We start from the raw sequence: 57671 nt of genomic DNA on the forward strand, positions 1-57671 counted from the left end.
GATCCCTCCTCTACGTTCCAGGTGGTGAATGCGCTGATTCATGCCGGGAAGGACTTTCAGCTGCTCGTTGTCCCCAACGGGGATCATGGGGCAGGCGGAGCTTACGGTGAGCGCCGCCTGGAAGACTTCTTTGTAGAAAACATGCTGCATGAGCAGCCACCTGATTGGAACAACAGCCAAGGGCAATAGGGCTGTTTTGTCCGTTTTCCATATCTTTCACAATCAACCGCGAGCCCCGCCGTCCGAGCGGGGCTCTTCTGCGTGATCACGCTCCTGGAATCTCCAATGGTGGTGTCAGAAGGCCCACTTGAACGTGATTTTGACCATCGATTTATCCACAGCTATCTATCTGTTGACAGAGGCAGAATTCGAGGTGTAACGTGGTCCGCCATTAGGAAACGTTTACCAGTTTCAGTGCTGTTACCACCTCTATCTGAACCATATCCCTCTGGAGGTAGCATGATACGTAGTCTCCGCAGAACCCTGTTGCTCTTGGTGATGGCGTCACTTGCTGTGGGCACCGCTTTCGCTCAGGAAAATGCCAGCATCACGGGTACCGTAACCGATCCAACCGGGGCCGTGATCCCAAACGCCACTGTCATCCTTACGAATACCGCTACAGAACACCAGCAGAAGTCGCAGGCGAATACCGATGGCATTTATATCTTTGGCAATCTTGGGGTGGGTAGTTACAGCCTGAGTATTTCCGCCAAAGGATTTACTCGCACGACGATTGGCGGTATCACTGTCAATGCAGGGCAGACTGTACAGGAAAACGTCTCCCTCAAAATCGGTAGCACTGCGCAGACTATTACGGTTCAAGCCGGCGCGCTGGAGTTGCAAACACAGACGAATGAGTTGAGCACGCTGATGACCGGCAAACAGGTTTCACAGCTGGCCACCAACGGACGAAATGTAACGGCCCTGGCGGCGCTCGGGCTTGGCGTCTCCAACAATCTGCCTGCCTTCAGCGGCGTGAATGCTCTCACCTCATCCAATGGCATCAGCTTCAATGGAACCCGCACTTCTCACAACATCTACCTGCTGGATGGCGGGGAATTGAATGATCGCGGCTGCGGAGGCTGCTTCAGCTCGCTGCCTTCGATTGATGCTCTCTCTGAGTTTCGCACTCTGGATAGCAATTATCCGCCCTATTACGGACTCGGCTCAGGCGGCGTGGTGATGATGGTCATCAAATCAGGCCAGCGCAGATATCATGGCGAGCTTTATGAGTTCAATCGCAACGAAGCCTATGATGCGAACAATTACTTCACCAATCTCGCCCATCAGAAGCGGCCTGAGTTTCGCCTGAATGAGCCGGGAGGCAATATTGGAGGCCCGCTTTTCATTCCGCACGTGTACAACACCAACAAGACACGAACGTTCTTCTTTGTGAATGAAGAGTGGAGACGCCTGATTCAAGGCAGCTCGCCTTCCATCGTGAATACGATTCCGAGCAATGACTTTCCCACACTGGGCCAGCCGCTGGCTTACAACATTCCGGCAGGAGGAGCGGTGCCAATCGTTCCAAATACGAGCGACCCCGCGAAGCTCGCTCTTTACGCCTCCGATGGGCTGACGCCCGGGCAGCCATTCCCGAACAATGTGATTCCGGCAAACCTGATTGATCAGAATGCGGTGCTTGAGTTGAACGCGGGAACCTTCCCTCATCCCAATTACGGCAACAGCCAATACATTTCTTCCATCCCTCTCACCGACAATGTGCGTGAGGATGTGGTGCGCATCGACCACACGATCAACTCCAAGCTGCAATTGATGGGGCACTTTCTGCATGACGCTGTCAGCGAGACGTTTTACCCGCCACTGTGGGGTGACAGCACGTATCCGACAGTCGGCACGCAGATGAAAAATCCTTCCTACAGTGCCGTCATCAGCCTGACGCAGACCATTTCTCCGAATCTTTTGAATGTGACCGCGTATGACTACAGCGGCAACAAAATTACGCTGGATCCGGTCGCGGGCAAAGGCGGCTCATTTACTCAACCGCAGGGTTGGAGCGCGCAGTCCTTCTTTCCAGTATCGGACAACTTTGGTGCACGCCTGCCCGAGATTGATCTGCAAGGATCTCCGTTGAATGCCAATTGGAGTTCCTCATATTTCCCCTGGAAAAATGGCTATGAGGGCTTTGAGTGGCGGGATGACCTGACCTGGAACCGCGGCCGGCATCAGTTACGATTTGGCTTCAGTTGGCTGCACGACTACAAAAATCAGCAATTGCAGGCCAATACGCAAGGCACGGCGGTCTTCAATTCAAGCAACTTCTCAAAAGACTCCTACATCAACTTTCTGCTCGGGGATGCAAGCAGCTTCACTCAATTGCAATACCTGTATGGCAAGCATTGGGTGAGCAACAACTACAGCTTTTATGCCAACGATGATTGGCATGTCACGCGCGATCTTACGTTGAACCTTGGCCTGCGGTACGACGCCATGCCGCACACCTTTGAGCGCTACAACCAGTTCGCCAACTTTGTTCCGGCGGATTATAACTACGCAGCAGGCTATCCTCTCGACCCGGCGACCGGCACATTGCTCTCCTCGTCTCTGACTCAGTACAACGGCGAGCCGTTCTACCTGAATGGCATAAGGGAGGCAGGGGTCAATGGATTTCCCCGCGGCGTTGTGAACAACGACTTCAAGACCGTAGAGCCAAGGGTCGGCTTTGCATACGACTTGCATGGCGATGGTCGAACAGTACTCCGTGGTGGATTTGGTCTGTTCTATGAGCGCGTGCAGGGCAACGACGTCTATAACGCAGCGTTGAATCCGCCCTTTGCGTATCAGCCATCGGCGACCAATGTCTATTTCTCAAACCCTAAGACAAGCGCCCTTACGGGGCAGACTACGACGCAGAGTTTCCCCTCGGTGCTCACCGGCATCAAGTATCACTATCCGCACCCCGGTACCGCGGAGTATAGCCTCGGGGTGCAGCACAGCATCACCAACTCGATGATTGCGGTGATTCAGTATGTCGGCACCGATGGATGGGACCAGAACGATGATCGCGGGATCAATACGCTTCCTTTGGTCGATGCCGCTAATACTGCCAGCCCGTATGATCAGCGCGAGGGAGTCGCGAACGGAAGCCTCAATGCGAACTTGTATCGCATATTCCCGGGCTACAGCAGCATCTCTCAGGAGGAAAACGAAACACACTTTAACTACAACGCGCTCCAAATGGGTTTACGCGCAGATAACTGGCATAATCTCACGGTAGTGCTGGCATACACCTATTCGCATGAGATCGATGAGGTAAGCGCAGATCTGAATTCTGTCTCCAATCCCTTCAACCTCAAGTATGACAAAGGCTCGGGTTCGTTGGATCGCCGTCATATCCTCAATCTCACTTACATCTATGCGTTTCCCTTCTTCCTGCATAGTTCCAATGTGGCTGAGCGGGAGGTTCTGGGCGGCTGGGAGTTTTCAGGCATCACCAGTGCGGAGACGGGAACGCCTCAGCCGATCACTTATACCGGCTCAGATACATTGGGGCTCGGTGGAGGAACGACGAACCGGCCTAACCTGGTCACCGGATACGTGCACTATATGAAGCACGGGTTGCAGTGGTTTGACCCGGCGTCATTCTCAAATCCGGTTGCACCGTGGAATGGAGGAACGAATCAGGGATTTGGCGACGCCGGCAAGGATGCTGTGGTGCTGCCGGGCTTGCTTAACTTCCAATGGTCGCTCTTCAAGACTTTCCACTTCACTCAAGGCGGGCTGCCCAATCTGGAACTGCGCTTTGAAGCCTTCAACGTGTTCAACCACACCAACTTCACGGGCATTGACGCGAACTCCGCCGACTCAAACTTCGGCCAGGTGACCTCAGCCTACGATGCACGTGAGCTGCAATTCGGCGCGAAGTTCCACTTCTAGCTTTTCTCCTGAATAGTCAAAGGCGTCTCCGCTCGGGGGCGCCTGCTTTTTTGCGCGATACGTTTATTCGTGACTCTGTTCAGGCATTTGAGGAGCGCATGGTGCGCCAGTCCCCAAACGAGTAAGCGCCAATCAGCAGGTAGGCGGCCAGAGGAACCAGATAAGCGAGCGCCTGGCTGCCGGAGGCATCGGCGATGTATCCCATGAGCAGGGGAATCAAGGCTCCGCCCACGATGGACATGACCAGGATGGAGCCGCCGATCTTTGCATTTTTCCCGAGTCCGCGAATGCCCTGTGCAAAGATAGTGGGATACATCAAGGACATAAAGAAGCTGCTGAGCAGCAGACTCCAGACACCGATCCAGCCAGGAAGAAAAGCTCCCATTGCGGCCAAAAGAGTATTGGCGATGCAGTAGATACCCATCAGTAGACTAGGCCGCACATAGCGCATCACCCAGGCTGAAAAGAAGCGCCCCACGCCGAAGCCCACCAGCGACATAGTAAGCAAATATCCTGCGGCCTTGTTGTGCTCAGGCGTATAAGAAACGACGTATGGAATAAAGTAGCTCCACGTGCCAACCTGTGCGCCCACGTAAGCGAATTGAGCCAGCACCGCCAGAACAAAGTGCGGCTTTTGCAACAGACTGGCAATGCTGCCATGCTCTTCCGGCTCGTCGTGAGTGGTTGTCAGATCGTGCGGAAAGCGTGTGATGGCAATCAGAATCAGCAACGCAAGCGTGAAAGCACTGAGTACCAGGTAAGGATCGGCGACGCGCAGCGTCTCGGAGTGCAGATAGGCCAGATAAGTATGCGCGGCCTTTTGCGCTGCAATTTGTGTGGCGCTGAGGTGAATGCCCGAAAAGATAAAGATCGTTCCAATCAATACACCGGTGATAGAACCGAGCGGATTGAAGGCCTGCGCCAGGTTGAGCCGCCGGGCCGCGCTGCGAGGGTCACCGAGTTGGACGATGAAGGGATTCGAAGCTGTTTCAAGAAACGAGCATCCGCTGGCAATGATGAACAGCGCAGCAAGGAAGAATGTATAGCTATTGGCGACCGCCGCCGGCCAGAAGAGAAAAGCCCCGAGTGTAAAAAACGAAAGGCCAATCAAGAAGCCGGATTTGTAACCGAACCTGCGCATAATAAAGCCGGCCGGCAACGCAAGGAAAAAGTAGCCCAAATAAAAGGCGAATTGCACCAGCCCGGCCTGCAGGCGAGTCATGGCAAATGACTTCATGAATTGACGGATCAGCACATCATTGAGATTGTTTGGGATTGCCCATAAGAAAAAGAGTGCCGTGATGAGCACAAATGGCAGCAGCGTCTTGCGGGTAATGATCGGAGCGTTGTGGGGTCCGCCGGAATGATGAGCCGAAGGCTCAGGAAGTGTGGGAGTGCTGGGCAGCATGGCGGATGTTTATCCTCTGGAATGTGTGTCGTCAAGATCGATCATGATCTTGGTGAACCCTGCGGGGTTGGCGCTCCACTCCGCCAGCACACGCGGAGCATCTTCGAGCGGAACCATGGTGCTGACTGCGGCATCCACAGGGAAGCTTCCGGCTTCGAGCATGCGGATGACATTGCGAAAATCCTCTGGTTGCGCATTGCGCGAGCCGCGAACATCCAGCTCCTTTTGAACGAAGAGCCGGGTCTCGTAGCTCACGGGTTCTTTTGCGTAGCCGATGTACACGACGCGTCCGGTGAAGGCGACCTCTTCGACAGCCGCGCGAAAGGTAGCAGGCGTGCCGATGGCTTCAATGATCACGTCCGGGCCCCGTCCACCGGTGAGCTCTTGCAGGGCTTCATGCAGGTTTTGCCGTTGCGAGTGAATCGTATGTTGCGCACCAGCCCGCTGCGCGATGGCCAGCTTGTCATCATCGACATCAATGGCGATGGTGGTTGCGCCTTCAAAAGCCGCAGCCGCGACCGCGCCGAGGCCTACGCCTCCGCAGCCAAGCACCGCTACTGTGTCGGATGCGGTCACGCCTCCTCTTGCCACCGAGTGAAAGCCCACGGTCAGCGGTTCCACGAGACACAGAGATTTCAAGTCGAGTCGCGCGGGATAGAGACGATCCACAGGCATGCTCACATACTCCGCCAGTGCGCCATCTCGCTGCACTCCGAGCGTCTGGTTAAACTGGCAGGCATTCTTGCGGCCACGCAGGCACGAGGCGCACTGATTGCAGCATGTGTAGGGAGATACCGTTACGTCCATGCCGACGGCAAGGGGCGCGTGGCCCGCATCAATCTCCACAATGGTGGCGGCGATTTCGTGGCCGAGAATCCGCGGATACGAAACCATGGGGTTCCGGCCGCGATAGGAGTTGAGATCGCTTCCACAAAGACCCACGCGCCGCACGCGCAGCAGAGCTTCTCCTGATTGACGTACCGGTTCGGGAACGTTCGTCACCGAAGCTCGTTCTGGCTCGTGGAGCAGGAGTGCTTTCATGCTGAATGGTCCTTCAGGCGATAGATTCGCGTGGCATTGCCGCCCAGAATACTCTCCTGCTCGGCGAGTGAGAGGGCCGAGGCCCAGGCGCGCAGCGTCTGCCACCAGCGGGAGTAGCTGGCAGCCACGGTACACACCGGCCAGTCTGAGCCGGCCAGCAATCTCTCCGGGCCAAAGCACTCCAGAGCAGTCTCCAGGTATGGAGAAAGATCTTCAGGCGTCCAATGCAGCCAGTCGGCTTCGGTGACCATCCCGCTGATTTTGCACATGACGTTGGGGCGCTCGGCCAATCTGCGCAGTTGCTTGCGCCAGGGTGATAGTTCGCGCGCGGCGATGCTTGGTTTGGCCAGATGGTCCAGCACAAATGTCTGGTTTGGGTGCAGGTCTGCCAGTTCGATGGCTGCCGGCAACTGATGCGCATAGATCAGAATGTCGTAAACCAATCCGGCCGGTGCCAGCAGGCTCAGCCCGCGCGTAAAGTCAGGCTGTAACGCATAGCGTTCATCCGGCTCCCCCTGCAGTACATGGCGTAACCCTTTCAGGCGGCTATTGGATTGCAGAGACTCCAGGATATGGGGGAAGTCAGGGCTTGCGATGGGAGCCCAGCCAACTACGCCGGCCAGGAATGAATGCTTTTCCGCAAGTTGCAGCAGCCAGTGTGTCTCTTCGAGCGTTTGCCTTGCCTGCACGGCCACTGTCTGCCTGACCTCTGCTCTGTGCATTTCGTGCTCAAGGTCGTGCGGCAAAAAATCCCGCCGCAGCATCTGCATGGAATCGTCAATCCAGCCATATTCCGCCTCAGAGTAACGCCAGAAATGATGGTGCGCGTCAACGGCGTACAAAGATCACAGCTCCTGGTTCCGCAGATTTGATTCACGGTACAGGAATCGTTTACTGGATGGCAAGACTTCGTCTCTGAATTTCTCTTAATGGAAGAAAAGACAGCATTTGCATCTTGGCTTCCGCCCTGTATATTGCGAGACATGGCCGTTCGCCTCAAAGACATTGCGCAAGATCTAGGCCTCTCAGTTGTCACGATCTCGAAAGCGCTGCGCAATCATCCTGATATTGCTGAAGAAACGCGCATGCGCATTCTGGCGCGCGTCAAGGAACTCGATTATCAGCCGAACCTGATGGCGCGCAGCCTGGTGACTGGCCGCAGCTATCTTGTCGGACTGGTGGTGCCGAGCCTTCTGCATCCGTTCTTCGCAGAGGTTGCCCGCTCTCTCTCTTCGGTGATTGGCCGGCAGGGATACTCACTGATTCTTGCCTCTTCAGAAGAAGATCCTGAACTGGAGGCTCGTGAGATACAGCAGATGACGGCACGGCGGCTCGACGCACTGGTCATTGCCACTTCAGGTGCCGATGCCGGCCCGCTCGAGCGTCTGCAGGCGAACGGTATGCCCTACGTGCTCATTGATCGCGAGATATCGGGCCTGGAAACAAATTTTGTGGGCGTCGATGACGTTGCGGTCGGCCGTATGGCGACCTCACATCTGGTGCAGCAGGGTTGCAAGCGCGTTGCACATATTCGCGGCCGTGACAACAGCACGGGTCTGCGGCGCTTTGAGGGCTACCGGCAGGCTCTGAAGAAGGCCGGCCACGAATTCTCTGAAGATCTGGTGGTGGCTCGCTCTAACGTTGACGTGGACAGCACGCGGATGGGGGCTGAGGCCATGCGTCTGCTGCTGCGGCGCAAGCCTCGTCCGGATGCTGTGTTCGCCTACAACGACCCTCTCGCCATCGGTGCGATGGAAGCCATTCTTGATGCCGGGTTGCGCATCCCGCAGGACATCGCGGTGATTGGTTGCGGGAATCTTCATTACAACGAGTCTCTCCGCGTTCCGCTTTCAAGCATTGATCAGCGCAGTTCGTTGATTGGCGAACGCACGGCTGCCATTCTCCTGCATGCGATTGCGTCCAAGACGCCGCCGCGTCCGGTCTCTGTGATCCTTGACCCATCGCTGGTCGTGCGCGGCTCAAGCCTCAGGAAGGCGTCCACTCAGCCTGCCACGCGCTCGAAGAGGGAACAGGCTTCGAAGAGAGCACATGCAAAGAAAAGCTAAATATTAATCGATAACTGTATCGTTTGACATTGATTTGCATGCACGGCTATCCTCGCAGGACGAGGAGTCGCGCAGTAAGATTTGCGCGCTCTGGCGTCGCTTATTGCAATCAGGATCGGAGGAGCATTGATGCAGCGGAGAGATTTCTGCAAATTGATGGCGGCCATGGCGGCTTCGTCAGCATTGCCTTTGAGGGGGCAAACAGCAGGGAATGCGTTGGCCAACGCACCGGCTGGCTTTGATGCGCTCACGATGGATTACGCGCAATTCTGCGCCACGCCGGCTGATGAGCGGGTGTTCTACGCACTCGTCAATGGTCAGATCGTCAAGCAGAGACTCGATAACGCCAATTGGACGCCCACTGCCTGGGGCAAGCCGCCCGCGTTGCCGGTTCCTGGTGGTTCCTGGGACGGCGTGCCGATGCGCTCGCCCATTCCGAACCTTGCGGGCACCGGCAAGTTCAAGCCCACATGGGATTCGCTGCTGCAGTACGAAGCTCCCGAGTGGTATCGCGATGCAAAGTTCGGTATCTGGGCGCACTGGAGCCCGCAATGCGTGCCCGAGGACGGCGACTGGTATGCCCGCAACATGTACATACAGGGCCAGCCCCAATACAAGTTCCAGCAGGAGCATTACGGGCCGCCTTCCACCTTCGGCTACAAAGATCTCTGCGCGCAATGGACGCTGCTCAACTGGGACCCGGATGCGCTGATCGAGCGCTATCAGCGCGCCGGTGCGCGATTCTTTATCACGCTGGCCAATCATCACGACAGCTTTGATACGTGGAACTCAAAGCACCAGCCATGGAACGCAACTGCCATTGGCCCCCACAGGGATGTGGTGGGTACCTGGGCCACGGCCGCGCGCAAGCGGGGCATGCGCCTGGGGGTCACAGTGCATCAGGCGCGTAACTGGTGGTGGTTCCAGCCCTCGCACGGCGCGGACAAAACCGGTCCGCTGGCCGGCGTGCCTTATGACGGCGATTTGACGATGGCTCAGGGCAAAGGCCAGTGGTGGGAGGGGCTTGATCCTCACCGTCTTTACAACGTGAAGCATCCTCACGATGCATTGCCCGATATCTCCTACGTCAAGAATTTCTATGACCGCACGCGCGACCTGATCGATCAGCACAACCCTGATCTGCTTTATTTTGACAATCCGCGTGTGCCGCTGGGCTGGGCCGGTATGAATCTGGCGGCTTACTTTTACAACCACAATATGGCGACCCATGGCGGCAAGCTTGAAGCAGTGCTGAACGGCAAGCTGATGCCGCCAAAGATTGCCGGCGCGCTGGTGGCCGATTATGAACGCGGCTTTTCGAGCGAGATTCTGCCCCATGCGTGGCAGTCAGAAACCTGCATTGGCGAATGGCACTATCAGCGCAAGCTGTATGAGCAGCCGGGCGAGTACGGCGGCTACATGCATCCGCGCGATGTGATTCACTGGCTCATCGATACCGTCAGCAAGAACGGCACCTTCATCCTGAATATTCCGGGCAAGCCCGACGGCACCATCGACAGCAAAGAGATCGCGGTGCTCGACAAGATCACCACCTGGATGCAAATCAATGGCGACGCCATTTATGCCACGCGCCCGTGGAAGATCTACGGCGAGGGGCCTGACTCGGTCAAGAGTGGCGCCTTCCAGGGCAACAGCATCCGCAAGCTGAATGCTCAGGATATTCGCTTCACGCGCAACAAGCAGAATACCGAAATCTACGCTCTGACCATGGGGTGGCCTGAGAACGCTATGCTCATCAAGTCCATGGGCACAGCCGCTTCCACCAACCCGGGCAGGATTGAGCACGTGCAATTGCTCGGCACCGGCGAACGCCTGAAGTGGAAGCAGCGCGCAGACGGGCTGCATATCGAGCTGCCCAAGAGCTATCATCCGCCGGTGGATTTTGCGGCCGCTCTCAAGGTGTCACTGGCATAGGCCGGTGGCACCGTTATCCTGTAGATCAAAATCAGAAGCAGGGAAGCTAAAGAAGCATGCGTCTTGTGAACTTTCGTGGTGGGGCTCAGGCCGGTTTCGGTGTGGAGCGCGATGGCTTTGTGTATCCTCTCAGCGCCGAAGGATGCGCCACAGAGGCGGAGTTTTTTACCGATGTTGACCGCGGACTGGCCGCAGCTCGCGCGGTGCTCTTGAACGACGGCGCGCAGAAGCTCGCGCTCGCAGATGTGGAATTGCTCGCGCCGGTGACCCGTCCGGGCAAGATTCTCTGCATCGGACTCAACTACCGTGACCATGCCATCGAGTCCGGCATGGAGATCCCCAAGGTTCCCACGGTATTTCTCAAGCTGCCGCACGCGGTCATTGGGCCAGGCGCTGAGGTGGTGTTGCCCGCGCTATCGCAGCAACCGGACTACGAGGCTGAACTTGCGGCGGTGATCGGCAAGCATGCTCGCAATGTGCGCGCGGAAGACTGGGAGCAGTACGTGCTTGGCTATACCGTCCTCAACGACGTGAGCGCGCGAGACGTGCAGTTAGCCACCTCGCAATGGGTGCTGGGCAAGAGCTTTGATACGTTTTGCCCTCTGGGGCCTGCCATTGTCACAACAGACGAACTGCGCGATCCGCATGCGCTTGATATTCAGCTCTCAATTGATGGAGAGACGCTGCAGCACTCCAATACGCGCGAGCTGATCTTCAAGCTGCCGGAGTTGATCGCTTATCTGTCGGCCATCATCCCGCTTGAGCCGGGCGACATCATCAGTACGGGCACGCCGGCCGGCGTAGGGTTGGGGCGCACGCCAAAGCGCTGGCTCAGGCCCGGCGAAGAGATGACCGTGACCATCGAAGGCATTGGCGCGTTGAAGAATCGCACGGTCGCGGCCCGCGTCTGAAAGGAAGTCGCAAAGACCTATGCCTCGAGTTCTGCAGATCGACTCACGAGACAACGTGCTGATTGCGCTGGAAGATCTGCATCAGGGCGAGACCGTCATGATCGGCGGCGAGCCTGTCGTGCTGCCCGCGCCGGTGCCGTGCAAGCACAAATTTGTAACTGAAAATCGCGCAAAAGGTGACCCGGTCGCGATGTATGGCGTTCTGGTGGGCCGAGCCCGCCAGAACATCGCGCGCGGTGAAGTCATCACAGTGCGCAATCTAAGTCATGACAGCGCGGCCTTTACCTCTACCCGTCAAACGCACCCCTGGACGCCGCCCGACATCAGCCGCTGGCAGCAGCGCACCTTTCTGGGCTTCCACCGCGATGACGGCCAGGTGGGTACGCGAAATTACTGGGTGGTAGTCCCGCTTGTCTTCTGCGAAAACCGCAACGTAGAAAGCCTGCAGCGTGCCTTTGAAGAGGAGCTGGGGTATAGCGCCCCGCCCAGATATCGCCGCCTCGTGGCCGAGATGGCGCGCGAGTATCGCGCAGGTAAGGCGGGTTCAGGAAGTATCGGTGTGGAGCCTCAGTCTGAAGCTGCCGACTTGCCCCGGCCGGTCTTTGAGCATGTGGACGGCATTCGCTTTCTCACACATCAGGGAGGGTGCGGCGGGACGCGTGAAGATTCTGATAACCTGTGCGCGCTGATTGCAGGCTATCTGCATCATCCCAACGTGGCTGGTGCAACGGTACTCAGCCTGGGTTGCCAGCATGCGCAGTCCGCCGTTCTTATGGAGCAATTGCGCAGGCGCAATACTTCGTTCTCTAAACCGCTTGTGATTGTGGATCAGCAGACCGCCGGAACAGAAGCCGCGCTGATGGAGCATGCTCTTCGAGAGACCTTTCACGGTCTGGTACAGGCAAATCAGCATCGCCGCCAACCTGCGCCGTTGAGCAAGCTCACCATTGGTCTCAAGTGCGGCGGCTCTGATGGATTTTCCGGCATCTCGGCAAATCCTGCTATTGGACATGTTGCCGATCTGATGGCCGCGCTCGGGGGCAAAGCGCTGCTCTCCGAATTTCCTGAATTGTGCGGTGTGGAGCAAAGCCTGGTGGATCGCTGTGCCACTCAAGAGGCGGCAGACAAATTTGTCAAACTCATGAACGACTACGCCGCTCGTGCCAGGGCCGTGCGTTCGGGCTTTGAGATGAATCCTTCTCCCGGCAATATTCAGGATGGCCTCATCACAGACGCGATGAAATCCGCTGGCGCAGCGCGCAAGAGCGGCACGTCGCCGGTGACCGATGTGCTCGATTATCCGGAGTACGCGGTGACGGCTGGGCTGAACCTGCTCTGCACGCCGGGCAATGACGTGGAGTGCGTCACCGCGCAGGTGGCAGCGGGCGCCAACCTTGTGCTATTCACCACTGGCCTTGGCACCCCTACGGGAAATCCCGTCGCGCCTGTGATCAAGCTGGCCACGAACTCCGCTCTGGCGGCGCGCATGCCAGACATTATCGACATCGACACGGGCAGCGTAGTCACCGGCGAGTCAAGCATTGAGAGCATGGGCGAATCTATTCTCGAACGCATGGTCGATATCGCCAGCGGCTCGCTGAAGACGAAAGCTGAACAGCTCGGCCAGAACGACTTTATCCCGTGGAAGAGAGGAGTTTCTCTATGACGCAACCCTTCCGTCTGGATGGAAAAACCGCAGTCGTGACCGGCGCGGGCAGCGGAATCGGCCGCGCGATAGCGCTCACCTTTGCCGCAAGCGGAGCCACTGTCTATCTGATCGATCTGCGCAAGGACGCTGTGGACGAAACCGCACGAAGCATCGCCGAGGCTGGCGGTTGCGAAGCTGTTTCTCTTCCGTGCGATGTTACCGACGCCTCCCAGACGCAGGAGTGCTTTGCCGGAATCGTAGATCGGACCCGTATCGACATTCTGGTCAATTGCGCGGGTGTGGCACACATCGGCCGTCTTGAAAATACGACCGAAGCCGACTTTGAACGGCTCTTTCGCGTGAATGTGAAGGGCACTTATCTGTGCATGCAAGCCGCAATTGGTCCGATGAAGCAAGCCGGTGGCGGAGTGATTCTCAATCTCGCATCGATTGCTGCGAGCGCGGGTATCAGCGACCGTTTTGCCTACTCCATGACCAAGGGCGCGGTGCTGGCCATGACGCTTTCAGTGGCGAAGGACTACATTGCGGACGGCATTCGCTGCAATGCGATTTCTCCGGCGCGCATTCACACTCCTTTTGTGGATGCTTTTCTTCGCGACAACTACGCCGGGCAGGAAGAGGCGATGTTTGCTCGTCTCTCCCAATCGCAGCCCATCGGCCGCATGGGGTCTCCTGAGGAAGTCGCCTCCCTGGCACTCTATCTCTGTTCTGATCAGGCTTCATTCATTACGGGCGCGGACATTCCGCTCGACGGCGGCTTCTTTAACCTGCGAGGGTAGCATTGTGGATCTTGGCCTGAAAGACAAAGTCATATTGATCACCGGAGGGGCCGAGGGGATCGGCGGCGCCATCACAGAAGCCTGCATTCGCGAGGGCGCGGTCCCGGTTATTGTGAATGCGGATGCTCCCGCTGTGCAGCAGTTTGCCGGTGATCTGAGGGCGCGCGGCGCTGTCTTTGAATTGCTGACAACCTATCTTGCCACTCCGGATGACTGCCGCGCTGCTGTGGAGGAGACGCTGCGCCGCCGCGGTCGCATTGACGCGCTGGTGAACAACGCTGGCGTCAATGACAAGGTGGGTCTTGAGTCGGGCAACCCGCACGATTTTCTACGCTCGATCGAAAAGAATCTTTGGCACTACTATGCGATGGCTCACTACGCATTGCCGGCACTGAAGCAGGCGAGAGGAAGCATTCTTAATATTGCATCGAAGACGGCATTGACCGGCCAGGGAGGCACCTCAGGTTACGCGGCTGCCAAGGGCGGCCAACTGGCACTGACCCGTGAGTGGGCCGTGGAGCTATTGCCCTGCGGCATTCGCGTCAACGCCATTGTGCCCTCAGAGGTAGCCACGCCGCAGTACCAGAGATGGATTGCGACCTTCCCCGATGCGGAGGCGAAGATGCAGGCCATTCTCTCCAAAATCCCCCTGGAGCAGCGCATGACGCAGCCGGAAGAAATTGCCGCAATGGCTGTTTTTCTGCTTTCTTCGCAATCAGGACATACGACGGGACAGCATATTTTTGTCGACGGCGGCTACGTGCATCTGGATCGCGCCATCTCCTGAATGCCGTCTTGTTTCAAGAGAATGCAGCAGCTTGAAAAGTTGGCCTGCGCATCGCATTTCGTCATTTCCTTATCTTTTCTTCATCTCCTCGCGTGACACAATAGCGGTTTGGAGTGCGTAGGTCATCGCCCCGAGTTGCGCGATGCAGTTCTTCCAGGCAACGAAGCCGCTGCTCGTCCCGGATACTCCGGCTGCGAGTAGTGTGTAAGGAGGGTGGCCCTTGGCCGAGGAGAAAAAGCGATCGTCCGCTTTGAATGAGATTGATCTGTTGCACGAGATTGGCAGCCGCATGGCGGCGGCCGATCCGTTTCACACCGTGCTCGAACGCATCATCGAACTGGTTACCGATGCCGTGCAGTGCGATTCCTGCTTTATCTATGTGCTTGACCGGGACCAGCTTGTTCTGCGCGCGTCCAAGAATCCGCATACCGACATCGTGGATCATGTCTCACTTTCAATGGGACAGGGCATTACGGGATGGGTGGCCACGCACAAACAGGTGGTGGCGATTCCCGCCAAGGCGTCGAGCGATCCCCGTTTTGCCCGGCTCAGCAACCTGCCAGAAGACCGCTTTGAAGCATTTCTTTCGGTGCCTGTGTTGTGCCGGGGCAAGCTCGTGGGCGTCATCAATGTGCAGCATCGCCAGCCGCACCCGCATTCCCAGCAGGAGATTCGCCTGATCACCATGCTCGGCTATCTTGTGGGCGCTGAGGTCGAGCTGGCGCGCATGGAGTTTGAGAAGGCGCAGCTTGCCGGGCAGTTGGAGACGCGCAAGATCATGGAGCGAGCCAAGGGAATCCTGCAGCGCGAACTGAACGTGGATGAAGAAGCGGCTTATCTCGCCCTGCAAAAGCAGAGCCGGCAGCGTCGCAAGCCGATTAAAGAGATTGCTGAGGCCATCATCCTCATGGACGATCTGCGTCGCGGAAAGAGCATCACCGCAAAGAAATAGCGCTCTACTGCTGCTGCTGCTGTTGTTGTTGCTCAATCTGTTGCAGTTGCAGAATGGGCGAGGCCTGCGGCAGCAGTTCCTGCGCACGCTCTACGTGAATCGACCAGTCTTCGGGAATTGGCCAGTCCTGGTCGAGTGCGGGCGCGGATTCATGTGCGGAAACCTGCACGGCAACATGTAATTCTTCAGCGCTGGTGCCGCGGTACACGCCACGCGTAGGGGGGACATCAGCATAGTCGCGGCCGAGCGCTGTGCGGATATGGGAGTCATGCGCAAGCAGGTTGTTGGTCGGGTCAAAGCTCACCCATCCCAGATGCGGCAGAAAAGCGTCTACCCAGGCGTGAGTGGCGAGAGGCAGCTGCCTCTCCTTCTCAACACGGGAGTGATGCTGATAGCCGCTGACGTAACGGCAAGGGACCCCCAGATGTCGCACCAGGGCGATCATCGTGTGGGCATAGTCCTGGCAGACGCCCTGGCGTTGCGCAATTGCTTCGTCAATGCTGGAGTCCACACGGGTACTCTGCGGCGCGTATTCAAAATATTCGTGCAGCCGTGCGTTCAACTCACGTAGCAGCGTCATCGGGTCATCGCGGCGTCGTACTTCCAGTTCCTGGGCCAGCGCCAACAAGCGCGGAGTGGGCAGAGCAAATCTGCTCGGCAGCAACATCTCCCAGTAGTCGCCCTGTGCCACCAGCTTGTCGAGCAGTTGCCAGTCGTCGGCTGCCAGTTTCTCGGGGACGGGAGCAAGCTGCTGCATCTCGATAAGTGATTCCGCAATGATCACCAGCGTGTCGTGCTCTGCTGGAATATCAAAATGATGCACGCTGTTGCCCAGATGGTCCCGGTAAGAAAAGACGCGGCAGCGTGGGCTCACTGACAACGCAAAGTGCAGGCAGCGCTGGTTCGTATCCGTTCGGGGATGCATCCGGGTCTCCATCAGCGTCTCGCAGATGGGGCTCGCATACTGAAATCGGGTGAGATGGCGAATCGAATAAAAATACATACGCGCTCCGGTTACATGGCCAACGCCGTGTCAATGGAATAGCTGATATAGAGCCGATAGATCAGCTCCTGAATCATTCGGCATTGATCGAGCACCTGGCGCAGATAGGCCGCGGCGTCCTGCTCGATGATTTCACCGATCTGCGCGAAGCTGAGAGAAGCCCGCAGACGACCCGCGCGGCGTGCCAGTTCATCGGCGCTGGCGCGATGGCTGTCCTGTTCAATGCCCGCCAGTGCTTCGACAATCGAATTTACCGAATACCACAGCGAATGCGGAAAGCGTCGATGAAGCAGCAGGAATTCCAGAATGCGCTCCGGGGTCAGGTCCGCGGTGTACACCGTACAGTAGGACTCGAAAGCGGCACAGCACCGCAGCAGGCCCACCCATTCGACATACTGGCCGGCATCGGCAAAGAGATCGCGATTTGAGAAGAACTCGCGGTAGTACAGTTCCAGCAGCGTAGCGGTCTGCATGGCCCGCTCCATATAGCGTCCGGCCCGAATGAACTGCCAGCCTTCTCCATGGGTCATGGTCGTGTCGGTGACGCCCTGAAAGAGATGAACGCCATCGAGGATGGTCTGCATGGCGTCAGAAACCATGGCCGGGCGTCCGGAGAGATGCATCTCGCAGAGATGGTGATATAGGCTGTTCAGCTTCTGCCATTGTTCGCTGCTGAGTTCGTCGCGCACCTGACGTGCGCTCTCTCGCGCCAGCGCCACACAGGCCGCTGCCGAGGCGCGATTACCCATGTCAAAAATCAGCGACTCAATGGTCGTGTCGCCGTCGGTTTCCTCCAGGCCAGCCGGGTTGCTGAAGGCCTGCAGCACGCGCCGCCAACGCGTCTCCCTGCGGGTGTGTGAACCTTCCAGCATCAGGTTCATGTTCACGTCCACAATCCGGAGGGTGTTTTCGGCGCGCTCCAGATAGCGGCCTATCCAGTACATGCTGTCTGCTACCCGGGAGAGCATGGCTATTCTTCCAGTACCCATGTGTCCTTGCTTCCTCCCCCCTGCGATGAGTTGACCACCAGTGAGCCCTTTTGCAGCGCAACGCGCGTCAGTCCGCCTGGTGCAATGTGAATCTGATCTCCGTAGAGAATGTAAGGTCTGAGGTCGACGTGCCGAGGCTCGATGCGATCGCCCATGAGACAGGGTGCGCGAGAAAACGTCAGAGTTGGTTGCGCGATAAAGTTGCGCGGGTTGGCATTGATGGCGTCCCGAAAGCGGGTGCGCTGCTCCGGGGTGCTGTGCGGCCCAATCAGCATGCCATAGCCGCCTGATTCGCCCACAGGTTTGACTACCATTGATGCCAGATTGGCGAGCACGTGCTCCCGCTGCACATCATCGGAAAGCAGAAAGGTCTCGACGTTGTTGAGCAGAGGTTCTTCGCCGAGATAATAGCGAATGATGCGTGGAACATAGGCATAGATCGCCTTGTCGTCGGCCACCCCAGTCCCGAATGCATTGGCAATCGTTACATTTCCTGAACGGTAAGCATTCAGCAGGCCGGCTACGCCAAGGATGGAATCAGGGCGGAAAGCGAGCGGATCGCTGAAGTCGTCATCGACGCGGCGATAGATCACATCCACCCGGCGCAGCCCCGCCGTGGTGCGCATGTAGACGAAGTTGTCATGCACCAGAAGGTCGCGTCCCTCCACCAGTTCTATGCCCATCTGACGCGCCAGATAGGTGTGCTCAAAGTAGGCGGAGTTATAGGAGCCGGGCGTCAGCAGCACAATCGTTGGCTCCGGGCGGCTTTCTGGTGCGAGCGAGCGCAGCGTACTCAGGAGCATCTGCGCATAGTGATCGATGGGGCGAACCCGATATTTGCGAAAGAGCTGCGGCAGCGTTCGCTTCATCGCCCGGCGGTTGGTCAGCATATAAGAGACCCCGCTTGGCACGCGCAGATTGTCCTCAAGAACCACGAATTCGCCCGTGCTCAGGCGTAGTAAGTCCGATCCGGTCACAGCGATATAGATATTTCGAGGCACCTGCAGGCCTCGCATCTCGCGGCGAAAATGACGGCAGGTATACACAATTTCCCGCGGCACCACGCCGTCGTTGAGAATCTTGCCTTCGTGATAGATGTCTCGCAGGAACAAGTTCAGCGCCATAATGCGCTGCTCCAGACCCTTGGAGATGATCTCCCACTCCTGGTGCGTAACAATGCGCGGCAGCAGATCGTAGGGGAAGATGCGCTCGGTACCCTCTTCGCGCCCGTAAACCGTGAAGGTAATGCCCTCCGTAAGAAAGGAGAGATCCGCCGAACGCTTGCGCGCCTCCAATTCCTCTGCGGGCATTGCTAGAAAGGCCTTCAGCAGTTCGCGATACTCCGGCCTGGGCTCGCCTGACCGGTTGAACATTTCATCGAAGGCATCGTCGAGCGGGTATTGCTCCAACGCGCGGCTGTTGGACGGCAATAAATCGGAGGGGGTCATACGGCCGCCCCCGCCAACTGTTGCAGGGCGCTGCAGCAGACCAGAAAGGGAAGAAGCTCGGCCGCTGGACCGCTTCTGAAAATGGAAATGAAATCGACGTGCCCATGAGCTCTTTGCATCGCGCTATCCTGTCTTTACCTTGGGGAAGACACACGGCGGTTTTGAGCTGAGGTGCGACGTGGAACGTCAGCGATTGCCTATTTAGTAGCAGCGTATGGCCCACAGTGCAAGCAGGAAATACAACGGAGACGGGTACAAGCATCGCCATGACCTATTGCGTAGGCATTAAAACTCATCAGGGACTCCTTCTTGCGTCGGATTCGCGCAGCAATGCAGGCTACGACCAGGTCAACACCTGCCGCAAGATGTTCACCTTCGTAACGCCCGGTGAAAGAGCCATTGCCGTGCTCACCAGCGGAAGCCTTTCGCTCACGCAGTCCGTGACCACGATGCTTCGCCGCAGCTATCGCGCGGGGGAAGGGTTGGCGGCGGCCGCAACGTTTTACGATGCCGTGCGTGTGATTGGAGAGTGCATGCGGCAAGTCGCCGACCTCGACCGCGCGGCGCTGGAGAAAGACGGCCTGAACTTCAACATTCACATGCTGGTGGCCGGTCAGATACGGGGAGAGGAACCGCAGCTCTACATGGTCTATCCACAGGGAAACCCCCTCGCCGCAACGGCGGAGATGCCGTTTCTGCAGATCGGCGAGTACAAATACGGGCGGCCCATTATTGAGAGAGGCGTGGTCTACTCCGCCACCACTTTGGAATCAGCAGCGAAGTATGCATTGCTGTCCTTCGATGCGACCATGCGTTCCAACGTTACCGTCGGGCCCCCCATCGAAATGCTGCTCTACCGTTCCAACTCACTGGAGTTCGACGAGTACCGCAGCTTTGGAGCGGACGATCCTCTGATGCTTTCTATTCATAGCCAGTGGGAGCATTCGCTGCGCCATGCGGTCGAGCAGTTGCCGGAGATTCCCTTCAAGGCATGCCTGCCCGGGACGCAGCCCGCGGAGTAGCGCGCTCAGGCTTCGTCGAGTGAAAACCGGCGCGACAGAAAACCAGCAGTCTTTTTAATAAGGCTGCTTGAAGGGGCTGGCATCCCAGGCCGCAAAGCTTGCCTGCGCCTCTTCACGCAGCAGTTCTTCGGCAGGCAGTGAGCGCTCGGCGGTCGGCAATGCCATCTCTCGATAGAGAAACGCATCATCAAAGCCGGCGCGTGCGGCGTCTTCTGCATTGGCTGCGAAGTAGATGCGGTCCAGGTGTGCCCAGTAGCAGGCGGCCAGGCACATGGGGCAGGGCTCTGAGCTGGTGTAGATCACGCATCCCCGCAGTTCAAATACCCCCAGGTTGCGGCAGGCTGCGCGAATGGCATTCACCTCGGCATGCGCGGTGGGATCGTTTGTGGTGAAGACGCTGTTCGCGGCTTCGGCTACTACCTTATCCTCGCGAACAATGACCGCTCCGAACGGGCCGCCTTTGCCTGCCTGAACATTCTCAAGCGCGAGTGCGATGGCTCGCCGCAGAAAGGTTGCATGTGTCTGGTTCTCATTCGATGCCATCGACTTTGCCCTCTTTGCCTCTACCGCTTGCCCAGCAATACCAGCGAGACGCCCAGCGCCACCAGAGCCACCCCAATCCAGCGTTGCCGCGTAACTTTCTCTTTCAGGAAGGTCACGCCGCCAAATACGCCGATCACGTAACTGAGCGCCGTCATGGGCACCACAAAGCTCACCGGCAAAGCCGCCAGCGCGCCGAGCAGCGCAAAGAAGCCCGAAGCCATCATGGCCACGCCCAGCCACATCCAGGGCTCCCGCAGCGCACGCAAAATCAGGCGCGCCAACTCGGCAGGATGAAAGCCCTTGGCTTCGCCCACTGACTTCATGGCTCGCGAAACGCACAACTCGCCTCCGGTGCCGGCCACGACAATCAGGGCAAACAGAATGAAGTCTTTCATCTCAGGCCTGCTCCACTATTTCGGTGGCTGCTGCCGGGGGCGCGGCGGTTTTAGGGTTGGTGCGTCCCACTACGAAAACGCCGAGGCAAATGATGGCGATGCCGGTCCACTCGATCGGGCTGACATACTCTCTCAAGATCAGCCAACTCAGCAGTGCGGTGACGCCGTAGCCGAGCGAGGTGGCAGGCTGCACAAAGCTATAGTCGGCCCAGGAAAGCACCAGCGCGTAAGAGATGAACCAGCCGATCAGCGAAGCAACGCCGATCCAGATCGCCGGAGTGCTAAAGATATGCAGAGCCGTCAACCACAGCATGTTCAGTGGCCAAATGGCGAGCGTGCCAGCGTGCTTCATGCCCATGCCCAGCATCACGTTGCCAAAGGGCATGGCCACAATGGTGACCAGCAGCATCAGGTAAGTCTTGAAAGGAAGAGCCGGGTGCGTCGTCTGCGCACTCCCGGGGTTGGGTACTCGTTCAGTGGCCACAGCTTCATCTTATAAGGAGGAGAAGATGCCGGCAGGAAAGAAGCAGGAGGGATGAGCGTGCTCTCGCCCATCCCCCATGTGATCTAGTGCCGGAAGTGCCGCATGCCGGTTACAACCATGGCGATGCCGAGCCGGTCCGCGGCGGCAATGACGTCTTCATCGCGCACCGACCCTCCGGGCTGAATCACCGCCGTCGCTCCTGAGGAGACGACAACTTCCAGGCCATCCGGGAAAGGAAAGAATGCGTCGGAAGCGGCCACGCAGCCCTGCAGCGGCAGCACGGCCTTCATGGCGCCAATCTTCGCGGCGTCCACGCGGCTCATCTGGCCAGCGCCTACGCCTATCGTCTGGCCGTCGCGCGCGTACACAATCGCATTCGACTTCACGTGCTTGCAGATCTTCCAGGCAAACAGCATCGAGGTCAGCTCGGCGTCCGTGGGCTGGCGCTGCGTGACCACCCGCAGCTCGCTCGCCGTGATGCGGCCCGTGTCAGCATCCTGCAGCAGCAGACCGCCGGAAACCTGCTTGATCACCTGCCCCGGCTGCGCGCTCTTCACTTCGATGAGGCGCAGATTCTTCTTCGCGGCAAAGCGCTCTTTGGCTTCGTCCGTGAAGCCCGGTGCCGCGATGGCCTCTACAAACAGTTTGGCAATCTCTTCGGCGGCTTCGCCATCTACCACGCGATTGATGCCAATCACGCTGCCAAAGGCGGATACCGGATCCGTCGCAAGCGCCTTGCGATAGGCCTCAACGACTGACGCTCCAGTGGCCGCGCCGCAGGGATTGGTGTGCTTGATAATCGCCACCATCGGCTCATCAAATTCCTGGGCCAGCTCCCAGCATGCGTCCAGATCCACCAGATTGTTGTAGCTCAGCTCCTTGCCCTGCAACTGCGTCGCCCCGGCAATGCCTGTTCCGCTGCCATCCGCATACAGCGCGGCGCGCTGGTGAGGATTCTCGCCATAACGCAACGGCATCGCCAATGGATAAGCAATGCGCAGCGCCGCAGGGAATTCTGCTGGCTTGTCATCCTTCGTGTGTACCGGAGCCTCAGCCTCGGGCGCGGCAATCTTTTCGAGCGTGTTGGCAATGGCTGTATCATAAGCTGCCGTCGTGGCAAAGGCCTGCTTGGCCAGCCGCCAGCGGGTTTCCAGGCTCAGTGCGCCCTGATGTGCCTTTAGCTCTTCGGCCAGCGCGGCATAGTCGCCGGCTGAGGTCACGATGGCCACATCCTCAAAGTTCTTTGCTGCCGACCGCACCATCGAAGGGCCGCCAATGTCGATGTTTTCAATCAGGTGGCCTACCGTTACGCCGGGCTTGGCGGCCGTCGCCTCAAAGGCGTACAGATTCACCACCACCATATCGATGGGCTCAATGCCGTGCGCCTCCACGGCGGCGCGATGCTCGGCATTGCCGCGAATGTGAAGAATACCGCCATGCACCTTCGGGTGCAGCGTTTTCACGCGCCCGTCGAGCATCTCAGGAAAGCCGGTCAGCTCTGAAATGTCGCGCACCGCAAGGCCTGCTTCCCGCAGGGTCCGCGCCGTTCCACCGGTTGAAACCAGCTCCACACCGTATGTGGTCAATGCTTGAGCAAATTCCACCAGCCCTGTCTTGTCGGTTACGCTCAACAGCGCCCGCTGTACCTTCTTCAAACCGGTCACGTCTCTCTCCTGATTATTTTGTCGGCAATCTTTGAAGCCAATACGACCGTCATCCTGCATTCAACATCCCATTTTACGAGACAGAACCAGGATGAATCGTTTGGACGCGCCGCTCCTCCGCGCTGGAGCCGGAGTTTGTCAGAGTAGTGCCCCTAACGATAGCCTGAAGAAAGAGATTTATGCGGCGAGAGACAGGGCAGACATACAGAAACGGCATGGACCAGTCGCCCGAGATTCTTCCGCCCGGTTCCTATCCGTCACAGGCGGAGCCGGACTACTACGCGGCATCCTCTGAGCCTACCTACACGCGTCCTCCGCAACGCAGCCACTGGGCCATGGCTCCCGCCACCTACACCTTGGTGGGCATCAACTGCCTCGTCTACTTGTGGATGTGCCTGCGCGGTTTCTCGCCCTGGGCGCCAACCACTCTGCAGCTCTATTACAGCGGAGCGAACATCGGCCCCCTTGTGCTGGCACACCATCAGTGGTGGCGGCTCATCACCGCCATGTTTGTGCATGGCGGCATCATTCACCTGGGCGTGAATATGTGGTGCCTCTGGAACCTCGGTCTGCTCGCCGAGCCGCTGATGGGGCCTGTCGGCGTCTTTGCTGCCTATCTGCTCACGGGGTATGCCGGCGATATCCTCAGCGTGGCCCGGCATCCTGGTGTGGGCGGTGGTCCACAGGGAGTGGTCTCGGTCGGTGCCTCTGGCGCCATCTTTGGTCTGGCTGGAGTGCTGATCATCCTGCTCAAGTCGCCGCTGTTGCCGATTCCCAAGGCTGATCTGAACAAGCTGCGCCGCAGCGTCATCTGGTTTGCAGTGCTGAACCTGGTGCTGGATGCCGGCATCGATTTCAGCCACTTCTTCATTCAGGTCGACAACATGGCCCACATCGGGGGATTCCTTTCGGGCATGGCTCTCGGTCTGCCGATGGTGCCACGTATCGGTTCGCGGCCAGAGATCTTTCGTACCCGGCGCAAGCTGGCGATCGTTGGTGTCACTTTCCTGCTGCTGCTGCTGACTTTCGGAGTCTATTCGTTCTGGATGGGGCACGGAAGCACGCCAAGGATGCGATAGCCATACACAGGTACAGGCCGGGCCGGGGAGATACTCACCCGGCCCGCCAGTTTATGAATCGGAAGCGTGGTTACTTGGCTGCTGTGGCTGCGAACTTCTTTACCATTGCCAGCAGCAGTTTGCGGTCACTGTCATTGAGGTTTGAGGAATAGCGTCGGATCTGGGTAAGAAAGCGCAATTCATCGTCCGTGAGTTTCTGCGTGTTCAACTCGCGCCCTAGCGAGTCTTCCGCAAAAAACTGGGCCAGCGGCAGGTCGAGTGCTCCGGCAATCTTGGCCAAGGTGTCCAGCGAAGGAACGGTGTGACCGTTCTCCACCCGGGAAAGATAACAGCGCAACAGTCCCGTTCTCTTTTCGATGTCCCCCTGCGATAAGCCCTTCTGCAGCCTGTATCCCCGGATTGTCATGCCAATTTTCATCATTTTTGCTCTTGCCTGTACTTTCCCCTCGCTTGTGTTGGCGACAGAGCCGTGCGAGGTGTTGGCTGCATAGTTAACACGCCACAGAGGCGCATGCAAGAAGTATTTTCATCCGATGCGTCTTTTTGCTAATTTCAAACGTCTAGCACCGGCCAATGCGTCTTCTGAGCGTCATTCCCCAGGGCGAGACGTCTCCTTCTTTGAGACTTTCAGCTCGCGGGCAAAGAAAGCCCGCATTCTTGCCTGCGCATCGGCCGCATCGACCGCGCGATACCCCATCCGGTTATTAGGGTTCTCAAAAGCGTGTCCAGCACCGGGGTAGGTCTTGATTTCGATCGGCTTGCCCAACGAGTGCATCGTCTGCTCAAACTGAGCGACTTCCTGCGGAGTCACAACCGGGTCGGCTCCGCCAAAGATACCCAGAACGGGAGCATGAATCTTTGCCAGTTCCGCGCGGTTCTGCGGCAGCTCGCCATAGTTGATGGCCACGGCCTTCAGTGCGGCGTCGTGAACCGCCAGCAGTGCCGCGTAGCCTCCTCCCATGCACCATCCCACCGCGCCGATGCGGCGCGCATCCACATTCTTCTGTGCCGCCAGGTAGTGCGCAGCTCCCACCACATTGGCGGTGGCCTCTTCCGGTTTGAGCGCCATGTCCAGTTGCCGTGCGACCCGAGGATTCGTCGTGACTTTACCACTATAGAGATCCACGGCCAGCGCAACGTAGCCCTCATGGGCAAGCTGCTGTGCCTGCTGTTCGATCCAGGGGTCCAGACCCCACCACTCATGAATCACCACAATGGCCGGATGCTTGCCATGGCCCGCAGGCTCGTAGATCAGTCCATGCACGGTTTGTCCGGTGCTGGTCACGTACGAAATTTTCTGCGGACCGGCGGCCATTAGCGAGGCTGGGAAGAGGATCAGAAAAGCAATCAGAGCAAAACGGCAGAAGCGCGAGCGCATCAGATGAGTCTCCCGGAGAGCGCAAATAAACGCCCAAAGCATGACACATTGCTGGTGCATTTGTATGCAGAGAAATGAAGAAAATGCATGGCGCGCAATCGTGGTGTAGTTCCCATGAACACAATGTCATCTATCTCGACGGCTTCGTCTTCGAGCTGCGCACCAAAGCAGATGCCGGGGCCAGAGGAATCTTCATGCCTTCGTCCGTTACATTGGTACGTCAATCCTTCGACAGAGATCTCACAACATTGAGGAGTAGTGGATGCAAAAGCAGCGGCGGCTTCCGCCGGTCTGGACGATGGGCCTCACCAATGCAACTTTTGGCATGATGGGCGGATTCGCCGTCGTTACTCTGCCGCAAATCCTGGCCGCCGAGGGCGTGCCCGGCGGACACATCGCAGCCATGACCGCTGCCGTTATCTCTCCCGGCTTCTGGGTCTTCCTGCTCTCGCCGATGCTTGATGTGCGCTTTCGCCGCCGTACCTACGCGCTTGTCTTCGGCGTGCTCACTGCATTGGGCGTGGGATATACCGTGCTGCATCACGGCAACGTCGCGGCGACTGAGGCCGTCATGATTGTGGCCTACACCGCGGCGGCGCTCTATCAGGGCACTGTCGGCGGATGGACGGGCAGCCTCATCACCCACGAGCAGGACAGCCAGCTTGGCATGTGGTTCAACGTAGCCAACGTCGGCGCGGGCGGGTTGATCGAGATCATCGGCGCGCCCCTCATCCTGCACTCGCCCCCTGTGCTGGCCGCCTCTGTGATGACCATCGTCATGCTGCTGCCCATGCTTTCCTTCATTGCCATTCCAGCACCCGAGCCGGACAAGATGCTGGCCAGCGAGAGCTTCGGGCGCTTTTGGCGGGAGGTGGCATCGTTGCTCAAACGGCGCGACGTTCTCGTGGCACTGGCGCTCTTTGCCATGCCTTCCGCCTCGTTTTCTCTTACGAACGTGCTCGGTGGCCTCGGCAAGGACTATCACGCCAGTCCCCACATCGTGAGCCTCTTCGCGGGTGTGGGTTCTGTCGTGGCGGGTATTGGCGGCAGCTACCTGGTGCCGCAGCTTGCCAAAAAGTTTCCGCTGCGCCCGCTCTATTTGGGCATTGGATTCATCGGCGCGCTCTTCACACTGGGCACGTTGCTCCTGCCCCGCGCGCCCTGGACCTTTGGTCTGGTCTTTACCGGCGAGATCATCTTTCAGTCACTTGCCTTCACGGCCATGAATGGCATCACCTTTGAGGTGATTGGCCCGGACAATCCCTTGGCGGCCACCCTCTTCACCGTGCTCATCGCGGCCTCCATGCTGCCCATCACCTACATGGGCTTTCTCGATGGATGGGGCTACGATCGCGGCCACCTGATGGGCAGCTTTCTGATGGATGCCGGCCTCAGCATGGCGGCCTGCCTTCTGCTGGCATGGCTACTCTTTGGCAGAGAGCGGCGCAGCCGGGCTTAGAACATCGCTTGGAGTGGGAGGGCGGCATGGGCCGGATGGCCCACGCCGCCGCCCATTACATGTACATGCCGCCGTTCACGTCGAGCACATGCCCGGTGATGTAACCGGCCTCGTCTGAAGCCAGAAAACGCACCGCGGCCGCGATGTCTTCGTCCGTGCCGGGGCGGCCCAGGGGAATCTGCCCCAGCATCGCGCCGCGCTGCTTCTCATCGAGCACCGCCGTCATGGCCGTTTCGATGTAGCCCGGTGCCACGGCATTGGCCGTGATGCCGCGAGAGGCCAGTTCCCGCGCCAGCGATTTGGTGAAGCCGATCATGCCGGCCTTGCTGGCTGCGTAGTTGGCCTGTCCTGCCTGTCCGGTTTCGCCCACCACGCTTGAGATGCTGATGATGCGGCCCCAGCGAGCCTTCATCATGGCGCTCACAAATGCCTGCGTCAGCAGAAACATGCCTGTCAGGTTCGTCTGTATGACTTCATCCCAGTCGCTGCGCTTCATGCGCAGCAGCAGCGTGTCGCGCGTGATGCCTGCGTTATTCACCAGAATATGCACGGGCCCCAGGCGTCCCAGCGCGTCCTTGGCCACCGTCTTGATCGACTCTTCGCTGCTCACGTCGAGTACGAAGATCTCGGCCGTGCCGCCGACCGCGGCAATCTCAGCCGCTACTTCCTGCAGTTTGGCTTCGTTCCGGGCAGCAAGGCCCACGCGGGCTCCGGCCTTGGCGAGCGCCAGCGCGCAGGCGCGTCCAATGCCCTGCGAGGCTCCAGTTACAAATGCGTTTTTTCCTTCGAGAGTTCCAGCCATCGGTGCAATTTTCCTCTGGCCGATTATAGAAGGCGCTCAGACCTTTTTGCTGCGCCCCGGCAGGCGCGGCGCCACCGCATAGTTGAGCTGCACCAGCAGAATGAAGCCGATGCTCCAGCGTGTGCCCAGCACGCACAGCAGCGCGCCCAGCGCATAGAGGCTTTGCGCCACGACCACTCTGCGCCGCACCGCGCGCCGAATCTCCAGCGGAATCTCTGCCTTCAACAGCCCGGCCCGCGTGGCATAGCGCCAGCTTGCGTAGAGCAGCAGCCCGGGCAGCAGAATGTTGAACCAATAAACCACGAGCGCCGTGCGGTAGGCCAGAAAGTGCGCCAGCAACTGCGTAGTGAAAGGCATGACGGTGATGGTGAAGAGAAAGCCCAGATGCAGCCATGACAAATCACGGTCGCTGCGCTCAAAAAAGTGGAACTGCGTCTGCTGCCCATTCCAGAAAATGCCGAGCGTCATGAAGCTCATCAGGTAGACGAGCACCTGCGGAGCCAGCGTCCACAGTGCGGCCTGCAAGCCGTGCTCGGAGTGAATGGCTTCGCTGGCCGGCAGATGCAGATCGAGCACCAGCAGCGTCATGGCCACGGCAAAAATGCCGTCACTCAGCGCGGCCAGCCGTTCCAGGCTTTGATTGGCAATCCGGTTGTAGAGCGTAGCCATCGAAGGTGAGTGTAACTCTGCTGGCGAACGGGAGCTACAGCGGCTTCGGCACAGGAACCGCTGCTCCCGCGCGTAGCTTGCTCAACGCGGGCACCGTCTCCAGGTTCCACACGTACACCACCAGTTCGCGGCTGTAGTGCAGCAATGGCTGGGTGCCGGGCAGGCGAAGGCCATGCGCCTCGGGCAGCTCATTCAACTCAATCTCCGCTTCGGCCTGCTCCAGCGGCCAGGGCATGTGGTGAATGTTACCCTGATAGAGTTCGCCCGAGTGCCCTGGAGTGAAAAGGGCATAGCGTTCGGTCAGAAAATGTTCGATCAGGCCCTTCTCCGCCGGCTTGCCCAGGCTGCGGTAGCGCGCCTTGAAGCGAACCGGCTGTGCGCTCATGCGCCGCTCGCTGGTGTAGTGAAACCATCCGGTGCCACGGCCGGAGATGTCCTCGCCGGACTTCTCTTCCTGAATACCCATCCTGGCCCAGAAGTAGGGCAACTGGAAGAAGAGGCGCGCCACGGCCACGGCCAGTGGACTGGCTGCATCCAGCGAGAAGAAATAGACGCCCGGCGTATTTTTGCTGCGGTCTCGCACATAGGTGCGCAGGTTGAGCTCAGGAAAGCGGTTCGCGCCGGGAACCGAGGGCAGTCCGCGCAGGCGCACCCGGTCCATCCAGAAGGGCACTACGCCGATCCATGCCGAGCCATCGAAGGTATCCACGGCCAGCGAAGAGGGAAGCAGCGCATTGATTTCCTCAGGCGGCACCGGCCAATGGGCAAACAGCAGGTCATTCCAGCGCTGCAGCATCGTCCAGGGCCGGTTGGGCAGAGGCCATGGGCGATGACTGGTCGCGGAAAGTATCTCGTTCATGCCATTCGATCCGCCACGCCTGACACGGGCGCGGGCAACTTCTTTATCGTATGCCAGATCGATGGCCATCAGGGGTGATTCTCAATTCCCCACAGAGAAGTGCACCCGGAATGCCGTATTCTGGACGCGACATGCCCGACCTTCAGGCCGAACTCCCCAGCACGCAGAACGTCCCCGAGCACTCGCAGAACCGCACCGAAGTCTTCGCCGTACATGGCGCCGATCCTGAGGTGCTGGCCTATGCCATGGCCAAGTACTCGCGCTCGGCGCTCTCCATGAAAGAGTCGCTCAAAGAGATCAGCAGCCAGCGCGCTGAGCAATTCCTGAACACGTTCTATTTTCAGTACGGCCACCGCTCCATTGCTGATCTCGCGCACATTGCTTTCGCCATTGAGCGCCTCTCGCTGCTGGCGGCAATCGAACTCGTCGACGAGCAGCGCTGGGACGGCCAGGAACGCTCCACGCGCTATCAGAACTTCCGCAAGTCCGGCTGGTATCTGCCGGAGTTTGGCGCGGAGGCCCCCGCCCGCGCGCGCTATATCGAGTCCATTGAGTCGAGCTTCGCCGCCTACCATCAGGTCGCCGACGGCATGCTGGCCATCTACAAACAGCAGGTGGCCTGCCCGCCTGAGATGAAGCCGGAAGCCTACGAGCGCACCCTGCGCGCCCGCGCCTTTGACGTGGCGCGCTATCTGCTGCCCCTGGCCACCAACACTTCGCTCGGCCAGATTGTGAATGCGCGCACGCTGGAAACACAAATCTCGCGACTGCTCTCGCACCCGGTGGCGGAGATTCGCCAACTGGGCGAGTCCCTGCGCGAGGCATCGTCCAACCCCGCATGGAATGTGCATTCCGGCGACCTGGCCGGTCTGCAGAAACGCATTGCGGAGTCTGATCCGGAGCTGGCCGAAGAAGCGCGCGCCATGCTGACGCGTGAAGTGCGCCCCGCGCCCACGTTGGTCAAATACGCATCGCCGAACTACTACCAGATGGAATCGCGCCGCGAGCTGGCGCAGGCCGCGAGTGAAATCATGGGCGGCGCGCCCATTGCCGAGGCTCCGCTGGTCGATCTGGTTGAAAAGACCGAATCGCTCGAAGCCGAGATTGCCGCCACGCTGCTCTATGCCCACTCGCATTACTCCTTCCGGCAGGTGCGCGACACCGTCGCCGCGCTGGGTGAGGCGCGCTGCGCTGAGATCGTGGAGATGGGGGTGCGTCATCGCGGCCGCCACGACGAGTTGCTGCGGGAGTTCTCCGCCGGACAGGCCCTGCGCTTTGACATCCTCATGGACATTGGCGGCTTCCGCGACATGCACCGCCATCGCCGCTGCACGCAGATCATTCAGCGCTTGACCGCGCTGCACGGCTTTGATGAGCCCGATGGCATCGCAGGCACAGAGCTGGCCCCGGTCTTTGCCCAGGCCTTGACCGCGGCCCATGCCGCTTATGCGGAGCTGGCCGCGAGTGCGACGCCTGAAACGGCCTCTTCGGCGGCCTATGTGCTGCCCCTGGCCACCCGCTGCCGGGCGCTCTTCAAAATGGACTTCGCCGAGTCGCTCTACATCTCCGAGCTGCGTTCCGCTCCGCAGGGGCACATGTCCTACCGGCGCGTCGCCTGGGAGATGTACCAGGCCGTCGAGCGGCAGCACCCGGCCCTGGCGCGTCATTTCCGGGCGACGGACGTGCATGAACCGGTCGATCTGCTCAAGCGGTGACCATTACCTCGGTTTGGGTGGCTTCAAAGCTCTCTGCAGCGACTCCCGCTCCGGTGGTACACTTCGCTTAACTTTCACCCCGCATTGAGTGGGAATCAGGAACCGGCGCTCACGAAGCGCCCGCAAATTCTGGAGTTTTTCACGTGGCTGACGATCGTTCTCGCGCCGTAGAACTGGCGCTCTCACAAATCGAAAAGCAGTTCGGCAAGGGATCCATCATGCGCCTCGGCAGCAAGGAAGCCGTGGTGCCTATCTCGACGATCTCGACCGGCTCCATCTCCTTTGACGCCGCGCTCGGCGTGGGCGGCGTGCCGCGTGGCCGCGTGGTGGAGATCTTCGGGCCGGAATCCTCGGGCAAAACCACCATCACGCTGCAGATCATCGCCGAGGCTCAAAAGGCCGGCGGCATGGCCGCGTTTGTGGACGCCGAGCATGCGCTCGACCCCATCTACGCGCAAAAGCTGGGCGTCGATGTGGACAATCTGCTCGTCTCGCAGCCCGACTACGGCGAGCAGGCGCTCGAAATCACCGAGGCGCTGGTGCGCTCCGGCGCCATTGACGTGCTCGTGGTGGACTCGGTCGCCGCGCTCGTGCCCAAGGCCGAACTCGACGGCGAAATGGGCGACTCCCACGTCGGCCTGCAGGCGCGCCTCATGTCGCAGGCGCTGCGCAAGCTCACCGGAACAGTCTCCAAGTCGCGCACCTGCCTGATCTTCATTAACCAGATTCGCGAAAAGATCGGCGTCATGTTCGGCAATCCGGAAACCACCACCGGCGGCCGAGCGCTCAAGTTCTACTCGTCGGTCCGCGTGGATATCCGCCGCATTGCCGCCGTCAAAGAAGGCGACACCGTGGTGGGCTCCCGCACCCGCGTCAAGATCGTCAAGAACAAGGTCGCAGCGCCCTTCCGCGAGGCCGAGTTCGACATTCTCTATGGCGAGGGCATCTCGCGTGAGGGCGACGTGCTTGACCTCGCCGTGGCTCACAATATCGTGGAGAAGTCCGGCGCGTGGTACAGCTACTCCGGCGAACGCATCGGCCAGGGTCGCGAAAACGTTCGCAGCTTCCTCAAGGAAAATCGCGATACCTTCCAGCGCATCGATACGCAGTTGCGCCAGAAGCTCGGCATCACTCTGGCCAATGTGCCGCAGGCCGAGGTCCCCGCGGTTCCGGCCAACGGTGCTGCCGCCGCGCAGGACGCCGTCAAACCCTCCCGTCGCGGATAGGCTTCACTTTCGCGGATAAGCTTCACTTTCATCATGCATAAAAGAGGCCGCTTTGGCGGCCTCTTTTCGTTGTGTGGTCAACGAAGCCGCGCGGCCATGGTGTAAGCCTCTGTTCTCAGTCAGCTACAATCAGCTTGCCGTGCATACCGTAAAAGCCATCTACCCCGGCAGTTTTGACCCTGTCACCAACGGTCACCTCGATCTCATCGCGCGGGGCGCCAAGATGTTTGACCATCTCGTCGTCGCCATCCTTCGCAACTCCACCAAAGCGCCGCTCTTCACCGAGGCCGAGCGTGTGGAGATGCTCACCGAGGGCGTGCGCGGCTTCGGCAACGTCAGCGTGGCCACCTTTCATGGCCTGCTGGTGGACTTTGCCCGCGAGCAGAAAGCCAACGCCGTGCTGCGCGGCATCCGCGCCATCAGCGACTACGAGTACGAGTTTCAGATGGCCCTCATGAACCGCCGCCTCGCGCCCGAGGTGGAGACCATCTTCCTCATGCCCGACGCAAAATACTCCTTTGTCAGCTCGCGCCTCATCAAGCAGGTCTTTGAGCTGGGCGGCTCGGTGGATGGCCTGGTGCCGGATTTTGTTGTCGAACGCCTCAAACAGCGCGTGCCGCACCTCTAGCCGCCGCCTGCCGCGCGGATTCTTCCCCCGCCGCGCATGAAAATCTGAAAAAATGGTGGCATGGCTACCACCGCTACCCGTGTCTTTGCCGAACGTATCGGCCGCATTGAGGTCTCCGCAACCATGGCTGTGACCGCCGAAGCCGCGAAGCTTCGCGCTCAGGGCCACAAACTCGTCGACTTTGGCGCCGGCGAACCCCACTTTGCCACGCCGCAGCATATCAAAGACGCCGCCATCCAGGCGATTCATGACAACTTCACGCGTTACACGGTGGTCTCCGGTATTCCCGAGGTGCGCAAGGCCATTGTGGAGCGCCACGCCGCCGACTTCGGCACCGACTACGCGCCCGAGGAATGCGTCTTCACCACGGGCGGCAAGCTGGCCCTCTTCAACGCCATTCAGGTGCTCATCGATCACGGCGACGAAGTGATTCTGCCCGTGCCCTACTGGGTCTCCTACAAGGACATCATTCAGTACGCCGGCGGCAAAGTCGTGTATCTCGAAACCGACGAAGCCGAGAATTTCCGTATCACCGCCGATGCCATTGAGGCGGCCATCACGCCGCGCACCAAGGCCATCATTCTCAACTCGCCTTCCAACCCGGCGGGCTCGGTCGTTTCCACTGCCGATCTTGAGCGCATCGTCCGCCTCGCCCACGCGCGCGGCATCTTCCTGATGCTTGATGAGTGCTACAGCTACCTGCAGTTCAACGGCGAGATGATCAGCGGCGCTTCCTTCAAAGAAGCCAAGGAGCACGTGATCGTGCTCGGCTCGCTCTCGAAGACCTATGCCATGACCGGCTGGCGCGCCGGCTACGCGCTGGGCCCCAAGGCCATCATCGCGGCCATGAGCAAGCTGCAGAGCCAGTCCACCTCCTCTACGGCATCGATGGTGCAAAAGGCCTCTCTGGCGGCCGTCGCCGGCCCGCAGGAGTGCGTCGCCGAGATGCGCGCCGACTACATCAAGCTGCGCGACCGCATTCTGGCCCGCCTTGCGGAGATTCCCGGCATCACCTGCACCAAGCCTGAGGGCGCGTTCTATGTTTACCCGAACGTGAGCGCTTATCTCGGCCGCCCCGGCGCGCAGACGGCCATGGAGCTGGCCTCGCGCCTGCTGCAGGAAGCGCATGTCGTCTCCGTTCCGGGCGAGGCTTTCGGAACGCAATCACACATCCGCCTCTCCTATGCGGTGTCGCATGACAACGTGGAAGAGGGCCTTGCACGCATGAAGCAGTTCTTCGCAAAGCTGTAAGCAGTCATCTATTCGGCTCTGATCCGAGCGTCTGGCCCTCCGCGGCTGGACGCTCGATCCGCCGGTCGCCCGCCCCAAAACTGCTACCCTGAAAAAGTGAAGATACAGACTCGCGGCATTTTGTTTGACATGGATGGCGTGCTGGTCAGCTCGCTTGGCTCCGTCGAGCGCAGTTGGCAGCGCTGGGCAGAGGAGCACGGCGTTGACCCCGCGCTCGCGATTCGCACCGCGCATGGCTGCCGGGCCATCGATACCGTTCGTTTCCTGCGCCCTGACATTGATGCTCAGGCCGGGCTGCGCCGCATTGAAGACCTCGAAGTCGAAGACAACGAAGGCCTCGAAATTCTTCCCGGCGTGCGCGCTCTGCTTTCCCAGCTTCCGCCCCACGCGTGGACGGTCGTGACCTCGGCCACCGAGCGGCTGGCGCGTGTGCGCCTCGCGCAGGGCGGCCTCACCGTGCCGGAGCACTTCATCACCGCCGATCTGGTCGAGAATGGCAAGCCGCATCCTGAGCCGTACCAGAAAGGTGCAAAGCTGCTCGGCCTGCGCCCGGAGGACTGCCTTGTCATTGAGGATGCCGCTTCCGGCGCCAAGGCCGGTCACGCGGCCGGGTGCAAGGTGCTGGCGACGCTCTTCTCGCACTCACTCGAAAGCCTCGCCGCCGCCGACTGGATTGTGCAGTCGCTCGAAGACGTGAAGCTCACCGTTCTTGAAGATGCGCAGGGCGTCTTGCTGGAACTCGATTTCACTCCGGTGGACCGCATGGTTCTGGCCCACTGAAAAGCTGCCCCGCGCAGAAGCTCTTCATCGTAGCTTCGTATCAGGGCATGGCTTCAGCCATGCCGCAAAAGCGCCGGAAATAACAGGGCCTTCGCCCCTGCACAAAGCTCATCGCCCTTGTCCTTCGCGCTTTTAATAACAAAGGCCGCTCCCATCGGAGCGGCCTTCGCTTTTCAGTCGTGATTTGAGACTGGTGCTTACAGATTGCCGCGCAGCTCCTGCTCGCGCTCAATGGCCTCAAACAGTGCCTTGAAGTTGCCCTTGCCAAAGCTGCGGCTGCCCTTGCGCTGAATGATCTCGTAGAAGAGCGTGGGCCGATCCTCGACCGGCTTGGTGAAGATCTGCAGCATGTAGCCCTCGTCGTCGCGATCCACCAGGATGCCGAGCTTCTCCAGCTCTTCAATCGGCTCGTCAATCTTGCCCACGCGGCCTTCAAGTTCTGTGTAATAGCTGTGCGGCACTTTCAGAAAGGCGACGCCCTGCGCCTGCAGCTTTGAGACCGTCTCCAGAATGTCATGGGTCGCCATCGCCACATGCTGCACGCCGGGGCCATGGTAGAACTCCAGATACTCTTCAATCTGCGACTTTCTGCGCCCCTCGGCCGGCTCGTTGATCGGGAACTTCACGCGCCCGTTGCCATTGGCCATCACCTTTGACATCAGCGCGGAGTACTCGGTCGAAATGTCCTTGTCGTCAAAGTGCTGGTAGAGCGAGAAGCCCATGATGTCCGCATAGAAATCCACCCAGCGGTTCATCTCATTCCAGCCCACGTTGCCGACCATGTGGTCCACATGCAGTAGCCCTGTCGGGCGTGCAATCGTGTCTTCTGCCTCGGCGCGATAGCCCGGCAAAAAGACGCCGTGGTAGCTGCCGCGCTCCACAAAGGTATGAACGGTATCGCCATAGGCCGCTATCGAGGCCATCTTGACGGTGCCGTGCTCGTCCTTCAGTTCAAAGGGCTCGCGCACGCTGCGTGCACCACGCTTGGTCGTTTCCTTCCATGCCTGCCGCGCGTCGTCCACCCACAGGGCCACGTCGCGAATGCCGTCGCCATGCAGATGAATGTGCGCGGCAATCTCGCCATCGGGGCGCAGCGGCGTGGTCAGCACGAAGCGAATCTTGTTCTGCTGCAGCACATAGCTGGCGCGGTCGCGCACGCCGGTCTCAGGGCCGGCATAGGCGACCAGTTGAAAGCCGAAGGCGACGCGGTAGAAATAGGCCGCCTGCTTGGCGTTGCCAACATAAAACTCAACATGGTCGGTGCCGTTCAACGGCAGAAAGTCTTTTTGTGTTGCGACTTCAGGGTGAACCAGGGTGGACATGCTGTTCTACTCCGATACAGGTACAAAAGTTTGCCGGGCGCGGGGAAGTGCTCTTTTCCCCCAGCGACCCTCTAAGCTATACCCGGAATGGCACAAATGGCAAAGGGGGGAACTGTTAAGATTCATGCCCTTTCCCCTTCTGGCAACCGGTGCTCTCTGCATGATTGAGATGCCCGCGCGCGGTAAGCGGTGCAAGTGACTTAAGGGAATGTCCTGGAGGCGCAGTCTCCGATTTTTCGCGTGGCTGTCACATCGAATGTTGCACAATACTAGGGACAGGAGTTACGCCGTGCCTCGCATTCACTTTCATCAGCAACTTGCCGACCTGAAGGACCGCCTGCTCGCCATGGCCGCCCTCGCCCAGCAGGCTGTCGAGTCCGCCGTGGATGCGTATTGCAACTTCGACGATGGGCTCTGCCAGTACGTCCGCGAGAACGAGACCGCCATCAACCTGGCCCAGCGCGAAGTGGACGAAATGGCCTACGATCTGCTCGCCAAGGAGCAGCCCATGGCCGTGGACCTGCGTTTCATTCTCGCGGTCATCAAGATCAACGGCGATCTGGAGCGCATTGGCGATCAGGCCATGGGCATCGCGCGCCGCACCCGCGAGCTGCTTGAAACCGACCGGCCCGAGCTGCCCGTGGATATCGCCCAGATGGGCGAGCAGGCCTGCAGGATGATCCGTACCTCGGTGCTGGCGCTGCTCGATGGCGACGCGCAGGTGGCCGACACCGTGCTGACCATGGACGATGAGATTGATGACCTGAACCGCGATGCCCAGCGCACCCTGCTGGGCAAGATTCAGGAGTCGCCCGAGTGTGCCGAGCATGCCTTGCTGGCCATCATGGTCTCGCGCAGCCTGGAGCGCATCGCCGACCACGCCACCAACATCGCCACTGACGTCATCTTCTGGATTCGCGGCGCGGACCTGCGTCATCAGCTCAGCATGGCGGAATAACCGCCCGCTTCCCGGTACACTAGCAGTATGTCCGCTATTGTTCTTGACGGTAAGGCTTACGCGAAGCAACTGGAAGGCGAGATGCAGGAGCGCGTCGAGCGCATCCGCGCCAAAACCAACGGCGAACCGCCGATTCTGGCCACCATTCTGGTGGGCAGTGATCCGGCCTCGGCCACGTACGTGCGCATGAAGGGCAATGCCTGCCGCCGCGTCGGCATGGACTCGCTCAGCGTTACCCTGCCCGAAGAGACCACCACCGAAGAGCTGCTGGCCAAAATCGACGAACTGAACGCCGATGAGCGCGTGCGCGGCATCCTGCTGCAGCATCCCGTACCAAAGCAGATTGATGAGCGCGCCTGCTTTGATCGCATCTCCATTGACAAAGATGTCGATGGCGTCACCACGCACGGCTTTGGCCGCATGGCCATGGATGAGCCGGCCTACGGCTCCGCGACTCCGGCCGGCATCATGCGCCTGCTGCGGCATTATCAGATTCCTCTGGAAGGCAAAGAGGCCGTTGTGGTGGGCCGCAGCCCCATTCTGGGCAAGCCCATGGCCATGATGCTGCTGGCCGCCAATGCCACGGTGACCATCTGCCACTCGCGCACGAAGAATCTGCCCGACGTCATTCGCCGTGCCGACATCATTGTGGGCGCGCTCGGCAAGCCCGAGTTCATCAAGGGCGACTGGATTCGCGATGGAGCTGTCGTCGTGGACGCCGGTTATCATCCGGGCGGTGTGGGCGACATCGAGCTTTCGGCCGTGATTGGCCGCTGTGCGGCGTACACTCCGGTCCCGGGCGGTGTCGGCCCCATGACCATTGCCACGCTCATTGCGCAAACGGTGGAAGCCGCTGAAAAGGCCGCCGGCATCTAGCGCAGCCTCTGTTTCGCGCGGGCCACTCAGCAGAATGAAGCGAAATCGCCGGCTCGTGCATCTTTTGAAGAACGATAAATTCATTGTCCGCGCATGCGGGGCAAGGTTGCCCCGCACCGGCGTGGACTCTACAATGTCACAAAGCTGCTCCTGCCCGCCTCCTTTCTGAACGCATTGGCCCTCGAGAGCTTTTGCCGAAAAAATACTTATGATTGATGGACCGATTCCCGAAGCTCTGACGTTTGATGATGTGCTGCTGGTTCCTGCCTACAGCGAAGTAATTCCCAGCCAGGTCAGTACCGAGACGCGACTGACGCGTACCATCCGGTTGAACATTCCACTTTTGAGTGCCGCGATGGACACCGTGACCGAGTCGCGCCTGGCCATTGCGATGGCCCAGCAGGGCGGCATTGGCATTGTTCACCGCAACCTCACCATTGAGGAGCAGGCCGGGGAAATCGACAAGGTCAAGCGCTCTGAGAGCGGCATGATCGTCGATCCGGTCACGATGGAGCCCGAGCAGTTGATCTCCGACGCCCTCGACGTGATGCGGCGTTACAAGATCAGCGGCGTGCCCGTGACGCGCAACAAGAAGCTGGTCGGCATTCTGACCAACCGCGACCTGCGCTTTGAGACCCGCACTGATGTGCCCATCGGCGAGGTGATGACCAAGGAGCATCTCATCACCGTTCCCGTCGGCACCACGCTGGAGCAGGCCGAAGAGATTCTGCATCACCACCGCGTCGAGAAGCTGCTGGTCGTCAATGACCAGTACGAGCTCAAGGGCCTCATCACCGTCAAGGACATCCAGAAGAAGCTCAAGTACCCCAACGCCTCCAAGGACGAGCAGGGCCGCCTGCGCGTGGGCGGCGCCATCGGCGCTACGGGCGACTTTCTGGAGCGCGCCGCCGAGCTGATCAAAAATCGCGTGGACGTACTCTCCATCGATTCGGCCCACGGTCACTCCTCGCGTGTGCTCGATGCCATTCGCGAGGTCAAGAAGCGCTTTCCTGATGTCGCTCTGCTCGCCGGCAATGTGGCCACCTACGAGGGTGCCAAGGCCATGATCGAGGCCGGTGCGGACGGCATCAAGGTGGGCATCGGCCCCGGCTCCATCTGCACCACGCGCATGGTCACCGGCGCGGGCATGCCGCAGATCACGGCTATCTCCGAGGCATTCCGTGCGGGCCGCGAGCATGATGTTCCGGTCATTGCTGACGGCGGCATCAAGTACTCCGGCGATATCGCCAAGGCCATCGCCGCCGGCGCAAGCTCGGTGATGATTGGCTCGCTCTTTGCCGGTGTGGATGAAAGCCCCGGCGAAACCATCCTCTACCAGGGCCGCTCCTTCAAGGCGTACCGTGGCATGGGCTCGCTGAGCGCTATGTCGCAGGGCTCGGGCGAACGCTACTTCCAGGGGCCGAGCGACCGCTTTGCCGAGGCCGTGCGCAGCGAGGGTGTCGTCAGCCGCGAGCGCAACGGCGAGAACCGCCTCGCCAAGTTTGTGCCTGAAGGCATTGAAGGCCGCGTGCCCTATCGCGGACCCCTCGAAGCCATGGTCTACCAGCTTGTCGGTGGCCTCCGCTCCGGCATGGGCTATCTGGGCTGCTCCAGCATTCACGAGATGCAGACGCAGTCTCGCTTCGTGCGCATCTCCAACGCGGGCCTGCGTGAGAGCCACGTGCACGACGTCATCATCACGCGCGAGGCTCCCAACTATCACGTGGAGTAGTCCTCAGCCAATCAGGCAAGACAAAGGGTGCGGGAGATTCCCGCACCCTTTCCATTTCCGCTGATATTGCCGGCCTACGCTACGATGCGGTTGCCGACGACCATCCCCAGCCAGACCGCCAGAATGCCCAGCGCCAGACTGCTGCCAAAGTAAAGCACCGCTGTGCCCATCTGGCCATGCTGCGCGGCCCGCAGCGTTTCGTACTCAAACGTCGAGAAGGTCGTGTACGCACCGATAAACCCGGTCGGAATCGCGAGCCGCCATGCCGGAGACAGGTCCATGTGCGCGTCCAGCACGGTCAGCGCGAGACCGATCAGGAAGCACCCCGTCACGTTGATGGCAAAGGTGCCGTAAGGGAAGCGGGTGCCGAGACGCTCGTAAATCCACACTCCCACGGTGTAACGCGCCAGCGCGCCCAGTGCGCCGCCCAGCGCAACCCACAGATATTTCATTTGAAAAGACTCCTTCCTGGCACTCTTTGAACCGCGAGCGCGGTGCTTCAGCAAAAGTGTCAGGAGTCATTGGCTGCCGGGACCGGCAACGGTTGGGACTGAGGCGAACTCCACCGCCCGTATCTCCAGCATGGCGAAGGGCGCGCCGCGCGTCAAGAGGGCACTGTGTTCATGAGCGCAAAACCACTTTACGCAAGATTTATGATGGGCGCGGCGTAACAGTTGGTCTCAGGCGTCATCATACAAGTACAACGCATGCGAATCCTTACGACCTCCACGGCTTTTCCCAAGCACTACTATACGCAGCAGCAGATCGCTGAAGAGCTTTGCCGGTATTGGGAGCAAAGCATTGATATCGCGGTGCTTGAGCGGCTGCATGGCCGCACCGGCGTCGATGGGCGCTACTTTTCCCGGCCTCTGGACGAGTACCGCTCGCTCGACACCTGGGGCAAGGCCAATAACGTGTGGATTGAAACCGCGCTCGACCTCGGCGAGCAGGCCATCGAGTGCCTGCTGCGGCAATCGGGCGTGCGGCGCGAGCAGATCGGCGCGATCTTTTTTGTGTCGGTGACCGGCGTGGCCAGCCCCTCGATTGACGCGCGGCTGGTGAATCGCATGGGCCTGCCGCGCAGCATTCGCCGCAACCCCATCTTTGGGCTGGGCTGCGTCGCCGGAGCCGCCGGCCTGGCGCGCGTGGCCGATTACGTGAAGGCCTATCCCGATCAATATGCCGTGCTGCTGTCTGTCGAGCTGTGTTCGCTGACGTGGCAGCGGGGCGATGTGTCGGTCGCGAACCTCATCTCGACGGGTCTGTTTGGCGATGGCGCGGCCGCCGTTCTCGTGGGCGGAGCCCAGACGCCGGCGCTGGCCGGCGCGGGGCCGCGCATTCTGGACCATGCGCAGGTCTTTTACCCCGGCACCGAAGACGTGATGGGCTGGGATATCTCCGAGCGCGGCTTTCAGATCGTGCTGTCGCCAGAGGTGCCGCAGGTGGTGCGCGAGAATCTGGGCGGCGATGTGGACCGCTTTCTGGCCGGGCATGGGCTGACGCGGGCCGATATCGGCTGCTGGCTCATGCATACGGGCGGCCCCAAAGTGCTGGAGGCCTCAGAAGAGGCGCTCGGCCTCGAGCACGGCGCGCTGGTGCGCTCGTGGGAGGCGCTGCGGCGCGTGGGCAATCTGTCGTCGGCCTCCGTGCTGGTGGTGCTCGATGACGTGATGAAGCAGCACCGTCCCGCGCCGGGCACAAAGAGCCTGCTGGCCGCCATGGGCCCGGGCTTCTGCGCGGAGATGCTGCTGCTGGAGTGGTGAGACGAGCTTTCTCCCTTTAGCGGCAGAGCAGGGCTTCGGCTTCTTTGGCGGCCTCGAAGATCTGGTCAAACGACTCGACGGCGTACAGCACCGGCTGCATCTCTGAGACGTTGACCGTCTGGTTGAGCACCTGTTCGAGGTTCCAGTCGCGAATCTCGGGCCTGCCCTCAATCACATGCGTGGACTCGCCGTGCGAGGAGATCAGCCCGCTGCCGTAGAGCTTGATTTGCCCATGCTGGCGGATGACGCCGAACTCCACGGTGAACCAGAAGAGGCGGCCCATGCGTTCGAGGGCGTCCTTGTCGTGCATGATGCGGGCGCAGGTCTTGCCATACTGCTGCAGAAAGTCGGCAAAGACGGGGTGCGCGTGCATGGGCACGTGGCCGAGCACGTCGTGAAAGATGTCCGGCTCAGGGGTGTACTCCATCGACTCGCGGTCACGCAGCCAGGTTGTGGTGGGGAACTGGCGGTCGGCCAGCATCTCAAAGAAGGCGTCGGGCGGCAGAAAGCCGCTGACCGGGGTGGCGTTCCAGCCGGTGAGCGGGCCCAGGCGGCGGTTGACGTCCGCAAGGTTGGGGATGGAGTCCTCGCGCAGGCCGATCTGGACGAAGCCGGAGAGATACTCCTGGCAGGCGTACTGGCGCAACTGGGGCATGCGGCGGCCGACCAGCTCCTGCCAGATGGCGTGCTGCTCGGATGTGTACGCGTTCCAGTCCTGCTGGATGAGGTAGGGCTCGGCGACGGTCAAGGTAGAGGGCATATCGGGACTCCGGACGAAACCCTTTAGCATCGCGCGCCGGATTGGGGTTGTCAAACGGCTCCGGCAAGCCCCCATCGATGTGGGCTTGTCTATCGGAGACGGGCTAGGGGGGACGGGCCAGGGGCGAGACGGGCTAGGGGATTGTTTGCCAGCGCGGTGCGGGGCTCTTGCGAGAGGCTTCCTGGGTGCTTTTGGGCGGGGTGGTCTTCTTCCGGGCGCTGTCACGGTTCTGTAGGATGCGGGGGCCGCGTTTGTGTATGAAGCTGGTCAGCGCATGCACGTGGGTGCTGAGTTCGCGGCCGAGCGGCGTGAGGCTGTACTCCACTTTGGGCGGTTTGGTGGCGAGCACGGTGCGCTTGACGAAGCCATCCATCTCCAGGCGGCGCAGGGTTTGGGCGAGCATTTTCTCGCTGACTCCGCCGATGAGGTAGGCCAGTTCGCTGAAGCGGTAGGTGCGCTCGCGCAGCAGCACGATGACGAGCGATCCCCAGCGGGACATGATGTCGTCGAGGATGATGCGGGTGGGGCAGTCCGCGGCGTAGAGGTTGGGCTTGGGGATGCGGGCGGTTTTGGTGGAGCGAGGCCAGGGCATGCCATGAGCTTACCTGAAGGTATGTACTTACCGGAAGAAAGCTCATGGGCTAACGTGGAGATGAGGCGCAATGCCTGAGAGGAGAAGTGCAATGATCGTGATAACGGGAGCAACCGGGCAGCTAGGGCAGCTTGTGATTGCCGAACTGCTGAAGAGGACCGAGGCGGGAAAGATTGTGGCGGCGGTTCGCACGCCGGCCAAGGCCGCGCATCTGGCCGCGCAGGGCGTCGTGGTGCGGGAGGCCGATTATTCGCGTCCCGAGACGCTGGCGGCGGCTTTTCAGGGAGCCACCCGGCTGTTGCTGATTTCGGGCAACGAGATTGGCCAGCGTGAGCCGCAGCACAAGGCGGTCATTGATGCGGCCAAGGCGGCGGGCGTCCCGTTTGTGGCCTACACGAGCCTGCTGCACTGCGACACCTCTCCGATGGTGCTGGCCCGGGAGCATCTGGTGACGGAGCAGTATCTGGCGTCGAGCGGCCTTGCCTATTGCCTGCTGCGGAATGGCTGGTACTTCGAGAATCAGACGGCTGCGATTCCGGCGGCGCTTGCGCAGGGAGCGTTTGTGGGGGCGTCAGGCGAGGGACGGTTTGCGGCTGCGTCGCGCGCGGACTATGCCGCCGCGGCGGCGGAGGTGCTGACCGGCAGCGGGTATGAGAATCGCGTGCTCGAGTTGGGCGGCGACGCGCCCTACACACGGGCGGAGCTGGCCGCGGAGGTGAGCCGGCAGACGGGCAAGGAGATCGCGTACCGCAATCTTTCCGAGGCCGAATACCGGGCAATCCTGAGCAACTTTTTGCCGGCGGCGCTTGCCGAGGCCATCGCGGACTCGGAGGCGCATGCCGCGCAGGGTGCGCTGGACGATGACTCTCACACGCTGAGCCGCCTGCTCGGACGGCCCACGACCACGCTGGCGGAGGCTGTGGCCTCGGCGCTGCGGGCCCCTGTGGCGAGCCACTAGGCCGGCGCGAATGCTCGGGGGCTGGCCGGGGTTGGGAGTGGCCGGCCGGCCCGCGAGGGGTTTGCCCGCCGCCCCGCCCGGCTTGCAAAAAAAAACTCACATTAACGTCTTGTAAGCTGCTGATTCTAAAACTGCTTGCGGGGGGTTAGTCTCGCAAGTCCTTTAGAATCAACATACATTAACCCCGCTTTGGCCCGGGTTTGATTGGGGCCGTGGCGCGCCGGAAACGAAAAAAAGCTCAGGGAGGGACCGGGTTGGGGCGGTCTTTTTCTGAGCTTCTATTTTTATGTTAGCGGAATGAGGGGGAATTCCCGGCAGGGGGCGGGTTACTTTGGGGGAGGGGGGGCAGTAGGATTGGAGACTTGGCGCTTGTCGAGTCGGTGTGGCGATTAGTGGGATTGAATTCCGTGGATGCCTACTCTAGATCCGAAGCGCAAATGAAACCGGATGAACGCTCAGTCGTATTATCGTCAAGCGGGACCCTTGAGGCTGCAGGACGCGAATATAGACTGGCTTTTCGCCCGCGCCCCGGCCCCTCGCGGTATATCCTACTCGAAGGAAAGGAGGCCTTCATGGCCAAGGATGAGTTGTATATCGAAAGACGTGAGAAGGGAGATTATGCGATAAGAAAACCAGGTTCGGAAAGGGCGAGCGCAACCGGTAAAACCCAAGCTGAAGCAATTGAGCGGGCTCGCCAATTGAACCCGGATGCAGCAATTCACGTTGAGCGCGTTCGTGACACTAGTGTTGGTGGTAGGGACAAATGGCGGAGACTCTAAGAGTCAAGAGAGTCAAAGCTGAATGTTAAGAAATCGAATCATCGACGCGCTAAATCTTCTCGGTTTGAATTTGCGCTCTTGGCAATTCTCAAACCGGTCTTAAGCGTATGAACTATAGATTTGTGTAATGATCCTTGATCCAGGCGGCAGCCTTGTCGATCTCAGGATAGAGTGTGCTTTCGTTGATGCCAAGATTCTCAAGAGCGTCTCGAATAGGTTTCTTTGCTTTCTGAGGAACAGGAAAGCAGGTTTCTTCGATCATGTCCGGAAGGATTATTTTTTCGGACTGGGACGGATCTATGCCATAAAGGATGAAGGCACCTGATTGCGCCAAAATTCGCCTGTTGCTCATCTTGGGATGAACAAAATATGGCACAAATAAATCTACGGGTTTCATGATTGGCTGGAAATAGGGTTTTTCGGCCCTGACAAATTGAAGAAGTCGTTTTATGACGTTATTTTCATTGAAATTCTTGATTTGTTCGTCTTCGGGTTGTCCAATTAGCGATTCTGTCAATTGATAAATCTTAGCTTTCTCCTCAGAAGTCATATTGGCCAAATTGGCAATACAGCTCACGGAATCGCTGTCATAATACTTCTCCAGTTCTTGCGGAATTGCGAAAGCTGTGACCATGCCGTCGCACTGTTTGCTACCTCGAGGGCTCGGCTCAGTTGCAAAATACAGTGCGACCAATGCATTCCGCGATACGTCGAGCAATCGAGTCGGAAGTCCAAAATGCTGCATTCGGACAAGCTTCTCGAACATGGTTTCGTCAGATGCGAACTCATGAGGTTGAACTGAGATTAGTTTTCGAATTGCGTTCTTCTCATCTTCAAGAAGCTCTTTGAGCTCAGGTCGAAATATACCCGCTAGGTTCCGCCAAGAGGCGTCCCGAACGCCGCGATAGCAATTCAGCCAATATCTATATTTAGACTTCGATGAATATTTCTCAAACGCCTCTATAAAGCCAGCCAGAGAGTGAGGTGGGTCGGATTTAGGTGTGCTTTTCTTATTCATTCAACACCAGAAGGGCTCCAATACGGCAAGGGCGACGCGCTGCTTTTTGCAACAGTTCACCATAGTAAATGGATCCGCACAACCAATCTTCCAATTTGAGACGGGTACAGGAACTACCGAAGGACCGGCTAGCCCTCAATGAAACCCTCGACATTCGCCGTCGGTTGGTCACTTCTAAATTGGTAACGAAATATCGGCGATCGTCCACAATTTAGCCGGTTCACTTGTCAACAGTCGATTTCCGCCAAATCTCTCGCTAAAAACAATTCATGTGTAGCGGAGCGCCGAGTCCGTTGCTTTGGGGATATGAGCGACAGCCTACTGTATAAAGTGCAGCGTGAAAGCATCGTAAGTCGGGACTCAATTTGATTGGAAGGACTCCTGTGGCCGCAAGAACCGGAAGAGTTGGATGGCTCGGATTTGATGGACGCACATTCTTGACCGCGCAGGAACACGAAACATATTGCCGTCGCATGCCTGTTCGCTATGCCGCCAAGAACCTCACGACTGCGCGAGATATTTGCTTCAAGTGTGGCGGCCTCGCTAGCCCTAAGAATCCAATTCAAGTTGCTCATATTGTTCCGTTTGGCGTCGGAATCACTCGGTTCCGACTCACGCCTGAGTGGCTCGATGGATCCCATAACCTCGTTTGGGCCCACAAGCGAGGATGTAATAAAGGCTGTGAGATTTCTGTTAATGAGATTCCTCGATATCTAAAACAGAAGTTTGGGATCGAGATGCCGATCTTTGCTTCGCCGGAAGAACGGGCAAAACGCCCCTGAGTTTTCGTTCCGATGTGGCGTGGCGGAAGTCATGCGCGGATGCGATGCCGTGGTGTGGAGGCGGTGGAAGAGGGCGGCAGGAATTCATGTGAGTGGCTTCTTTCGGCGGGGTGGGTATGCGTTTTCTCAGGAAATAGCTGAGATCAGTGCGGATACCCCATTTTCTTTGGGATAAAGCGTTTTATGTGGTTGCCGTTTGTGGGGGCCAGCCGGTAGTATTCGGGGGCCGCGGGCCGGGCTTTTTGTCTGGCCACGAAAGCGCAGGGCTGACGGGGGTCAGGCTTGCGGGGAGTGGCGCCGCGGGAGCTCGAGTTCAAGACCTCATAAGGAAACTGCCATGTCGAAATCGAAGACCGGGAATGAATTTATGTTGAGCCGCCGCGCCGCGCTGAAGCTGTCGGCGGGGGCGGGAGTGGCCGCCGCGATGGGCCAGGTGGCTCACGCCTCCGACAGCACCAAGACGGGCGTGCACCAGCAGCAGCCGCCGTACTGCTCCACGCCGGACTCGGCGGTGGCGAGCACGAAGTATGGCAAGGTGCGGGGCTTTGTGTCGGGCAATGTGTTCACGTTCAAGGGCGTGCCTTATGGGCAGGACACGGGCGGGGAGAACCGTTGGCTGCCGGCAAAGGAGCCGGCGGCGTGGGAGGGTGAGTATCCGGCGCTGATATATGGGGCGAACTGCCCGCAGAATCTGCATGACTGGCACAGCCAGGAGCAGGTGTTCATTCAAGACTGGGATGACGGCTGGCAGAGCGAGGACATGCTGAAGCTGAATGTGTGGACTCCGTCGCTGAGCGGACGCCGGCCGGTGATGTTCTACATTCACGGCGGCGGGTATGAGTTTGGCTCGGCGTATGAGCTGCCGTCGCACGAGGGCGCGAACATGGCGCGCTACCACGATGTGGTGGCGGTGTCAGTGAATCACCGGCTGAATGCGCTGGGCTTTCTGGACGTGTCGGAGGTGGGCGGCGAGGAGTATCGCGACTCCTCGAATGTGGGCATGACGGACCTGGTGGCGGCGCTGCGCTGGGTGAAAGAGAATATTGCGAATTTTGGCGGCGACCCGGATTGCGTGATGATTTATGGCCAGTCGGGCGGCGGCGGCAAGGTGGCGACGCTGATGGGCATGCCGGCGGCGCAGGGGCTGTTTCATCGCGCGGCCATTCAGTCGGGCGGCGCATTCTTTGGCTCGGCGGCGGATGCGAAGGCGCTGACGCGGCAGATGATGAAGGACCTGGGGCTGGCTCCGAACGATATTGGCGCGCTCAGGAAGATGGACTGGCGGGAGCTGATGACGGCCGCGGATGTGGCGCAGGGCAAGCTGCCGGCCAATCCGCACATGCCGTTCAAGATGCATGGGCCGCCGCACCACTTCTGGATGCCGACGAGCGATGGGCATGTGATTCCGGGGCTGCCGTTCGAGGATGCCGCGCCGGAGATGTCGAAGCATATTCCGCTGATGATTGGGTCGGTGAGCGAAGAGGGCAACATGATGGCGTCGCGGCCCACCGAGGAGGAATGGCGGGCGGGGCTTGCGCGGGCCTACGGCGAGGAGCGGGGCACGGCGATTGCGGATGGGCTGAAGAAGGCGTATCCGCACAAGAGCGTGCGCACCTTGTCCTATATGTGCAGCGGGGGCGGGTTTTTGAATGCGCTCTCGATGCGCAACGGCGTGGTGCGGATGGCGAAGCTGAAGCATGATCTGAAGGCCGCGCCGGTCTATACGTACTACTTCACGTGGCAGACGAAGATTCTGGATGGGGTGCCGGGGGCGTGGCATACGTCGGACTTGCAGTTCTGCTTTGACAACACGATGCGCTGCGAGCAGGGAACCGGTAATACTCCCGAGGCGCAAGCGCTGGCGCGAAAGATGGCGACGGCGTGGGCAAACTTTGCGCGAACGGGCAATCCGAGCCAGCCGGGCATTCGCTGGGAGCCGACGGACCCGGTATCAAACCGGACGATGGTCTGGGACAACGTGCCGCGGATGGTGGATGATCCGGACGGGGCGCTGCGCAAGCTGGTGCTGTGAGAAGTGGCCCTGGCTGGGCCATGGTTGCGGCCAGACCCGCAAAAAAAACCTCCATTAACGTCCTGTAACTAGTTGAAAGGAAGTGACTTGCCAGACATTAGGCTGGCAAGTCCTTTAGGATCAACGCGAATTAACCCCCTATCCGTTGCCCCCTGGCATCGGAAAGCTCAGAAAGAGACCGCTTCGGGCGGTCTTTTTCTGAGCTTCTATTTTTATGCTAGCGGATTGCAGGGGAATTCCCGGCAGGGTGGGAGGCGTAGCGGGGTTACTTCGGGCATGGAGTGGGGCCAGATAGGTAAGTTGGCGAGTTGGCCCATGTCGGTGCCTGTTGCAAGCTAGGACAGGGCATCCCGGTTAGAGAAGTTCCATCCGCGACGTTTGGCTGGACCACCGGCCCTTTTATCGGCAATAAATACGCTGACTAACCCAATCGCTTTATTTGTGGTGGCGGCCTCGGGAGTGAAGGCCGCCAATTTTTCATTTCTTCTGTCCTGCGATTGCCATCGTATTTTCGTGGTCGAAGAGTGGCATAGACGGATACCTGGGGAGGGCGCGATTCATCATCTTTATAAACGCTTCCCAGTCGTCGTTTACCTTCATGAGCGTAATTACTGAGGCCAGATGGGCGCGAAGTGAAGGATCGCCAACATCCTCCGTTAGACGCTGAAATAGCTTGTGCTTACGACGTCCTCTTTCGTTTTTGGGGTTAACCTCTTCTAGTCTCTGCCTCACTCCTGGGGCAAGCCGGTCATAAACAAGGTCGAGCGTCAATTTACCAACCAAAGGAGTTTTCCTCACTACGTCTTCCTTAAAGGGCCATTTTCGAAGGCGGAAGAGTTCTCGATAGAACTCATCGGGAAAGGTCTTCACCCACTTTCTAAACTCCGAAGCAATGAACTTCTCCAAAACCTCTTGGAGCGCATCTCTCGTCCGCGAGTATTGATATCCGGTCGCCTCATCTACTAATGCGATGATCCCTGTATGGGCGAGTCCGCGCATCAAAATTTCAGCACGCGCTGCTATGGGAATCTGCCCTGCCGTCAAGACGCCAGCTTCTCTTGCCTTGAGCCATACGTCGCAAACCTGGGGAAGGTCCGTTGCATCAAGTCCGTGTGATGGGATTGTCTCGTTGCCGATGCGGTAAACAATGGGGTTTTCGCCCGCCAGAGCTAGCTCTTTCGAAATAAAAGGTCTAAGGTTTTTTGCCATGAGGAAAAACGGCAATTGCCCACCACCCCATTCAGCTTGACGCTTCCAGTCTTTGCCGCCTCGCCCACGTCCAAGCACTCGCCCGACACCACGCTGCGATAGGACCCGACGCCCGTCAGCCAAAACCGCGCACGGAATCACCAGATCTCCGATATGCAATTCCCCGACGTGCGTGGCTTGTGGGGGGTTCTTCGGTCTTCCTCCGCCGCGCTTTTCACGTTTTGCCTGAATCTCCGCGTAATACTCGGGACCGCGCTCAGCGGTTTTTTTACCGCCCCGCTTCCCAAGCTCGGCCGCCGCGAGTGAGAAGGTTTTCTCGTTGTCATCCATGCCCAGAAGATACTACATGCGCCTCTAGTTTTCATGATTATTTTATTTTTTCGTTGAAAACAGCAAGCGAGGTCTGTAGGATGGTTCCCAGAAATGAAGAACCCCGACCATCGCGCTAAAGCCCCATACTTCGCTCTGCGAAGTATGGGGCTACCCGGCGAGTCAGTCGTAGGGCAGGCAGGTAAATCCCGGGTCCGAACGGACGGACCCGGGGCACCCGGTAAGCACGAGGCACACGCGGGGGGAGTTTTTGTGGGGGCTGAAGTCCTTTTTCTTTTTGTGGTCGTGATGGCATGGCTGAAGCCATGCCCTAATACGGGGCTTCGGGGGATTGGGTGCATGGCCCGGACGTGGTGGACGGGGAGTATCCGGGGCGTTCAGATTGTTTCGCCAGCGGAGGCAGTGCTGAACAGCATTCGGGTTGCGCGTCTTTGAGGGAATCCCCGGGGCCGAGCGAACGGACCAGGGGCACCCGAGCGAGCGAGGGGTTGAGTATTATCCCGAAGGGACGGACCCCGCCAGCCGGGCTACTCTTCGCGGAGTGCCTGCATGGGTTGGACACCGGCGGCACGACGGGCCGGGATGGCCGCGGCGAGGGCGACCATGAGCGCGGTGACGCCCAGGGCTCCGGCCAGCGTGTTGGGATCGTAGGTTGTGACAGGTGTTCGGAGCAAAAGGGCGGCACTGGCCGGAATTTTATGCATCCTATAAATTGAGCCTTTGAAAGTTTCCGCATAGAGCGGTAACCTGTAAGTGCGGACAAACGCATCCGGCGCGCGGCAGGGTTTCCAGGCGCGCGGAGGCGCAGTGGGCGAAAGCCCACTTTTTATTTGCGGCAAAGATATGGCATTTGATCTGGACACAATTCGCTCGGCGGCGCAGCGCGTCGCGTCTTCGCACGGCCTGGACGTGGTGGACGTGGAGTATCAGGGCGGCGCAAAGCACCGCATGCTGCGCATCTTCATTGAGAAGAACGCCGAAGAGCGCGCAAAACTGGCTGCACAGAGTTCCGGGCGCGTCGAGACGATTGAAGTGCACGAAGAGATGCCGCGCGAGGGCATGAATCCGGAGCACTTCTCGGGCGTGACGCATGAGGATTGCTCGGCGTTCAGCACGGATTTTGGCACGCTGCTCGATGTGGAAGAGCTGATGCCGGGGGCGTCGGAGTATACGCTGGAAGTTTCCTCGCCGGGGCTCGACCGCAAGCTGCAGAGCCGCGCCGATTATGAGCGCTTTGCCGGCAGCCTGGTGAAGCTGAGCACCTTTGAGCCGGTGAATGGCAATCGTCACTGGCAGGGCCGGATGGCGGGACTCGACGGCGACACGCTGCGGCTCGACCTGACGGCAATGAAGCAGAAGGGCAAGGGCAAAGAGAAGAAGTCCGCTGCCGAGACAGTGGAGATTGCGCTGGGCAATGTCGAGAAGGCGCAACTGATTCCAGAGATTTAAGGGCAGGTCACTCCGGTCTGGCGGATGCCGGCGCGCGTGCGTCGCATCACAGACAGCGATGCGGCCCATTTTTTAGAAGGATTGAATCGAGAGAACTTATGGCAAGTGTTCTTTACCAAAGCATCGAAGCGCTGAGCCGGGACAAGGGCATTGATCCCGAAGTGGTGGTAGGCGCGGTCGAAGATGCGATCGCGCTGGCGACACGCAAGTATTACAAGACGCAGGAAAACATGCGCGCCGAGCTGGACCGCGAGACGGGCGAGATTCGCGCGTACATCTATAAGGCTGTGGTGGAGACGCCGGAGCTGATTGAAGATCCGCTGAACCAGATCACGCTCGAAGAGGCGCGGCAGCTTGCGCCGGGCGTGGAAGTGGGCGGCGAGATTCGCTTCTACAAGCCGACCGACGTGCTGGGCCGCATTGCGGCGCAGATGGCCAAGCAGGTGATCTTTCAAAAGGTGCGCGAGGCCGAGCGCGACACGGTGTTTAACGAGTATGCCCATCGCGTGGGCGAGGTGCTGACGGCGACGGTCAAGCGGGTCGAGATGCAGGACGTGATCTTTGACCTGGGCAAGGCCGAGGCCCGCATGCCGAAGCGCGAACAGTCGCGGCTGGAGCAGTTCTCAGTGGGCGAGCGCGTGCGCGTGGTGCTGCTGCGCGTGGATCGCGCGGCGAAGGGTCCGCAGGTGATTGTGTCCCGTGCGGCTCCGGAGCTGGTGACGAGCCTGTTTCAGGGCGAGGTGCCGGAGATTTACGACAACACGGTGACGATTCGCGCCATTGCCCGCGAGGCGGGCGAGCGCACCAAGATTGCCGTGATGTCGCGCGACAAGGACGTGGACCCGGTGGGCGCGTGCGTGGGCATGAAGGGCATGCGCGTGCAGTCGATCATTCGCGAGCTGCGCGGCGAGAAGATCGACATCATCGAGTTCAGCGAAGAGGTGACTACCTTTGCCGAGCGCGCACTGCAGCCGGCCAAGGTGAGCCGCGTGAGCATTGCCGATCTCTCAGAAAAGCACCTGGAAGTGATCGTGGACGACACGCAGTTGTCGCTGGCGATCGGCAAGAAGGGACAGAATGTGCGCCTTGCGGCCAAGCTGCTGGGCTGGAAGATCGACATCAAGAGCGAGGAAGAGAAGCGCCAGGAAGTCGAGCAGCAGATGGGCGGCTTCGCGCAGGGCGGTACGGCCACGGCGATTGAAGAAGTGAAGGAGCTGGGCGAGTCGATCATCCAGAAGCTGGTCGCGGCCGGCATTACGACGGTCGAGTCGCTGGCCGACATGACGCCGGAGCAGCTCGAAGAGATTCCGGGCATCGGCGAAAAGACGCTCGAGAAGATCAGCACTGCGGTGCGTCACTACTTTGGCCAGTACGAGCCGGGCGAGGAACGCCCCGCGGTTCCGGAAGCCGAGCAGGCGAAGCTGGAACAGGCCGAAGCGATTGCGGATGCGCAGGCAGCCGAGGAAATCGATGCTCTGGAGCAGGACCTGACGCAGGCCGGCGAAGAGCTGCCGCACTCCGATGGCGAGGAGGATGGCTCCGGGCCCGTGCATGATGAGTTGGCCGCCGAGGAGATCTCTGAGCTGACCGAGAGCGGGGAAGCGCTGGAGACCGAGGGCGCCGAGTCCATGGTTCCCGGGCGCGAAGACACGAGCGAGCGGCTGGCGGAGCATGCCTCCGCGGTAGATGAAGGAACAGGCGTGGAGAGCGCCGAAACGAACCCGGACGGGGACAAAGGTGCGTAATGCGCCTGCGTCTTCGTTCACGAAGTAACAGTATCCCGGAGATGAGTGCGCGTATGAGTGCGAATCGGGGGATAATAGAAAAAGACGATCCCGCGTCTGCGAGGCCATTTATGACGTTGTGAATGCGCGGGTGAACCGGCAGAAGATATAGGGGCGGATGAGTAAAGTTCGAATCAACGATTTAGCGCGGGAACTGGAAGTCAAAAGCAAAGCGATCCTCGATGCATTGGCCGATTGCGGCGTTACCGAGAAGAAGACCCACTCCAGTTCTCTTGAGGCGGATGAGGCAGTGCGCGTGCGTGCACACTTTGCGCGCGGCAGCCGCGGTGCGGGCCAGGGTGGCTCGCGCCAGCAGAATGAGCCGAAGCCCAAGATTGACTGGTCTCGTGTCTCCAAGCCTGGAGACGTGTTGAAAGCCATTCAGGAGCGGAACGAGCAGGAGACCGTTGCGGCGGCCCGTCCGGCGGCAGTGCCGGTTGCGCCCAAGGCTCCCGTGAGCGCGCCTCCGGCGGCTCGTCCTTCCGCGCCGCGTCCGGCCGTGACGGCGGCTCCGCCGCCCGTGGCGGCCCGGCCCGCAGGGGTGCAGCCCGGTTCGCAGCCGGCGGTCTCGGTCCAGCATGGTGCCGAAGCACAAAAGCCTGCTCCACGCCGCATTGTTCCTCAGCCCCGTCAGCCTTCGGCCGTGGTGGCCCCGCCGCCCGCGGCCACTCCCGCGATTGCGGCTCGTCCTCCGGCAGCGCCGGTGGCCGTCAAGCCGCCCGTGACGACGGCTCCCATTGCACAGCAGGAAAAGCCCGCTGCCCCGGCAGCGCAGGAAGTGAAGTCAGCATTGGCCACTGGCCCATCGGTCCCCGTTGCGGTGAGCCCCTCGGTGGTTGTGGCCGCAGCGCCGCCCCCCGCGACAGCATTCCAGGCGCCGGCGGCTCCTGCAGCGCCTGCCGCCAGCCAGAGTGCGCCTCAGGAAGCCAAAACTCCTGCGGCAGAAGCGCCCCCGGTTGCTCCGGAAAAGCCAGCAGTTCCGGCTCCTCCGCAGCGCCGTGTCATTATGCCGCAGACCGGGCCACGCCCGGTGTACACGGCTCCTCCGCCCTCGGCTTCGCCGGTGACGCCGCGGCCCTCGGGTGGCGGAATTCAGCGCGGCAAACCCATTTTTGATCGCCGGCCCACGGGGAATTCTCCGGGCGGACCAGGTGGACCTGGTGGCGGATATGGCCAGCGGCCCTCCGGTCCCGGAGGACGCCGCCCCATGCATCCGACGCGCAACCAGCCGGGCGGTGGACCGCCGGGCGGTCGTCCGGGCTTCAACAATGGTCCGCGTCCGGGATTCGGGCAGCGGCCAGGTGGATTTGGGCAGCGCCCCGGAATGGGCGCGCCGGGACTGGTGCCGCCTCCGGGCGATACGCCGGGCCGTCCGCAGCGTCCGGGCGCAGGCCAGAAGCGCGGTGGCCGCAGCAATCAGTATCCGAAGAGCAAAGAAGGTCCGATGAAGGGCTTTGCGCCGCCGTCGCGGTTTGGCGGCGCGCAGATTCCGACCGAGCCGTTGCCGATCACGCGCACCATCACCGTGACCGAAGGCATCAGCGTGAAGGATCTGGCCGAAAAGCTGGGCGTTCGCGGCAAGGATCTGATCGCCACGCTGCTGATGCGCGGCGTGTTTGTGACCGTGAATCAGTCGCTCGACGGCGAGCTGGTGAAGGACGTGGCGCGGCAGTTTGGCGCGGATACGACGGTTATCAGCTTTGAAGACCAGATGGCCAACGAGGCCTTTGAGAATCTGCTGTCGCAGGAAAATCCGGACGAGCTGGAACTGTCGCGGCCGCCGGTGGTGACTGTGATGGGCCACGTGGACCACGGCAAGACCTCGCTGCTGGACGCGATCCGCGAAACGGATGTGGCCGGGGGCGAAGCCGGAGGCATCACCCAGCACATCGGTGCCTACAAGGTGCGCATCAACAAGGAAGACTCGCCGGCCTTCGGGCGCGAGATCGTCTTCCTGGATACGCCGGGCCATGAAGCCTTTACCCGCATGCGTGCGCGCGGCGCCAAGGTGACCGACATTGTCGTGATTGTGGTGGCCGCCGATGACGGCGTGATGCCGCAGACGCTCGAAGCCGTGGATCACGCCAAGGCCGCCAACGTGCCGATCATTGTGGCCGTGAACAAGATCGACAAGCCGGAAGCGCAGCCGGACCGCGTGAAGAAGCAGCTTGGCGATCGCGGACTGGTGCCCGAAGACTGGGGCGGCAGCACGGTGTTTGTGGATGTTTCGGCCAAGAAGCGCCAGAATCTCGACCTGCTGCTCGAAATGATCTGCCTGGTGGCGGATCTGGGCAACCTGAAGGCGACTCCGGGCCGCTCGGCCGTAGGCACGGTCATTGAAGCCAAGCTTGATCGCGGGCGCGGTGCGGTGGCCTCGGTGCTGGTGCAGAATGGTACGCTCCGGGCGCAGGACAGCTTCATTGTGGGCAATACCTTCGGCAAGATTCGCGCCATGTTTGACGACCGCGGACGCGCGATTGAAGAGGCTGGTCCTTCGACTCCGGTCGAAATTCTGGGCCTCGAAAATATGCCGGATGCGGGCGACACCTTCCTGGTGGTGGCCGATCGCGACAAGGCCAAGGGCATTGCGCAGTATCGCCAGATGAAGGAGCGCGAAGTGCAGTTGGCGAAGTCTTCGCGCGTCTCGCTGGAGGGCCTGGCCGAGCAGATCAAGCAGGCCGGCATGAAGGAACTGCCGCTGATCCTGAAGGGCGACGTGACGGGCTCGGTCGAAGTGCTGGCCGACTCGCTGCAGAAGATGTCCACCGAAAAGGTGCGCATCAAGGTGATTCACTCGGGCGTGGGCGCGATTACCGAGAGCGACGTGCTGCTGGCGTCGGCCTCGAATGCGATCATCATCGGCTTCAATGTGAAGCCGGATCGCAAGTCCGCCGATCTGGCCGAGCAGGAGAATGTGGAGATTCGCCTGCACACGATCATCTACGAGCTGCAGGAAGAGATCACCAAGGCGATGCTGGGGCTGCTTGATCCTGTCTTCAAGGAGAGCTACCTGGGCCGCGCCGAAGTGCTCAACGTCTTCAAGATTCCGAAGATCGGCACCATCGCCGGCTGCCGCGTGCTCGATGGCGTGCTGCGGCGCGACTCCGAGATTCGGCTGATGCGCGGCGGGGAGCAGGTCTTCAAGGGCAAGCTCACCTCGCTCAAGCGCTTCAAGGATGACGCGAAGGAAGTCACCAACGGCATGGAGTGCGGCGTGGGCCTGAATACATCAGACATTCAGGTGGGCGACACGGTGGAGGCGTTCACCATGGAACGCGTCGCCGCGGAGCTGACCGCGCAGTAATGCACGCAACCGGAACACAGCAAAAGCCCCGGCGATGAGCCGGGGCTTTTTGTATGTTGAGCGAGGACCGAGCCTTCAGCCTGCGGTTATTCCTGCTGGAATGATTCGGAGACCTCGCGGCTGAAGAAGAGCAGAGCATTGAGAACGATCAACACGCCCAGGGCGAGGCCGATGCAGAAGTGGTCGAGCGTATCGCCCTGTTGAGCCAGCCCAAACGGCAACCAATGCGACGGGAAAAGGGCTACGCACAGGGCCAGCGCGGAGAGAAGTACGCCGACGCGGACAGGGAAGAGGGCGTTGCGTTGCATGAGCCGCAGCTTAGCACTGAAAGATAGGATACGGTCAGGAAAAGCGCGAGACGCAGGCAACCTTTCGGGTTCCGGAGTGAGCAGGATTTGCCCGAAAGATGCTGCAAAGGGGTGACTGCACGATATACTTATAGCTGTGACGACTATCACCGATCAGCCCACTCCCGCCCACGTTTCTGCCCCTGATGGCGAGCGTAAAGTCCTCCTTCTGAAGCCGCGCGGATTCTGCGCCGGCGTGGTGCGCGCCGTGGATATTGTGCGCATTGCGCTCGAGACCTTTGGCGCGCCGATCTATGTGCGCAAGGAGATCGTGCACAATCGCTTCGTGGTGAACGAGCTGGCCGAGAAGGGCGCGATCTTTGTCGAGGACATCGATCAGGTGCCCGAGGGCAGCCGCGTGATTTACAGCGCGCACGGCGTTTCGCCGGCGGTGCGGCAGCAGTCCAAGGACCGCAACCTGCGGGTGATCGATGCGACGTGCCCGCTGGTGACCAAGGTGCATGTGGAGGCGGTGAAGTTTGCCCGCCAGGGCTATTCGCTGGTGCTGATTGGGCACCGCGACCATGAGGAGATCGAGGGCACGCTGGGCGAGGCTCCGGACGTGACGACGGTGGTTTCGAGCGCGGCCGAAGTGGCGGCGCTCGAGGTTCCCGACCCGAACCGCGTGGCCTACCTGACGCAGACGACACTCTCGCTCGATGAAGCGCGGGACATGATCGAGGCGCTCAAGAAGAAGTTCCCCAATATTGTGGGGCCGCACTCGCAGGACATCTGCTACGCGACGGAGAACCGCCAGGTAGCGGTGAAGAACGTGGCGCATCAGGCGGACCTGGTGCTGGTGGTGGGCTCGAACAACAGTTCGAACTCGAACCGGCT

Annotated in this window: 51 protein-coding genes (2 of these 51 running past the window's edge); 28 read left to right on the top strand and 23 right to left on the bottom strand. The window is 59.9% G+C overall.

Going from position 1 to position 57671, the window contains the following annotated elements; genetic code table 11:
- Positions 1 to 189: the 3' end of a S9 family peptidase gene (locus ACP_RS15660; protein ID WP_015898311.1), read on the top strand. 2091 nt of this gene lie to the left of the window's left edge; 189 of the gene's 2280 nt are visible here — the last part of the coding sequence; its start codon lies off the left edge, out of view; the stop codon is at positions 187 to 189.
- 270 nt (positions 190 to 459) lie between these two features.
- Positions 460 to 3897, top strand: coding sequence for a TonB-dependent receptor (locus ACP_RS15665; protein ID WP_015898312.1), 3438 nt, complete (start codon positions 460 to 462; stop codon positions 3895 to 3897).
- 79 nt (positions 3898 to 3976) lie between these two features.
- Here the strand turns inward: ACP_RS15665 and fucP are convergent, their stop codons facing one another.
- The 3 genes from fucP to ACP_RS15680 are packed head-to-tail and all read right to left on the bottom strand — an operon-like array spanning position 3977 to position 7188.
- Positions 3977 to 5305 (bottom strand): L-fucose:H+ symporter permease, encoded by a 1329-nt coding sequence (gene fucP, locus ACP_RS15670; protein ID WP_015898313.1) that lies wholly within the window; start codon positions 5303 to 5305, stop codon positions 3977 to 3979.
- Positions 5306 to 5314: 9 nt separating this feature from the next.
- Positions 5315 to 6346 carry a zinc-binding alcohol dehydrogenase family protein gene (locus tag ACP_RS15675; RefSeq protein WP_015898314.1) on the bottom strand — a complete coding sequence of 344 codons (1032 nt, stop codon included), beginning with the start codon at positions 6344 to 6346 and terminating at the stop codon, positions 5315 to 5317.
- Positions 6343 to 7188, bottom strand: a complete 846-nt coding sequence (locus tag ACP_RS15680; RefSeq protein ID WP_015898315.1) for an amidohydrolase family protein — start codon at positions 7186 to 7188, stop codon at positions 6343 to 6345. The genes ACP_RS15675 and ACP_RS15680 overlap by 4 nt, the downstream gene beginning before the upstream one ends.
- A 141-nt stretch (positions 7189 to 7329) precedes the next feature.
- On the opposite strand from ACP_RS15680, the gene ACP_RS15685 reads away from it, so the two are divergent.
- The 7 genes from ACP_RS15685 to ACP_RS15715 all read left to right on the top strand — a co-directional run bounded on the left by ACP_RS15685 (position 7330) and on the right by ACP_RS15715 (position 15445).
- Positions 7330 to 8412, top strand: a complete 1083-nt coding sequence (locus tag ACP_RS15685) for a LacI family DNA-binding transcriptional regulator (RefSeq protein ID WP_041839668.1) — start codon at positions 7330 to 7332, stop codon at positions 8410 to 8412.
- Between the two features lie 216 nt (positions 8413 to 8628).
- Entirely contained in the window at positions 8629 to 10347 is a 1719-nt protein-coding gene (locus ACP_RS15690; RefSeq protein WP_169305999.1) for an alpha-L-fucosidase, read from the top strand.
- Positions 10348 to 10403: 56 nt separating this feature from the next.
- On the top strand, positions 10404 to 11258 hold the full coding sequence (locus ACP_RS15695) for a fumarylacetoacetate hydrolase family protein (RefSeq protein WP_015898317.1): 855 nt from the start codon (positions 10404 to 10406) through the stop codon (positions 11256 to 11258).
- Positions 11259 to 11277: 19 nt separating this feature from the next.
- A complete protein-coding gene (locus tag ACP_RS15700; RefSeq protein ID WP_015898318.1) occupies positions 11278 to 12924 on the top strand; it encodes a UxaA family hydrolase in 1647 nt (548 codons plus the stop codon).
- Positions 12921 to 13706, top strand: coding sequence for an SDR family NAD(P)-dependent oxidoreductase (locus ACP_RS15705; protein WP_015898319.1), 786 nt, complete (start codon positions 12921 to 12923; stop codon positions 13704 to 13706). The genes ACP_RS15700 and ACP_RS15705 overlap by 4 nt, the downstream gene beginning before the upstream one ends.
- Before the next feature lie 4 nt (positions 13707 to 13710).
- The gene (locus ACP_RS15710; RefSeq protein WP_015898320.1) at positions 13711 to 14493 is read left to right on the top strand and encodes an SDR family oxidoreductase; all 783 of its coding nucleotides are present in this window, start codon (positions 13711 to 13713) and stop codon (positions 14491 to 14493) included.
- 250 nt (positions 14494 to 14743) lie between these two features.
- Entirely contained in the window at positions 14744 to 15445 is a 702-nt protein-coding gene (locus ACP_RS15715; RefSeq protein ID WP_238525587.1) for a GAF domain-containing protein, read from the top strand.
- A 4-nt stretch (positions 15446 to 15449) separates the two neighbouring features.
- Here ACP_RS15715 and ACP_RS15720 read toward each other — a convergent pair whose 3' ends face one another.
- From ACP_RS15720 to ACP_RS15730, 3 genes are read right to left on the bottom strand one after another with little or no spacing between them, the layout of a single operon-like run.
- Positions 15450 to 16448 (bottom strand): transglutaminase family protein, encoded by a 999-nt coding sequence (locus ACP_RS15720; RefSeq protein WP_015898322.1) that lies wholly within the window; start codon positions 16446 to 16448, stop codon positions 15450 to 15452.
- Positions 16449 to 16459: 11 nt separating this feature from the next.
- Entirely contained in the window at positions 16460 to 17416 is a 957-nt protein-coding gene (locus ACP_RS15725) for an alpha-E domain-containing protein (RefSeq protein WP_041839670.1), read from the bottom strand.
- A gap of 2 nt (positions 17417 to 17418) precedes the next feature.
- A complete protein-coding gene (locus ACP_RS15730) occupies positions 17419 to 18885 on the bottom strand; it encodes a circularly permuted type 2 ATP-grasp protein (protein WP_015898324.1) in 1467 nt (488 codons plus the stop codon).
- 266 nt (positions 18886 to 19151) lie between these two features.
- On the opposite strand from ACP_RS15730, the gene ACP_RS15735 reads away from it, so the two are divergent.
- A complete protein-coding gene (locus ACP_RS15735) occupies positions 19152 to 19907 on the top strand; it encodes a proteasome-type protease (RefSeq protein WP_015898326.1) in 756 nt (251 codons plus the stop codon).
- 54 nt (positions 19908 to 19961) lie between these two features.
- Here ACP_RS15735 and ACP_RS15740 read toward each other — a convergent pair whose 3' ends face one another.
- The 4 genes from ACP_RS15740 to purH all read right to left on the bottom strand — a co-directional run bounded on the left by ACP_RS15740 (position 19962) and on the right by purH (position 23053).
- Complete coding sequence (locus ACP_RS15740; RefSeq protein WP_015898327.1) at positions 19962 to 20450, bottom strand: nucleoside deaminase; 489 nt, start codon at positions 20448 to 20450, stop codon at positions 19962 to 19964.
- A 20-nt stretch (positions 20451 to 20470) separates the two neighbouring features.
- Positions 20471 to 20845 carry an EamA family transporter gene (locus ACP_RS17520; RefSeq protein WP_015898328.1) on the bottom strand — a complete coding sequence of 125 codons (375 nt, stop codon included), beginning with the start codon at positions 20843 to 20845 and terminating at the stop codon, positions 20471 to 20473.
- 1 nt (position 20846) lies between these two features.
- On the bottom strand, positions 20847 to 21329 hold the full coding sequence (locus ACP_RS15750) for an EamA family transporter (protein WP_148215185.1): 483 nt from the start codon (positions 21327 to 21329) through the stop codon (positions 20847 to 20849).
- Between the two features lie 83 nt (positions 21330 to 21412).
- A complete protein-coding gene (gene purH, locus ACP_RS15755; protein ID WP_015898330.1) occupies positions 21413 to 23053 on the bottom strand; it encodes a bifunctional phosphoribosylaminoimidazolecarboxamide formyltransferase/IMP cyclohydrolase in 1641 nt (546 codons plus the stop codon).
- Positions 23054 to 23172: 119 nt separating this feature from the next.
- Here purH and ACP_RS15760 point away from each other — a divergent pair, with 119 nt between their 5' ends.
- Positions 23173 to 24072: a rhomboid family intramembrane serine protease gene (locus tag ACP_RS15760; protein ID WP_015898331.1), complete on the top strand. Its 900-nt coding sequence runs from the start codon at positions 23173 to 23175 to the stop codon at positions 24070 to 24072.
- A 70-nt stretch (positions 24073 to 24142) separates the two neighbouring features.
- Here ACP_RS15760 and ACP_RS15765 read toward each other — a convergent pair whose 3' ends face one another.
- Together ACP_RS15765 and ACP_RS15770 are read right to left on the bottom strand one after the other, a co-directional pair.
- Positions 24143 to 24589 (bottom strand): helix-turn-helix domain-containing protein, encoded by a 447-nt coding sequence (locus ACP_RS15765; RefSeq protein WP_015898332.1) that lies wholly within the window; start codon positions 24587 to 24589, stop codon positions 24143 to 24145.
- 72 nt (positions 24590 to 24661) lie between these two features.
- Positions 24662 to 25450, bottom strand: coding sequence for a dienelactone hydrolase family protein (locus ACP_RS15770; protein WP_015898333.1), 789 nt, complete (start codon positions 25448 to 25450; stop codon positions 24662 to 24664).
- Positions 25451 to 25712: 262 nt separating this feature from the next.
- On the opposite strand from ACP_RS15770, the gene ACP_RS15775 reads away from it, so the two are divergent.
- The gene (locus ACP_RS15775; RefSeq protein ID WP_015898335.1) at positions 25713 to 26909 is read left to right on the top strand and encodes an MFS transporter; all 1197 of its coding nucleotides are present in this window, start codon (positions 25713 to 25715) and stop codon (positions 26907 to 26909) included.
- 55 nt (positions 26910 to 26964) lie between these two features.
- On the opposite strand, the gene fabG is transcribed toward ACP_RS15775, so the two are convergent.
- The 3 genes from fabG to ACP_RS15790 are packed head-to-tail and all read right to left on the bottom strand — an operon-like array spanning position 26965 to position 29308.
- Positions 26965 to 27711 (bottom strand): 3-oxoacyl-[acyl-carrier-protein] reductase, encoded by a 747-nt coding sequence (gene fabG / locus ACP_RS15780; protein WP_015898336.1) that lies wholly within the window; start codon positions 27709 to 27711, stop codon positions 26965 to 26967.
- Between the two features lie 36 nt (positions 27712 to 27747).
- Positions 27748 to 28380, bottom strand: coding sequence for a TMEM175 family protein (locus tag ACP_RS15785; protein ID WP_015898337.1), 633 nt, complete (start codon positions 28378 to 28380; stop codon positions 27748 to 27750).
- A 34-nt stretch (positions 28381 to 28414) separates the two neighbouring features.
- On the bottom strand, positions 28415 to 29308 hold the full coding sequence (locus ACP_RS15790) for a YqjF family protein (RefSeq protein ID WP_238525588.1): 894 nt from the start codon (positions 29306 to 29308) through the stop codon (positions 28415 to 28417).
- A 62-nt stretch (positions 29309 to 29370) separates the two neighbouring features.
- Between ACP_RS15790 and ACP_RS15795 the strand changes: the two genes are divergently transcribed.
- The 5 genes from ACP_RS15795 (at position 29371) to ACP_RS15815 (ending at position 34839) form a co-directional block, all read left to right on the top strand.
- Positions 29371 to 30954, top strand: coding sequence for an FAD-dependent thymidylate synthase (locus tag ACP_RS15795; protein WP_015898339.1), 1584 nt, complete (start codon positions 29371 to 29373; stop codon positions 30952 to 30954).
- A gap of 143 nt (positions 30955 to 31097) precedes the next feature.
- Positions 31098 to 32180: a recombinase RecA gene (gene recA, locus ACP_RS15800; protein WP_015898340.1), complete on the top strand. Its 1083-nt coding sequence runs from the start codon at positions 31098 to 31100 to the stop codon at positions 32178 to 32180.
- Positions 32181 to 32319: 139 nt separating this feature from the next.
- The gene (gene coaD / locus ACP_RS15805) at positions 32320 to 32808 is read left to right on the top strand and encodes a pantetheine-phosphate adenylyltransferase (RefSeq protein WP_015898341.1); all 489 of its coding nucleotides are present in this window, start codon (positions 32320 to 32322) and stop codon (positions 32806 to 32808) included.
- A gap of 60 nt (positions 32809 to 32868) precedes the next feature.
- Complete coding sequence (locus tag ACP_RS15810) at positions 32869 to 34059, top strand: pyridoxal phosphate-dependent aminotransferase (RefSeq protein WP_015898342.1); 1191 nt, start codon at positions 32869 to 32871, stop codon at positions 34057 to 34059.
- Positions 34060 to 34155: 96 nt separating this feature from the next.
- On the top strand, positions 34156 to 34839 hold the full coding sequence (locus ACP_RS15815) for an HAD-IA family hydrolase (RefSeq protein WP_015898343.1): 684 nt from the start codon (positions 34156 to 34158) through the stop codon (positions 34837 to 34839).
- Between the two features lie 197 nt (positions 34840 to 35036).
- On the opposite strand, the gene hppD is transcribed toward ACP_RS15815, so the two are convergent.
- A complete protein-coding gene (gene hppD / locus ACP_RS15820; RefSeq protein WP_015898344.1) occupies positions 35037 to 36161 on the bottom strand; it encodes a 4-hydroxyphenylpyruvate dioxygenase in 1125 nt (374 codons plus the stop codon).
- Positions 36162 to 36450: 289 nt separating this feature from the next.
- Between hppD and phoU the strand changes: the two genes are divergently transcribed.
- The 3 genes from phoU to guaB all read left to right on the top strand — a co-directional run bounded on the left by phoU (position 36451) and on the right by guaB (position 39727).
- The gene (gene phoU / locus ACP_RS15825; protein ID WP_041839673.1) at positions 36451 to 37119 is read left to right on the top strand and encodes a phosphate signaling complex protein PhoU; all 669 of its coding nucleotides are present in this window, start codon (positions 36451 to 36453) and stop codon (positions 37117 to 37119) included.
- Between the two features lie 27 nt (positions 37120 to 37146).
- A complete protein-coding gene (gene folD / locus ACP_RS15830; protein WP_015898346.1) occupies positions 37147 to 37995 on the top strand; it encodes a bifunctional methylenetetrahydrofolate dehydrogenase/methenyltetrahydrofolate cyclohydrolase FolD in 849 nt (282 codons plus the stop codon).
- A 208-nt stretch (positions 37996 to 38203) separates the two neighbouring features.
- On the top strand, positions 38204 to 39727 hold the full coding sequence (guaB, locus tag ACP_RS15835; protein ID WP_015898348.1) for an IMP dehydrogenase: 1524 nt from the start codon (positions 38204 to 38206) through the stop codon (positions 39725 to 39727).
- 74 nt (positions 39728 to 39801) lie between these two features.
- On the opposite strand, the gene crcB is transcribed toward guaB, so the two are convergent.
- Complete coding sequence (crcB, locus tag ACP_RS15840; protein WP_015898349.1) at positions 39802 to 40179, bottom strand: fluoride efflux transporter CrcB; 378 nt, start codon at positions 40177 to 40179, stop codon at positions 39802 to 39804.
- Positions 40180 to 40434: 255 nt separating this feature from the next.
- On the opposite strand from crcB, the gene ACP_RS15845 reads away from it, so the two are divergent.
- Positions 40435 to 41490 (top strand): type III polyketide synthase, encoded by a 1056-nt coding sequence (locus ACP_RS15845; RefSeq protein WP_015898350.1) that lies wholly within the window; start codon positions 40435 to 40437, stop codon positions 41488 to 41490.
- A gap of 16 nt (positions 41491 to 41506) precedes the next feature.
- On the opposite strand, the gene ACP_RS15850 is transcribed toward ACP_RS15845, so the two are convergent.
- Positions 41507 to 42250 (bottom strand): phenylalanine 4-monooxygenase, encoded by a 744-nt coding sequence (locus tag ACP_RS15850; RefSeq protein WP_148215187.1) that lies wholly within the window; start codon positions 42248 to 42250, stop codon positions 41507 to 41509.
- 133 nt (positions 42251 to 42383) lie between these two features.
- Complete coding sequence (locus tag ACP_RS15855) at positions 42384 to 42842, bottom strand: winged helix-turn-helix transcriptional regulator (RefSeq protein WP_015898352.1); 459 nt, start codon at positions 42840 to 42842, stop codon at positions 42384 to 42386.
- Between the two features lie 91 nt (positions 42843 to 42933).
- On the opposite strand from ACP_RS15855, the gene ACP_RS15860 reads away from it, so the two are divergent.
- Positions 42934 to 43800, top strand: a complete 867-nt coding sequence (locus tag ACP_RS15860) for an SDR family oxidoreductase (protein WP_015898353.1) — start codon at positions 42934 to 42936, stop codon at positions 43798 to 43800.
- A 572-nt stretch (positions 43801 to 44372) separates the two neighbouring features.
- The gene (locus tag ACP_RS18900; RefSeq protein WP_083770644.1) at positions 44373 to 44579 is read left to right on the top strand and encodes a DUF2188 domain-containing protein; all 207 of its coding nucleotides are present in this window, start codon (positions 44373 to 44375) and stop codon (positions 44577 to 44579) included.
- A gap of 112 nt (positions 44580 to 44691) precedes the next feature.
- Here ACP_RS18900 and ACP_RS15865 read toward each other — a convergent pair whose 3' ends face one another.
- A complete protein-coding gene (locus tag ACP_RS15865) occupies positions 44692 to 45597 on the bottom strand; it encodes an FRG domain-containing protein (protein ID WP_015898354.1) in 906 nt (301 codons plus the stop codon).
- A gap of 1119 nt (positions 45598 to 46716) precedes the next feature.
- On the opposite strand from ACP_RS15865, the gene ACP_RS15870 reads away from it, so the two are divergent.
- The gene (locus ACP_RS15870; protein WP_041839675.1) at positions 46717 to 48411 is read left to right on the top strand and encodes a carboxylesterase/lipase family protein; all 1695 of its coding nucleotides are present in this window, start codon (positions 46717 to 46719) and stop codon (positions 48409 to 48411) included.
- Positions 48412 to 48888: 477 nt separating this feature from the next.
- Here the strand turns inward: ACP_RS15870 and ACP_RS15875 are convergent, their stop codons facing one another.
- Both ACP_RS15875 and ACP_RS18420 read right to left on the bottom strand, forming a co-directional pair.
- On the bottom strand, positions 48889 to 49950 hold the full coding sequence (locus ACP_RS15875; protein WP_015898356.1) for a P63C domain-containing protein: 1062 nt from the start codon (positions 49948 to 49950) through the stop codon (positions 48889 to 48891).
- Positions 49951 to 50477: 527 nt separating this feature from the next.
- Positions 50478 to 50624, bottom strand: coding sequence for a hypothetical protein (locus ACP_RS18420; RefSeq protein WP_169306000.1), 147 nt, complete (start codon positions 50622 to 50624; stop codon positions 50478 to 50480).
- Positions 50625 to 50793: 169 nt separating this feature from the next.
- On the opposite strand from ACP_RS18420, the gene ACP_RS15885 reads away from it, so the two are divergent.
- The 3 genes from ACP_RS15885 to infB all read left to right on the top strand — a co-directional run bounded on the left by ACP_RS15885 (position 50794) and on the right by infB (position 56487).
- Complete coding sequence (locus ACP_RS15885; RefSeq protein WP_015898358.1) at positions 50794 to 51399, top strand: ribosome maturation factor RimP; 606 nt, start codon at positions 50794 to 50796, stop codon at positions 51397 to 51399.
- Between the two features lie 98 nt (positions 51400 to 51497).
- On the top strand, positions 51498 to 53144 hold the full coding sequence (nusA, locus tag ACP_RS15890) for a transcription termination factor NusA (protein WP_015898359.1): 1647 nt from the start codon (positions 51498 to 51500) through the stop codon (positions 53142 to 53144).
- A 157-nt stretch (positions 53145 to 53301) separates the two neighbouring features.
- Positions 53302 to 56487 (top strand): translation initiation factor IF-2, encoded by a 3186-nt coding sequence (gene infB / locus ACP_RS15895; RefSeq protein WP_015898360.1) that lies wholly within the window; start codon positions 53302 to 53304, stop codon positions 56485 to 56487.
- Positions 56488 to 56573: 86 nt separating this feature from the next.
- On the opposite strand, the gene ACP_RS15900 is transcribed toward infB, so the two are convergent.
- Entirely contained in the window at positions 56574 to 56795 is a 222-nt protein-coding gene (locus ACP_RS15900; RefSeq protein ID WP_148215188.1) for a hypothetical protein, read from the bottom strand.
- Between the two features lie 136 nt (positions 56796 to 56931).
- Here ACP_RS15900 and ACP_RS15905 point away from each other — a divergent pair, with 136 nt between their 5' ends.
- Positions 56932 to 57671, top strand: the 5' portion of a protein-coding gene (locus tag ACP_RS15905) for a 4-hydroxy-3-methylbut-2-enyl diphosphate reductase (RefSeq protein ID WP_015898361.1). The gene runs 277 nt beyond the window's last position; the window shows 740 of its 1017 coding nt (coding positions 1–740); its start codon is at positions 56932 to 56934; its stop codon lies beyond the right edge, outside the window.

This window comes from Acidobacterium capsulatum ATCC 51196 (genome assembly GCF_000022565.1).
In the GTDB taxonomy this organism is placed as follows: Bacteria; Acidobacteriota; Terriglobia; order Terriglobales; family Acidobacteriaceae; genus Acidobacterium; species Acidobacterium capsulatum.

Bases quoted from the DNA above. Each gene is read 5' to 3' on its own strand.
- ACP_RS15665 (WP_015898312.1), top strand. From the start codon at position 460: ATGATACGTAGTCTCCGCAGAACCCTGTTGCTCTTGGTGATGGCGTCA.
- fucP (WP_015898313.1), bottom strand. From the start codon at position 5,305: ATGCTGCCCAGCACTCCCACACTTCCTGAGCCTTCGGCTCATCATTCC.
- ACP_RS15675 (WP_015898314.1), bottom strand. From the start codon at position 6,346: ATGAAAGCACTCCTGCTCCACGAGCCAGAACGAGCTTCGGTGACGAAC.
- ACP_RS15685 (WP_041839668.1), top strand. From the start codon at position 7,330: ATGGCCGTTCGCCTCAAAGACATTGCGCAAGATCTAGGCCTCTCAGTT.
- ACP_RS15695 (WP_015898317.1), top strand. From the start codon at position 10,404: ATGCGTCTTGTGAACTTTCGTGGTGGGGCTCAGGCCGGTTTCGGTGTG.
- ACP_RS15700 (WP_015898318.1), top strand. From the start codon at position 11,278: ATGCCTCGAGTTCTGCAGATCGACTCACGAGACAACGTGCTGATTGCG.
- ACP_RS15705 (WP_015898319.1), top strand. From the start codon at position 12,921: ATGACGCAACCCTTCCGTCTGGATGGAAAAACCGCAGTCGTGACCGGC.
- ACP_RS15720 (WP_015898322.1), bottom strand. From the start codon at position 16,448: ATGTATTTTTATTCGATTCGCCATCTCACCCGATTTCAGTATGCGAGC.
- ACP_RS15725 (WP_041839670.1), bottom strand. From the start codon at position 17,416: ATGCTCTCCCGGGTAGCAGACAGCATGTACTGGATAGGCCGCTATCTG.
- ACP_RS15730 (WP_015898324.1), bottom strand. From the start codon at position 18,885: ATGACCCCCTCCGATTTATTGCCGTCCAACAGCCGCGCGTTGGAGCAA.
- ACP_RS15735 (WP_015898326.1), top strand. From the start codon at position 19,152: ATGACCTATTGCGTAGGCATTAAAACTCATCAGGGACTCCTTCTTGCG.
- ACP_RS15740 (WP_015898327.1), bottom strand. From the start codon at position 20,450: ATGGCATCGAATGAGAACCAGACACATGCAACCTTTCTGCGGCGAGCC.
- ACP_RS17520 (WP_015898328.1), bottom strand. From the start codon at position 20,845: ATGAAAGACTTCATTCTGTTTGCCCTGATTGTCGTGGCCGGCACCGGA.
- purH (WP_015898330.1), bottom strand. From the start codon at position 23,053: ATGCAGGATGACGGTCGTATTGGCTTCAAAGATTGCCGACAAAATAAT.
- ACP_RS15760 (WP_015898331.1), top strand. From the start codon at position 23,173: ATGCGGCGAGAGACAGGGCAGACATACAGAAACGGCATGGACCAGTCG.
- ACP_RS15770 (WP_015898333.1), bottom strand. From the start codon at position 25,450: ATGCGCTCGCGCTTCTGCCGTTTTGCTCTGATTGCTTTTCTGATCCTC.
- ACP_RS15775 (WP_015898335.1), top strand. From the start codon at position 25,713: ATGCAAAAGCAGCGGCGGCTTCCGCCGGTCTGGACGATGGGCCTCACC.
- fabG (WP_015898336.1), bottom strand. From the start codon at position 27,711: ATGGCTGGAACTCTCGAAGGAAAAAACGCATTTGTAACTGGAGCCTCG.
- ACP_RS15785 (WP_015898337.1), bottom strand. From the start codon at position 28,380: ATGGCTACGCTCTACAACCGGATTGCCAATCAAAGCCTGGAACGGCTG.
- ACP_RS15790 (WP_238525588.1), bottom strand. From the start codon at position 29,308: ATGGCCATCGATCTGGCATACGATAAAGAAGTTGCCCGCGCCCGTGTC.
- ACP_RS15795 (WP_015898339.1), top strand. From the start codon at position 29,371: ATGCCCGACCTTCAGGCCGAACTCCCCAGCACGCAGAACGTCCCCGAG.
- ACP_RS15810 (WP_015898342.1), top strand. From the start codon at position 32,869: ATGGCTACCACCGCTACCCGTGTCTTTGCCGAACGTATCGGCCGCATT.
- hppD (WP_015898344.1), bottom strand. From the start codon at position 36,161: ATGTCCACCCTGGTTCACCCTGAAGTCGCAACACAAAAAGACTTTCTG.
- folD (WP_015898346.1), top strand. From the start codon at position 37,147: ATGTCCGCTATTGTTCTTGACGGTAAGGCTTACGCGAAGCAACTGGAA.
- guaB (WP_015898348.1), top strand. From the start codon at position 38,204: ATGATTGATGGACCGATTCCCGAAGCTCTGACGTTTGATGATGTGCTG.
- crcB (WP_015898349.1), bottom strand. From the start codon at position 40,179: ATGAAATATCTGTGGGTTGCGCTGGGCGGCGCACTGGGCGCGCTGGCG.
- ACP_RS15845 (WP_015898350.1), top strand. From the start codon at position 40,435: ATGCGAATCCTTACGACCTCCACGGCTTTTCCCAAGCACTACTATACG.
- ACP_RS15850 (WP_148215187.1), bottom strand. From the start codon at position 42,250: ATGCCCTCTACCTTGACCGTCGCCGAGCCCTACCTCATCCAGCAGGAC.
- ACP_RS15855 (WP_015898352.1), bottom strand. From the start codon at position 42,842: ATGCCCTGGCCTCGCTCCACCAAAACCGCCCGCATCCCCAAGCCCAAC.
- ACP_RS15860 (WP_015898353.1), top strand. From the start codon at position 42,934: ATGATCGTGATAACGGGAGCAACCGGGCAGCTAGGGCAGCTTGTGATT.
- ACP_RS18900 (WP_083770644.1), top strand. From the start codon at position 44,373: ATGGCCAAGGATGAGTTGTATATCGAAAGACGTGAGAAGGGAGATTAT.
- ACP_RS15865 (WP_015898354.1), bottom strand. From the start codon at position 45,597: ATGAATAAGAAAAGCACACCTAAATCCGACCCACCTCACTCTCTGGCT.
- ACP_RS15870 (WP_041839675.1), top strand. From the start codon at position 46,717: ATGTCGAAATCGAAGACCGGGAATGAATTTATGTTGAGCCGCCGCGCC.
- ACP_RS15875 (WP_015898356.1), bottom strand. From the start codon at position 49,950: ATGGATGACAACGAGAAAACCTTCTCACTCGCGGCGGCCGAGCTTGGG.
- ACP_RS15885 (WP_015898358.1), top strand. From the start codon at position 50,794: ATGGCATTTGATCTGGACACAATTCGCTCGGCGGCGCAGCGCGTCGCG.
- nusA (WP_015898359.1), top strand. From the start codon at position 51,498: ATGGCAAGTGTTCTTTACCAAAGCATCGAAGCGCTGAGCCGGGACAAG.
- infB (WP_015898360.1), top strand. From the start codon at position 53,302: ATGAGTAAAGTTCGAATCAACGATTTAGCGCGGGAACTGGAAGTCAAA.
- ACP_RS15900 (WP_148215188.1), bottom strand. From the start codon at position 56,795: ATGCAACGCAACGCCCTCTTCCCTGTCCGCGTCGGCGTACTTCTCTCC.